At 72.5% G+C, this 57366-nt stretch carries 52 protein-coding genes, 1 tRNA gene and 3 pseudogenes (2 of these 56 cut by a window edge); 36 read left to right on the top strand and 20 right to left on the bottom strand.

Going from position 1 to position 57366, the window contains the following annotated elements; genetic code table 11:
* Positions 1 to 2312 carry the 3' portion of an aminopeptidase N gene (gene pepN / locus HB370_RS14825; RefSeq protein WP_030790340.1) on the top strand. 265 nt of this gene lie to the left of the window's left edge, so 2312 of the gene's 2577 nt are visible here — the last part of the coding sequence; its start codon lies off the left edge, out of view; its stop codon occupies positions 2310 to 2312.
* Positions 2313 to 2373: 61 nt separating this feature from the next.
* Here the strand turns inward: pepN and HB370_RS14830 are convergent, their stop codons facing one another.
* From HB370_RS14830 to HB370_RS14855, 6 genes are all read right to left on the bottom strand, one after another.
* Positions 2374 to 3282: a LysR family transcriptional regulator gene (locus HB370_RS14830; protein ID WP_030790338.1), complete on the bottom strand. Its 909-nt coding sequence runs from the start codon at positions 3280 to 3282 to the stop codon at positions 2374 to 2376.
* 22 nt (positions 3283 to 3304) lie between these two features.
* A complete protein-coding gene (locus HB370_RS14835; protein WP_244406030.1) occupies positions 3305 to 4150 on the bottom strand; it encodes a DMT family transporter in 846 nt (281 codons plus the stop codon).
* A gap of 315 nt (positions 4151 to 4465) precedes the next feature.
* Entirely contained in the window at positions 4466 to 4747 is a 282-nt protein-coding gene (locus HB370_RS14840; protein ID WP_030790332.1) for a hypothetical protein, read from the bottom strand.
* Between the two features lie 118 nt (positions 4748 to 4865).
* Entirely contained in the window at positions 4866 to 6959 is a 2094-nt protein-coding gene (gene malQ / locus HB370_RS14845; protein WP_030790329.1) for a 4-alpha-glucanotransferase, read from the bottom strand.
* Complete coding sequence (locus HB370_RS14850) at positions 6960 to 7199, bottom strand: hypothetical protein (protein WP_030790326.1); 240 nt, start codon at positions 7197 to 7199, stop codon at positions 6960 to 6962.
* A gap of 234 nt (positions 7200 to 7433) precedes the next feature.
* Positions 7434 to 7970, bottom strand: coding sequence for an HNH endonuclease (locus HB370_RS14855; RefSeq protein ID WP_030608086.1), 537 nt, complete (start codon positions 7968 to 7970; stop codon positions 7434 to 7436).
* A 314-nt stretch (positions 7971 to 8284) separates the two neighbouring features.
* Between HB370_RS14855 and HB370_RS14860 the strand changes: the two genes are divergently transcribed.
* From HB370_RS14860 to HB370_RS14925, 14 genes are all read left to right on the top strand, one after another.
* Positions 8285 to 9397 carry a mechanosensitive ion channel family protein gene (locus HB370_RS14860; RefSeq protein WP_030790323.1) on the top strand — a complete coding sequence of 371 codons (1113 nt, stop codon included), beginning with the start codon at positions 8285 to 8287 and terminating at the stop codon, positions 9395 to 9397.
* 542 nt (positions 9398 to 9939) lie between these two features.
* Complete coding sequence (locus HB370_RS14865) at positions 9940 to 11151, top strand: ROK family transcriptional regulator (RefSeq protein WP_030790317.1); 1212 nt, start codon at positions 9940 to 9942, stop codon at positions 11149 to 11151.
* A 52-nt stretch (positions 11152 to 11203) separates the two neighbouring features.
* Positions 11204 to 12550 carry an ABC transporter substrate-binding protein gene (locus HB370_RS14870; protein WP_030790314.1) on the top strand — a complete coding sequence of 449 codons (1347 nt, stop codon included), beginning with the start codon at positions 11204 to 11206 and terminating at the stop codon, positions 12548 to 12550.
* Positions 12547 to 13488: a sugar ABC transporter permease gene (locus tag HB370_RS14875; protein ID WP_030790311.1), complete on the top strand. Its 942-nt coding sequence runs from the start codon at positions 12547 to 12549 to the stop codon at positions 13486 to 13488. Before HB370_RS14870 ends, HB370_RS14875 begins: the two co-directional genes overlap by 4 nt.
* Before the next feature lie 4 nt (positions 13489 to 13492).
* Positions 13493 to 14326 (top strand): carbohydrate ABC transporter permease, encoded by an 834-nt coding sequence (locus tag HB370_RS14880; RefSeq protein ID WP_051816083.1) that lies wholly within the window; start codon positions 13493 to 13495, stop codon positions 14324 to 14326.
* 7 nt (positions 14327 to 14333) lie between these two features.
* Positions 14334 to 15599, top strand: coding sequence for a 6-phospho-beta-glucosidase (locus tag HB370_RS14885; RefSeq protein ID WP_030790306.1), 1266 nt, complete (start codon positions 14334 to 14336; stop codon positions 15597 to 15599).
* Positions 15590 to 16570, top strand: coding sequence for a BadF/BadG/BcrA/BcrD ATPase family protein (locus HB370_RS14890; RefSeq protein WP_030790303.1), 981 nt, complete (start codon positions 15590 to 15592; stop codon positions 16568 to 16570). The genes HB370_RS14885 and HB370_RS14890 overlap by 10 nt, the downstream gene beginning before the upstream one ends.
* A gap of 201 nt (positions 16571 to 16771) precedes the next feature.
* A complete protein-coding gene (locus HB370_RS14895; RefSeq protein ID WP_030790299.1) occupies positions 16772 to 18220 on the top strand; it encodes a hypothetical protein in 1449 nt (482 codons plus the stop codon).
* A 14-nt stretch (positions 18221 to 18234) separates the two neighbouring features.
* Positions 18235 to 19266 (top strand): glutamate ABC transporter substrate-binding protein, encoded by a 1032-nt coding sequence (locus tag HB370_RS14900; protein ID WP_030790295.1) that lies wholly within the window; start codon positions 18235 to 18237, stop codon positions 19264 to 19266.
* A gap of 41 nt (positions 19267 to 19307) precedes the next feature.
* Entirely contained in the window at positions 19308 to 20588 is a 1281-nt protein-coding gene (locus HB370_RS14905) for a hypothetical protein (protein WP_030790292.1), read from the top strand.
* Complete coding sequence (locus HB370_RS14910) at positions 20585 to 23050, top strand: serine/threonine-protein kinase (protein WP_051816082.1); 2466 nt, start codon at positions 20585 to 20587, stop codon at positions 23048 to 23050. Before HB370_RS14905 ends, HB370_RS14910 begins: the two co-directional genes overlap by 4 nt.
* Before the next feature lie 4 nt (positions 23051 to 23054).
* Positions 23055 to 24365 (top strand): protein phosphatase 2C domain-containing protein, encoded by a 1311-nt coding sequence (locus tag HB370_RS14915; RefSeq protein WP_030790284.1) that lies wholly within the window; start codon positions 23055 to 23057, stop codon positions 24363 to 24365.
* Between the two features lie 115 nt (positions 24366 to 24480).
* Positions 24481 to 25809, top strand: a complete 1329-nt coding sequence (locus HB370_RS14920) for a VWA domain-containing protein (RefSeq protein WP_030790282.1) — start codon at positions 24481 to 24483, stop codon at positions 25807 to 25809.
* A 34-nt stretch (positions 25810 to 25843) separates the two neighbouring features.
* On the top strand, positions 25844 to 27616 hold the full coding sequence (locus HB370_RS14925; protein ID WP_030790279.1) for an FHA domain-containing protein: 1773 nt from the start codon (positions 25844 to 25846) through the stop codon (positions 27614 to 27616).
* Positions 27617 to 27621: 5 nt separating this feature from the next.
* Here the strand turns inward: HB370_RS14925 and HB370_RS14930 are convergent, their stop codons facing one another.
* A complete protein-coding gene (locus HB370_RS14930) occupies positions 27622 to 28596 on the bottom strand; it encodes a methyltransferase domain-containing protein (RefSeq protein WP_030790267.1) in 975 nt (324 codons plus the stop codon).
* A gap of 104 nt (positions 28597 to 28700) precedes the next feature.
* On the opposite strand from HB370_RS14930, the gene HB370_RS14935 reads away from it, so the two are divergent.
* Complete coding sequence (locus HB370_RS14935; protein ID WP_030790264.1) at positions 28701 to 29105, top strand: globin; 405 nt, start codon at positions 28701 to 28703, stop codon at positions 29103 to 29105.
* A 30-nt stretch (positions 29106 to 29135) separates the two neighbouring features.
* Here HB370_RS14935 and HB370_RS14940 read toward each other — a convergent pair whose 3' ends face one another.
* From HB370_RS14940 to ettA, 3 genes are read right to left on the bottom strand one after another with little or no spacing between them, the layout of a single operon-like run.
* Positions 29136 to 29816, bottom strand: a complete 681-nt coding sequence (locus HB370_RS14940) for a hypothetical protein (RefSeq protein ID WP_030790262.1) — start codon at positions 29814 to 29816, stop codon at positions 29136 to 29138.
* Entirely contained in the window at positions 29813 to 30247 is a 435-nt protein-coding gene (locus HB370_RS14945; RefSeq protein ID WP_030790258.1) for a thioesterase family protein, read from the bottom strand. The genes HB370_RS14940 and HB370_RS14945 overlap by 4 nt, the downstream gene beginning before the upstream one ends.
* Positions 30248 to 30253: 6 nt before the next feature.
* On the bottom strand, positions 30254 to 31918 hold the full coding sequence (gene ettA / locus HB370_RS14950) for an energy-dependent translational throttle protein EttA (RefSeq protein WP_030790256.1): 1665 nt from the start codon (positions 31916 to 31918) through the stop codon (positions 30254 to 30256).
* A 591-nt stretch (positions 31919 to 32509) separates the two neighbouring features.
* Between ettA and HB370_RS14955 the strand changes: the two genes are divergently transcribed.
* On the top strand, positions 32510 to 33592 hold the full coding sequence (locus HB370_RS14955) for a pentapeptide repeat-containing protein (RefSeq protein ID WP_157855639.1): 1083 nt from the start codon (positions 32510 to 32512) through the stop codon (positions 33590 to 33592).
* A 184-nt stretch (positions 33593 to 33776) separates the two neighbouring features.
* Here the strand turns inward: HB370_RS14955 and HB370_RS14960 are convergent, their stop codons facing one another.
* The 3 genes from HB370_RS14960 to HB370_RS14970 are packed head-to-tail and all read right to left on the bottom strand — an operon-like array spanning position 33777 to position 35036.
* Positions 33777 to 34160 carry a hypothetical protein gene (locus tag HB370_RS14960; RefSeq protein ID WP_167512982.1) on the bottom strand — a complete coding sequence of 128 codons (384 nt, stop codon included), beginning with the start codon at positions 34158 to 34160 and terminating at the stop codon, positions 33777 to 33779.
* The gene (locus HB370_RS14965) at positions 34154 to 34582 is read right to left on the bottom strand and encodes an ATP-binding protein (protein WP_167512983.1); all 429 of its coding nucleotides are present in this window, start codon (positions 34580 to 34582) and stop codon (positions 34154 to 34156) included. Before HB370_RS14965 ends, HB370_RS14960 begins: the two co-directional genes overlap by 7 nt.
* 46 nt (positions 34583 to 34628) lie before the next feature.
* The gene (locus HB370_RS14970) at positions 34629 to 35036 is read right to left on the bottom strand and encodes an NUDIX hydrolase (RefSeq protein ID WP_030642758.1); all 408 of its coding nucleotides are present in this window, start codon (positions 35034 to 35036) and stop codon (positions 34629 to 34631) included.
* A gap of 109 nt (positions 35037 to 35145) precedes the next feature.
* Here HB370_RS14970 and HB370_RS14975 point away from each other — a divergent pair, with 109 nt between their 5' ends.
* The 10 genes from HB370_RS14975 to HB370_RS15020 all read left to right on the top strand — a co-directional run bounded on the left by HB370_RS14975 (position 35146) and on the right by HB370_RS15020 (position 42114).
* Positions 35146 to 35934, top strand: a complete 789-nt coding sequence (locus HB370_RS14975) for a GntR family transcriptional regulator (protein ID WP_030790250.1) — start codon at positions 35146 to 35148, stop codon at positions 35932 to 35934.
* Positions 35935 to 36101: 167 nt separating this feature from the next.
* Positions 36102 to 36458 (top strand): hypothetical protein, encoded by a 357-nt coding sequence (locus HB370_RS14980; protein ID WP_030790247.1) that lies wholly within the window; start codon positions 36102 to 36104, stop codon positions 36456 to 36458.
* Positions 36458 to 37834 (top strand): FtsK/SpoIIIE domain-containing protein, encoded by a 1377-nt coding sequence (locus HB370_RS14985; protein ID WP_030790244.1) that lies wholly within the window; start codon positions 36458 to 36460, stop codon positions 37832 to 37834. The genes HB370_RS14980 and HB370_RS14985 overlap by 1 nt, the downstream gene beginning before the upstream one ends.
* Positions 37835 to 37868: 34 nt before the next feature.
* Positions 37869 to 38480, top strand: a complete 612-nt coding sequence (locus tag HB370_RS14990) for a DUF2637 domain-containing protein (protein ID WP_030790241.1) — start codon at positions 37869 to 37871, stop codon at positions 38478 to 38480.
* Between the two features lie 11 nt (positions 38481 to 38491).
* The gene (locus HB370_RS14995; protein WP_167512984.1) at positions 38492 to 38683 is read left to right on the top strand and encodes a mobile element transfer protein; all 192 of its coding nucleotides are present in this window, start codon (positions 38492 to 38494) and stop codon (positions 38681 to 38683) included.
* Positions 38684 to 38699: 16 nt separating this feature from the next.
* Positions 38700 to 38894, top strand: a complete 195-nt coding sequence (locus HB370_RS15000; protein ID WP_030790237.1) for a hypothetical protein — start codon at positions 38700 to 38702, stop codon at positions 38892 to 38894.
* A 25-nt stretch (positions 38895 to 38919) separates the two neighbouring features.
* Positions 38920 to 39165 (top strand): hypothetical protein, encoded by a 246-nt coding sequence (locus HB370_RS15005; protein WP_030790233.1) that lies wholly within the window; start codon positions 38920 to 38922, stop codon positions 39163 to 39165.
* A 141-nt stretch (positions 39166 to 39306) separates the two neighbouring features.
* Positions 39307 to 40608 carry a replication initiator gene (locus HB370_RS15010; RefSeq protein WP_208974517.1) on the top strand — a complete coding sequence of 434 codons (1302 nt, stop codon included), beginning with the start codon at positions 39307 to 39309 and terminating at the stop codon, positions 40606 to 40608.
* Positions 40601 to 40834: a helix-turn-helix domain-containing protein gene (locus tag HB370_RS15015; RefSeq protein WP_030795468.1), complete on the top strand. Its 234-nt coding sequence runs from the start codon at positions 40601 to 40603 to the stop codon at positions 40832 to 40834. Before HB370_RS15010 ends, HB370_RS15015 begins: the two co-directional genes overlap by 8 nt.
* Positions 40834 to 42114, top strand: coding sequence for a site-specific integrase (locus HB370_RS15020; protein WP_030795465.1), 1281 nt, complete (start codon positions 40834 to 40836; stop codon positions 42112 to 42114). Before HB370_RS15015 ends, HB370_RS15020 begins: the two co-directional genes overlap by 1 nt.
* 260 nt (positions 42115 to 42374) lie before the next feature.
* On the opposite strand, the pseudogene HB370_RS15025 reads toward HB370_RS15020, so the two are convergent.
* Together HB370_RS15025 and HB370_RS15030 are read right to left on the bottom strand one after the other, a co-directional pair.
* Positions 42375 to 42653: pseudogene (locus HB370_RS15025) on the bottom strand (Uma2 family endonuclease); the annotation flags it as partial.
* A 221-nt stretch (positions 42654 to 42874) separates the two neighbouring features.
* Positions 42875 to 43393 (bottom strand): annotated as a pseudogene (locus tag HB370_RS15030) (HD domain-containing protein).
* Between the two features lie 202 nt (positions 43394 to 43595).
* On the opposite strand from HB370_RS15030, the gene HB370_RS15035 reads away from it, so the two are divergent.
* The 6 genes from HB370_RS15035 to HB370_RS15060 all read left to right on the top strand — a co-directional run bounded on the left by HB370_RS15035 (position 43596) and on the right by HB370_RS15060 (position 48248).
* Positions 43596 to 44048 (top strand): DUF6086 family protein, encoded by a 453-nt coding sequence (locus HB370_RS15035; RefSeq protein ID WP_037703557.1) that lies wholly within the window; start codon positions 43596 to 43598, stop codon positions 44046 to 44048.
* Positions 44049 to 44202: 154 nt separating this feature from the next.
* Positions 44203 to 44679: a hypothetical protein gene (locus HB370_RS15040; RefSeq protein WP_030795458.1), complete on the top strand. Its 477-nt coding sequence runs from the start codon at positions 44203 to 44205 to the stop codon at positions 44677 to 44679.
* Between the two features lie 162 nt (positions 44680 to 44841).
* Positions 44842 to 45204, top strand: a complete 363-nt coding sequence (locus HB370_RS15045; protein ID WP_030795455.1) for a hypothetical protein — start codon at positions 44842 to 44844, stop codon at positions 45202 to 45204.
* Between the two features lie 375 nt (positions 45205 to 45579).
* Positions 45580 to 45906, top strand: a complete 327-nt coding sequence (locus HB370_RS41910; RefSeq protein WP_244405527.1) for a hypothetical protein — start codon at positions 45580 to 45582, stop codon at positions 45904 to 45906.
* Between the two features lie 267 nt (positions 45907 to 46173).
* The gene (locus HB370_RS15055; protein WP_030795453.1) at positions 46174 to 46860 is read left to right on the top strand and encodes a lytic polysaccharide monooxygenase; all 687 of its coding nucleotides are present in this window, start codon (positions 46174 to 46176) and stop codon (positions 46858 to 46860) included.
* A 194-nt stretch (positions 46861 to 47054) separates the two neighbouring features.
* Positions 47055 to 48248: a cellulose-binding domain-containing protein gene (locus HB370_RS15060; RefSeq protein WP_030782107.1), complete on the top strand. Its 1194-nt coding sequence runs from the start codon at positions 47055 to 47057 to the stop codon at positions 48246 to 48248.
* A 288-nt stretch (positions 48249 to 48536) separates the two neighbouring features.
* Here HB370_RS15060 and HB370_RS15065 read toward each other — a convergent pair whose 3' ends face one another.
* The 4 genes from HB370_RS15065 to HB370_RS15080 form a co-directional block, all read right to left on the bottom strand.
* Positions 48537 to 49976 (bottom strand): Cys-Gln thioester bond-forming surface protein, encoded by a 1440-nt coding sequence (locus tag HB370_RS15065; RefSeq protein ID WP_244405528.1) that lies wholly within the window; start codon positions 49974 to 49976, stop codon positions 48537 to 48539.
* Between the two features lie 238 nt (positions 49977 to 50214).
* A complete protein-coding gene (locus HB370_RS15070; RefSeq protein WP_030782113.1) occupies positions 50215 to 50691 on the bottom strand; it encodes a single-stranded DNA-binding protein in 477 nt (158 codons plus the stop codon).
* 405 nt (positions 50692 to 51096) lie between these two features.
* Entirely contained in the window at positions 51097 to 53700 is a 2604-nt protein-coding gene (locus HB370_RS15075; protein WP_037701551.1) for a GTPase, read from the bottom strand.
* 3 nt (positions 53701 to 53703) lie between these two features.
* A complete protein-coding gene (locus HB370_RS15080; RefSeq protein WP_030782117.1) occupies positions 53704 to 55311 on the bottom strand; it encodes a dynamin family protein in 1608 nt (535 codons plus the stop codon).
* A 321-nt stretch (positions 55312 to 55632) separates the two neighbouring features.
* On the opposite strand from HB370_RS15080, the gene HB370_RS15085 reads away from it, so the two are divergent.
* From HB370_RS15085 to HB370_RS41915, 3 genes and pseudogenes are all read left to right on the top strand, one after another.
* A tRNA-Arg gene (locus HB370_RS15085) sits at positions 55633 to 55708 on the top strand.
* A 110-nt stretch (positions 55709 to 55818) separates the two neighbouring features.
* Entirely contained in the window at positions 55819 to 56913 is a 1095-nt protein-coding gene (locus HB370_RS15090) for an alanine racemase (protein ID WP_030782119.1), read from the top strand.
* Positions 56914 to 57020: 107 nt separating this feature from the next.
* Positions 57021 to 57131 (top strand): annotated as a pseudogene (locus HB370_RS41915) (2-oxoacid:ferredoxin oxidoreductase subunit beta); the annotation flags it as partial.
* A 31-nt stretch (positions 57132 to 57162) separates the two neighbouring features.
* Here HB370_RS41915 and HB370_RS15095 read toward each other — a convergent pair.
* On the bottom strand, positions 57163 to 57366 hold the 3' portion of the coding sequence (locus tag HB370_RS15095) for a hypothetical protein (protein WP_030782121.1). It continues 192 nt past the right edge of the window; 204 of the gene's 396 nt are visible here — the last part of the coding sequence; its start codon lies off the right edge, out of view; its stop codon occupies positions 57163 to 57165.

Genomic DNA, 57366 nt, shown 5'->3' on the forward strand with positions numbered 1-57366 from the left:
GCCTGCTTGAGGGCCCCAACGTCCTGCGGGTCGTCGCGGACTGCGCCTACACCAACACCGGCGAGGGCCTGCACCGCTTCGTCGACCCGGTGGACGAGCAGGCGTACCTGTACACGCAGTTCGAGGTGCCGGACGCCCGCCGCGTCTTCGCCTCCTTCGAGCAGCCGGACCTGAAGGCCACCTTCAAGTTCACCGTGAAGGCGCCCGAGGGCTGGACCGTCATCTCCAACTCGCCCACCCCGGAACCGAAGGACAACGTCTGGTCCTTCGCGCCGACCCCGCGGATCTCGACGTACATCACCGCGCTGATCGCCGGCCCGTACCACTCCGTGCACAGCGTGTACGAGAAGGACGGCCGGTCGGTGCCGCTCGGCATCTACTGCCGGCCCTCGCTCGCCGAGTTCCTCGACGCGGACGCCATCTTCGAGGTCACCCGGCAGGGCTTCGACTGGTTCCAGGAGAAGTTCGACTACGCGTACCCGTTCGAGAAGTACGACCAGCTGTTCGTGCCCGAGTTCAACGCGGGCGCGATGGAGAACGCGGGCGCGGTGACCATCCGCGACCAGTACGTCTTCCGGTCCAAGGTGACCGACGCGGCGTACGAGGTGCGCGCGGAGACGATCCTGCACGAGCTGGCCCACATGTGGTTCGGCGACCTGGTCACCATGGAGTGGTGGAACGACCTGTGGCTGAACGAGTCGTTCGCCACGTACACGTCGATCGCCTGCCAGGCCGCGGCCCCCGGCTCCCGCTGGCCGCACTCGTGGACCACGTTCGCCAACTCCATGAAGACATGGGCGTACCGGCAGGACCAGCTGCCGTCCACCCACCCGATCATGGCGGACATCCGCGACCTGGACGACGTGCTCGTCAACTTCGACGGCATCACCTACGCCAAGGGCGCCAGCGTGCTGAAGCAGCTCGTGGCGTACGTCGGCGAGGACGAGTTCTTCAAGGGCGTGCAGGCGTACTTCAAGCGGCACGCCTTCGGCAACACCCGCCTGTCGGACCTGCTGGGCGCCCTGGAGGAGACCTCCGGCCGGGACCTGAAGACCTGGTCGAAGAAGTGGCTGGAGACGGCCGGCATCAACATCCTGCGCCCCGAGGTGGAGACGGACGCCGACGGTGTCATCACCTCCTTCGCGGTGCGCCAGGAGGCCCCGGCGCTGCCCGCCGGCGCCAAGGGCGAGCCGGTGCTGCGCCCGCACCGCATCGCGATCGGCCTGTACGACCTGTCCGACGCGGGCAAGCTGGTGCGCACCGACCGGATCGAGCTGGACGTCGACGGCGAGCTGACGGCCGTCCCGCAGCTGACCGGCAGGCGCCGCCCGGCCGTGGTGCTGCTCAACGACGACGACCTGTCGTACGCCAAGGTCCGGCTGGACGAGCGGTCGCTCGCGGTGGTCACCGAGCACCTCGGCGACTTCACCGAGTCGCTGCCGCGCGCGCTGTGCTGGGCGTCGGCCTGGGACATGACGCGGGACGCCGAACTGGCCACCCGTGACTACCTCTCCCTGGTGCTGTCCGGCATCGGCAAGGAGTCCGACATCGGTGTGGTGCAGTCGCTGCACCGCCAGGTGAAGCTGGCCATCGACCTGTACGCCGACCCGTCGGCCCGCGAGGCGCTGCTGACCCGCTGGACCGACGCCACGCTGGCCCATCTGCGCGCGGCCGAGGCGGGCAGCGACCACCAGCTGGCCTGGGCGCGGGCGTTCGCGGCGACCGCGCGCACGCCGGAGCAGCTGGACCTGCTGGAGGCCCTGCTCGACGGCACGCAGACCATCGAGGGCCTGGCCGTGGACACCGAGCTGCGCTGGGCGTTCGTGGAGCGGCTCGCGGCGGTCGGCCGGTACGACGAGACGGAGATCGCGGCCGAGTACGAGCGGGACAGGACGGCGGCCGGTGAGCGGCACGCGGCCACCGCCCGCGCCGCGCGTCCCACGCCGGAGGCGAAGGCGGAGGCGTGGGCCTCGGTCGTCGACTCCGACAAGCTGCCCAACGCCGTGCAGGAGGCCGTGATCGGCGGCTTCGTGCAGACCGACCAGCGGGAACTGCTCGCACCGTACACGGACCGCTACTTCGAGGTCCTCAAGGACGTGTGGGCGTCCCGCTCGCACGAGATGGCCCAGCAGATCGCCGTCGGCCTGTACCCGGCGGTCCAGGTGTCCGAGGACACCCTGGCCAAGACGGACACCTGGCTGTCCACGGCCGACCCGACCGCGGCCCTGCGCCGCCTGGTCTCGGAGTCCCGCGCGGGCATCGAGCGGGCCCTGAGGGCCCAGGCGGCGGACGCGGCGGCGACGTCCCACTGACCCACCACCGAAGGGCGCCCGGTTTTCGCACCGGGCGCCCTTTCGTGTGCGCGGGCCCGGCTCACGCCCGGGTCACGCGCCGCGCCGCCGCCTTCAGAGCGTCGAGGGTGTGGGTGATGGCCCGGGCGGAGCTCGCGCCCCTGCGGACCGCCGCGACGACATGCCGGACCGGGCGGTTCGTGGTCAGTTCGCGCAGGATGACGGCGGTCCGGGGGTCCGCCGCCATCCTCGGGACCAGGGCCACCCCCATGCCCGCCTCCACCATGGCGAGGATCGCGGTCCAGCCGGAGGCCGAGTGGCCCTGGCGGGGGGTGAAGCCGGCCGCCTCGCAGGCGCGGCGGGTGATGTCGGACCAAGGGCCGCTGCCGCCGTGGATCCAGGGTTCGGCGGCGAGGTCGGTGAGGGTCAGGCCGGGGGCCGAGGCCAGCGGGTGGTCCGGGGGCAGGGCCACGTCCAGCGGGTCGGCGAGCAGCGGGACGTGGGTGAAGCGGGGGTCGGCGGCGCCGGGTACCTCGGCCGCCAGGGACAGGGCCAGGTCGACGTCGCCGGCGGCCAGCAGCCGGTAGGCCTCGGCGGCCTCCGTCTCCCGGACCCGGACGGTCACCCGGGGGTGGGTGTACCGCAGCGCCCGCACGGCCGGGACGACCAGGGCGGGGACGGCGGTCGGGAAGGCGCCGACGCGGACCTCCCCGGCGTCGCCGTGGGCGTAGGCCGCGAGGGCCGCGTCCGCCCGCTCCAGCTGCTCGAACACCGGTTCCGTGTGCGCCAGCACCAGCCGGGCCGCGTCGGTGAGCCGGACCCGGCGGCCGTGCGCCTCCAGCAGGTCCACACCGAGCTGGGCGGCCAGATTGGTGAGCTGCTGGGACACCGCGGACGGGGTCATGTGCAGGGCCGCGGCGGTCGCGGTGACCGTGCCCCGTTCGCGCAGGGTGCGCAGAATCCGCAGCTTCCTCAGATCCCACTCGCTCATGCGCGCACGCTACAGGGCACGGTCAGCGGCGGGAGCCCGCGCCCAGCACCACCCCGGCCAGGATCAGCGCCAGGCACACCAGGCCCACGGCGCCGGTGTGTTCGCCGAGCAGCGCCCAGGACAGCGCGGCCACGCAGACCGGCTGGAGGTAGTAGACGATGCCGGCGCGGGTGGCGCCGATCAGGGCTACGGCCTTGTTCCAGACGAAGAAGGCGAGCGCGGAGGAGGCCACGCCGACGTAGAGCAGGGGCAGCACCGTGCCGGGCACGGGGTCGAAGCCGCCCTGCGCGGCGAGGCTGACGGCGTGCGCGGGCAGCAGCAGCACGGTGCCGGCGAGGAAGGTGGTGAACAGGAAGGCGGTGCCGTCGAGTTCGGCCGGCCGGCGGCGCAGCAGCGCGCTGTAGCCGGCGAAGCAGCAGGCGGCGGCCGGCATCCACAGGGTGCCCGGGGTGAAGCCCGCGCCGCCGCCGGCCACGAGCAGCACCACGCCCGCGCAGGCGAGGAGGAGTCCGGTGGTGCGCCGCGCGCCCAGCCGTACCCCGCCGAGCCGGTCGAAGACGGCCATGAGCACCGGTGAGGCGGCCATGATCATGCCCATGGTGGCGGCCGGGGTGGTCAGGCCGGCCTGATTGACCAGGGTGTTGTAGAGGGCGACGCCGAGGAGGGAGACGAGGAGGACGTAGCGGACGTGCTGCCGGAAGAGGTGCCGTTGCCTCCAGGCCCGGCGGGCGCCGAAGGGGGCGACGGCGAGCAGCGCGATCACCCACCGCCAGAAGGCGTGCTGGACGGGCGGGACGCTGTCGTGCAGTCCGCGTGAGGTGACGAAGCTGCCGGACCAGACGAGGGTGGCGAGCGCGGCGCAGGCCAGGCCGAGGAGGGGGGCGGCGGCCTGCCGGGAGCGGGTGGCGCGGGGCGCGGGGGCGGCCGCGGGGGCGAGGGGGGTCTGGTGCGCGGCTGCGGGCACAGGGGGCCTTTCGGGTCGGCTCGGTCGGGAGGGCGCCCCTACCGTCGCAAGGCCGGAACCGTCAGGTCCATCGAATCTTTACGATCGTTCTTTTCAGTTTCCCTGAACGATGCTCCGCGGGCACGCGAAAACGCCGGGGGCGCCGGTCTCACCCGGGTACGGCGTACGCGCGTACCGGCGGGAGGACGGGCGCCCCCGGCGAACGAACCGGCGGGGCGGTCAGGCCTTGGCCCCTGCCCCGGGCTTGACGTTGATGTTGGACGAGGTGGTGTCCTTCTTGGCCCGCGACTTGTCCAGCGCCATGACCAGACCGGCGATCACCACGAACAGCACCAGCGGGAGGAAGACGTACAGGCCCAGCGTCTGGATGACGCTCAGGCCCGGGCCGGGGTCGTCACCGTCGTCGCGGGTCAGCGCGAGCGCGGGGGACGACATGAGCAGCATCATCAGCGTCGTACCGGCGGCCAGGGCGCCGGCGCGCAGGGCGTTGTTCTTGTCCACGCATTCAAGTTAGCGAACCGGGCTGAAGGCCGCGCGCCCGGGGTGCCTTACCGCCGGGGACGCGCGGGCCGGCCGGGCGGGGGCCGGCGCCCCCGCACGCCCCTTTCCAGCCCTGTTCTCAGCCTCCCGGCGGCCGGTCCTCCCGGAGGACGTCCAGCAGCCCCCGCAGCCGTGGCGAGGCGACCAGTTCCTCCAGGGGGACCGGGCGGCCGTACGGGTCGGCGAGCGGGAGGCGCCAGTTCGGGTATTCGTCCCAGGTACCGGGCAGGTTCTGCGGGCGCCGGTCGCCGACGCCGTCCGGGAGCCAGACGCCGATCAGCCGGGCCGGCGTGCGCAGCAGGAAGCGGTGGACGGCGCGGATCTCCTCCTCCTCGTCGGAGCCGGGCGGCCCGGCCGCCGTCAGGTCCAGCAGGCCGAGGCTGCCCAGCAGGGCCAGCCACTCGGCCGCGTCGGCGGTGGCCCCGGCCCGTTCCTCGGCGGCCGGGCGGGTCAGCAGGCCGAGGCGGTCGCGCAGCTCGACGTGGTCGCCGGTGAGCCGGGCGGCGGTGGGCGGCAGATCGTGGGTGGTGGCGGTGGCCAGGCAGTCGGCGCGCCAGCGCTCGGGCGGCAGCGGGCGGCCGTCGCCCTCCCAGTCCCGCTCGAACCACAGCACGGAGGTGCCGAGCACCCCGCGCCGCTGGAGCGCCTCGCGCACCCCGGGCTCGACGGTGCCCAGGTCCTCGCCGATCACCACGGCCCCGGCCCGGTCGGCCTCCAGGGCGAGGACGGCGAGCATGGCGTCGGCGTCGTAGTGCACGTAGGTGCCCTCGGTGGGCGGGCTGCCCGCGGGGACCCACCAGAGCCGGAACAGGCCCATGACGTGGTCGATGCGCAGGGCGCCCGCGTAGCGGAACAAGGCGCGCAGCAGCTCGCGGTAGGGCGCGTAGCCGGTGGCGGCGAGCCGGTCGGGGCGCCAGGGCGGCAGGCCCCAGTCCTGGCCGCGGGCGTTGAAGGCGTCCGGCGGGGCGCCGATGGACATGCCGGCGGCGAACACGTCCTGCTGGGCCCAGGCGTCGGCGCCGCCGGGGTGCACGCCGACGGCGAGGTCGTGCACGATCCCGACGGGCATGCCGGCCTCGCGGGCGGCGCGCTGGGCGGCCCGGAGCTGGCCGTCGGTGAGCCAGGCCAGGCGGGTGTGGAACTCCACCCGGCCGGCGAGTTCGGCCCGCGCCCGCGCGGTGGCGGCCGAGCGCGGGTCGCGCAGCCCGTCCGGCCAGCCGTGCCAGTCGGGGCCGTGCGCCTCGGCGAGGGCGCACCAGGTGGCGTGGTCGACGAGGGCCTGGCCGTGGGCGGCGCGGAAGGCGTCGTAGGCGGCCTGCCGGCCGGGGCCCAGGGGCACCGCCAGGACCGCCTCCAGCGCCTCCCGCTTCAGTTCCCACACGGCGTCCCGGTCGATGAGGGCGCCCTTCTCCAGGACGGCGACGCGCAGCCGCCCGGCCCGCTCCAGCAGGCCGCTGAGCCGCTCGCGGTCCCCGGCGTACGCGAACTCGGGGACGTCCTCGATACGCAGGTGGACGGGGTCGGGGAAGCGGCGGGAGGAGGGGCGGTACGGGGAGGGGTCGGTGGGGGCGCCGGGTACGGCCGCGTGCAACGGGTTGACCTGCACGAACCCGGCACCGGCCGTGCGTGCGGCCCAGCCGGCCAGCTCCGCGAGGTCGGCGAGGTCGCCCATGCCCCAGGAGCGGTGGGACAGCAGGGAGTACAGCTGGACCATCAGGCCGTAGGAGCGGCCGGGCGGGGCGGGCAGCCGGTCCGGGGCGACGACGAGATACGCCTCGCCGGTGCGGCCGTCGGGGGCGGTGGCGGTCAGCCGGTGGACGCCCGGCGGCAGGCCCTCGGTCCCCTCCCGGTCCTCCCCCTCCTCGGTCACCACGCGCAGCGCGGTGCCGGCGGGCAGGCCGGTGAGGGCGGCGGGCGGCTCGGCACCTGCCCAGCGGACGACCACCGGCGGCAGCAGCCGCTCGCTCAGCTCGTGCTCCCGGGCGGCGAGGGCGGCGCGCACCGCGTCCGGGCCCGAGGCGTCGACGCCCAGGGCGGCGAGGGCGGCGATCACGGCGGAGGCGGGGACCTGGACCGTACGGTCGGGGGCGGGTCGGTAGGAGGTGGCGACCCCGTGCAGTCCGGCGAGCCGGGCGAGATCCTCCGTGAGGTGCTCTGCGGGCGCCGCGGCCATCTACAGCCCCGACGCGCAGAAGTCCGGGACCGGGTCGGCCTCACTGGTCAGCGGGGTGGCCTCGGCGAGCGGGGGCTCGCTGGTCAGCGGCTCGGCGTCGGGCAGCGGCGGCTCGCTGGTCAGCGGGGCCTGTGCCGACGCGCTCTCCGCGCTGAAGACGCACAGCGGCGCCTGGCCGGGCTCGGCGGACGGTGCCGCCACGGGTTTGGACGGAGCCGGGATCGTGAGGCGAGCGGCCACGGGGGCCTCCTTGTCGGGGTGCGGGTGCCACGGGTCGGCCGTGGCCGGGTTACGGCAGGCCTACCCCGTGAGCCCGCGCCCACGCGCGACGGATGACCGGCGCCCGGGTGATCCCGCATCGGTCCCCCGAGTGATCCGGCATCGGTCCCGGTGACCGGCGGGGTGCATTCCGTGCGGCCCGGCGCGCCCGCCGGGCGTACGCACACCGGCCCGGACCCGGGCGGGCGCTCCGTCCTAGGCGGACACTCCGTCGATCCGGGCCAGGGCGTCGTCCGCGCCGTACGGCTGCAGGTACGGCAGCCAGCGCGGGTCCCGGTGGCCGGTGCCGATGATGCGCCAGGCGAGCCCCGTCGGCGGGGCCGGCTTGTGCCGCAGCCGCCAGCCCAGCTCGACCAGGTGGCGGTCGGCCTTGACGTGGTTGCAGCGGCGGCAGGAGGCCACCACGTTGTCCCAGACGTGCTTGCCCCCGCGGCTGCGCGGGATGACGTGGTCGACGCTGGTTGCGACGCCACCGCAGTACATGCACCGGCCCCCGTCGCGCGCGAAGAGCGCACGGCGGGTCAACGGGACGGGCCCCCGGTAGGGGACCCGGACGAATCGCTTGAGCCGGACCACGCTGGGTGCGGGGAGGGTGACGGTCGCGCTGTGCATATAGGCGCCGGATTCCTCGAGGGAGACGGCCTTGTTCTCCAGGACGAGGACGAGCGCGCGGCGGAGCGGTACGACGCCGAGCGGCTCGTACGACGCGTTGAGGACCAGGACATGCGGCACGGGTGCCTCCTTGGGCGTCGGCGGCGCGTGGCTCGCGCCGGGACGATCTGCAGTCAGTCTCCCCTCATGCCTGGTGGAAGCGCCACCATGTCCCGGTAACGGGCTGAGAGTGTTTTCGACCACATCTGATTCCTCCCCCGGACCACGCCCTGTTCAAGCCCGCGTGAGCCGTGTCTCTCCTGCGCTCCCGCCGCACGGAACGGCGGGGGGCACCCGCGCTGCCCCGTTAGTGTGGTGGTTCCGTCCGACCGGTGACCTTTTCGTGACCTTGACCCCCGCCGGTACGGACCGCGCAGCACCTGGAGGTACCTGCCGTGTCGTCCCTGCCCGCCCTCCTCGTGACCGCCGGCGCGTCGCCGTCCCCGTCCCCGTCGCCGTCGCAGTCGACGAGCCCGGCCGTGCCGACGCTCCAGGACGCCCAGGAGAGCGCGACGAACGCGGCGAGCTGGGTGGAGCAGAACTGGTCGACGTGGCTCGCGATGGGCCTGAGGATCCTGCTGATCGTGATCGTGGCGGTGGCGCTGCGGGCGGCGGTGCGGCGGGCGATCACCCAGCTGATCGACCGGATGGGCCGTACCGCGCAGGCCGTGGACGGCACCGCGCTGGGCGGGCTGCTGGTCAACGCCGAGCGGCGGCGGCAGCGCTCGGCGGCGATCGGCTCGGTGCTGCGCTCGGTGGCGAGCTTCCTGATCCTCGGCACGGCCGCGCTGATGGTGCTGTCCACCTTCGAGATCAACCTGGCGCCGCTGCTGGCGTCGGCCGGTGTCGCGGGTGTGGCGATCGGTTTCGGCGCGCGCAACCTGGTCACGGACTTCCTGTCCGGTGTGTTCATGATCCTGGAGGACCAGTACGGCGTCGGTGACGTGATCGACGCGGGCGTGGCCACCGGCGAGGTGATCGAGGTCGGGCTGCGGGTGACCAAGCTGCGCGGCGCGAACGGGGAGATCTGGTACGTCCGCAACGGCGAGGTCAAGCGGATCGGGAACCTGTCGCAGGGCTGGGCGACGGCCGGGGTCGACGTGACCGTCCGGGCGAGCGAGGACCTGGACCGGGTCAAGGCCACGCTGGACGAGGTCGCCGAGCGGATGAGCCGGGAAGAGCCCTGGAACGAGCTGCTGTGGGGCCCGGTGGAGGTCCTCGGCCTGGACTCGGTGCTGATCGACTCCATGGTGGTCCGGGTCTCGGCGAAGACCATGCCGGGCAAGTCGGTGACGGTGGAGCGGGAGCTGCGCTGGCGGATCAAGCGGGCGTTCGACGCGGCGAGCATCCGGATCGTGGGCGGCGCGACGGCGGTCGAGGACGCCGAGGAGGCCCCGGACCCGACGGCGACGGTGGCGGCCCCCTCGGTGTACTCCAACGCGGACTCTCCGCAGTCGGCGGCGGCGTCCCCGATCGTCACCCAGCGACCGGCACCGCCGGCGAAATAGGGGAACGGTTTCAGCACACTCGTTCGAGTGAACAGATGGGGCATTCCGGCGCGGCGGCGCACGGACTGCCCCATCGTTCTGCCGGGGCGCCCGACGCGGGCTTAGCCTGGCATCAGCGCGACGAGGCCCCGTCTACGTCCTCATCGACCGCCACGCCAAGACGGCCCACTGCTACACGGACCCGGTCCTCCCCGAGAAGGCCGACGAGGGCGACGCCTCATACAGCTCCGACACCAAGGTCACCCTCGGCGACCCGCTCCCCCTCCCGGCGCCGTACCCCGCCCTGGACACCGCCCCCTTCGTCAAGAGCTGAGCCCCGGCCCCGCGGCCCCTTGGGACCAACGACAACGTTGCCCAAGGGGCCGCTGCCATTGACGCCTATTGACGCCCCCTCCGCCCTCGGCTTACGTTCCTCCCACCCGGACAGGAAACTTTCCTAACAGTGACCGCAGTGATCTTCCTGGGTCCGTCGATCAAGGACTGGACGCCTCCCCCGGGTCACTGAAAAGCTGGGCGGCTGGAGAGGCAGGTGTGGAACCCCCATGGCAGGAACCGCCGGTACGCCGGGCACCCCGCGCGTCCTGCGCGCCATGAACGACCGCGCCGCCCTGGACCTGCTGCTGGCGCACGGGCCGCTGTCGCGCACCCGGATCGGCAAGCTCACCGGCCTGTCCAAACCCACCGCCTCCCAGCTGCTGGCCCGCCTGGAGGCGGCCGGACTGGTCCGGGTGACCGGCACCAGCGAGGGCCGGCCGGGCCCCAACGCCCAGCTGTACGCGATCGATCCGGCCGTGGCGTACGCCGCCGGGCTCGACGTCACCCCGCAGCGCATCCGGGCCGCCGTCGCCGACATCACCGGCCGCACGGTCGGCGAGTACGAGCTGCCCACCCCCGGCCGGCGGCCCGCGCAGCCGGTCGTACGGCAGGTGACCGACGCCCTCGACGGCGCGGTCAAGGCCGCCGGGCTCGCCCGGTCCGACGTGCACCGGCTGGTCATCGGCACCCCGGGCGCCTTCGACCCGGGCACCGGGCGGCTGCGCTACGCCTCCCACCTGCCCGGCTGGCACTCCCCCACGCTGCTGGACGAGCTGGCGGCGGCGTTGCCGATGCCGGTGGAGTACGAGAACGACGTGAACCTCGCCGCCGTGGCCGAACAGCGGCTGGGCGCGGCCCGCGGCCACGAGGACTTCGTGCTGCTGTGGAACCAGGAGGGCCTGGGCGCGGCCCTGGTGCTGGGCGGCCGGCTGCACCGCGGCTGGACCGGCGGCGCCGGCGAGGTCGGCTTCCTGCCGGTGCCGGGCGCCCCGCTGGTGCGGCACGTCACCCGGGCGAACAGCGGCGGCTACCAGGAGCTGGCCGGCTCGCAGGCGCTGCCGGCGCTGGCCCGTGAACTCGGCATATCCGACGTGCCCACGGGCCCGCACGCCGAGGCCGCCGCCCTGCTCCTGGCCCGTGCCGCCGACCACGCCGACGGCCCCCACCGGGAACTGCTGCGGACCTACGCCACCCGGCTGGCCACCGGCCTCGCCTCGCTCGTCTCCGTCCTCGACCCCGAACTCGTCGTGCTCAGCGGCTCCGCGCTGACGGCCGGCGGCGAGGTGCTGCGGGCCCTCGTCCAGGCCGAACTGGCGGAGCTGGCCGCGGCCCGGCCCCGGCTGGCCGTCGGCGAGGTCCGCGAACACCCGGTGCTGCGCGGCGCGCTGGAGTCCGCGCTCGCCGCCACCCGCGACGAGGTCTTCGACACCTCGCGCTGAGCGCCCCCGCTTTCCCCCTCCTCTTCGAACCCGTCCCCTGGGAGACCTCGTCATGCCCACACCCATACCCAGAGCCGCCCGAAAAGCGGCTTTCGCCCTGACCGCCGGGGCGGTGCTGCTCACCACCGCGTGTACCGGCCAGTCCGTCGGAAGCGCCACGGACGACCCCTCGAAGGAGGTCACGATCACCTTCTGGCACGCCTGGAGCGCGCCGAACGAGGTGAAGGCCGTGCGGTCGCTGGTCGCCGGGTTCGAGCGGGCGCACCCCAACATCCATGTGAAGGTCGTCGGGAACATGACCGACGACAAGATCAACCAGGCGCTGCGGACGGGCGGCGACCGGGCCCCGGACGTGGTCTCCTCGTTCACCACCAACAACGTCGGCCGGTTCTGCTCCTCGGGCGCGCTGGTGGACCTGAACCCCTTCTTCGCCAAGTCCGGGATCGACCCGGAGAAGACGTTCCCGAAGCCCATGACCGAGTACACGGCGTTCGAGGGCGACCGCTGCGCGGTCCCGCTGCTCGGTGACGCGTACGGGCTGTACTACAACAAGACGGCGTTCGCGAAGGCCGGCATCGCCCGCCCGCCGAGGACCTGGTCCGAGTTCCTCGCCGACGCCAGGAAGCTGACCGTCCGGCAGGGCGACGGCTACCGGCAGCTCGGGTTCATGCCCAATTACCACGGCTGGGAGTCCACCACCGAGCACTACCTCGGCCAGTTCTCCCCGACGTACTTCGACAAGGACGGCAAGTCGAACGTCGCCAAGGACCCGGCGTTCGCACGGGCCTTCACCCTGCAGAAGAAGCTCGTGGACGAACTCGGCGGATTCCGCAGGCTGGAGCGGTTCCGGTCCACCCTGGGCGACGAGTGGGGCCCCAAGCACCCCTTCCACACCGGTCAGGTCGCCATGCAGATGGACGGCGAGTGGCGGCTCGGGATGGCCGAGGAGGCGAAGCCGGACTTCGAGATCGGGGTGGCCCCGCTGCCCGTCCCGGACGACCGGGCCGCCCAGTACGGCAAGGGCTACATCACCGGCACCATCGCGGGCATCGCCGCCACCAGCCGCAAGCAGAACGCGGCCTGGGAGTTCGTCAAGTACGTCACCACGGACACGGACGCGGTGACCGGCTTCGCCAACGACATCCACAACGTGCCCTCCACGCTGGCCGCGCTGAAGTCCCCGAAGCTGAAGTACGACCCGCGGTTCAAGACGTTCCTGGACATCGCCGCCAACCCCTGGTCCACCTCCGCGCCCGCCTCCGTCAACGGCGGGGTGTACCTGGTGACGATCCAGCAGTTCGGCTACGACTACGAGAGCGGCAAGGCCACCGACCTGAAGGCCGGGCTGGAGAAGACGGCCGCGCAGATCGACACCGACATCGCGCAGGCGCGGCCATGAGCGCCGGCACCCTGGCGGCCAAGCGCCGCCGCGCGACCCTGCGCACGCTCGCCTTCATGGCGCCCTGGCTCGTCGGCTTCGCGGTGTTCTTCGCCTACCCGCTGCTCTCGACCGTCTACTTCTCCTTCATGCACTACGACGGCTTCCGGCCGCCGGAGTGGACCGGCGGGCGGAACTGGGTCTACGTCTTCGAGCACTACCCGCTGTTCTGGCCCGCGCTGCGCAACACGCTGTGGCTGGTCGTGGTGATGGTGAGCCTGCGGGTGGTCTTCGGGCTGGGCGTCGGCCTGCTCATCACGAAGATCAAGACGGGCACGGGGGTCTTCCGCACCCTGTTCTACCTGCCCTACCTCGCCCCGCCGGTCGCGGCCACCATGGCCTTCGCCTTCCTGCTCAACCCGGGCACCGGGCCGGTGAACTCCCTGCTGGAGCGGGCCGGGCTGCCCGCGCCGGGCTGGTTCGGCGACCCGGGCTGGTCCAAGCCGGCGCTGACCCTGCTGGCGCTGTGGGGCATCGGCGACCTGATGGTGATCTTCATGGCCGCGCTGCTCGACGTGCCGGCGGAACAGTACGAGGCGGCCCAGCTGGACGGCGCCTCGGCCTGGCAGCGGTTCCGGTACGTGACACTGCCGGCCATCTCCCCGATCGTGATGTTCGCGGTCGTCACCGGAGTGATCCAGACGATGCAGTACTACACCCAGCCGCTGGTCGCCGGGAAGGTCGCCTCCGGAGTGATCCAGGGCGCCGGCACCCAGTTCGAGCCCGGCTATCCCGACAAGTCGACGCTCACCCTCCCCCAGCTCGTCTACAACCTCGGCTTCCAGCGCTTCGACTACGGCTCGGCGTGTGTGGTGGCGCTGGTGCTGTTCGCCCTGTCGATGGCGTTCACCGCGCTGCTGATGCGGCGCCGCGGCGGCCTGATCCAGGCAGGTGACTGAACACATGACCCGCCGCAAGGCATCCCTTCAGTGGATCGCGGTCCACTCCCTGGGCGTGGCCGCCGCGCTGTTCTTCACGCTGCCCTTCGTCTTCCTGGTCCTGACCTCGCTGATGAGCGACAGCCAGGCCCTGAGCCGGGACCTGGTCCCGCACACCTGGGAGTGGGGCAACTACCGGAAGGTGTTCGACACCCCCGGCTTCCTCACCTGGTGGCGCAACACCCTGCTCTACGCGGGCCTCGGCACCGTCCTGACCGTGGTGTCCTCGCTGCCGGTGGCGTACGCGCTCGCCAAGTTCCGCTTCCGGGGCCGCAGGCTGTCGCTGATGCTGGTGATCTCGATGATGATGCTGCCGCCCCAGGTGGTCGTCATCCCGATGTACCTGTTCTGGGCCAAGCAGCTCGGCCTGTCCGGCACCCTGTGGCCGCTGATCCTCCCCATGGCGTGCGGGGACGCGTTCTCCGTCTTCCTGCTGCGCCAGTTCCTGACCACGATCCCGGACGAGTACCTGGACGCGGCCAAGGTCGACGGCTGCGGCGAACTGCGCACCCTGCTGCGGGTGGTGCTGCCCATGGCCAGGCCGGGCATCGCGGCCGTGGCCCTCTTCCAGTTCTTCTACGCCTGGAACGACTACTTCGGCCCGCAGATCTACGCGTCCGAGAACCCCGGCGCCTGGACCCTGTCCTACGGCCTGGAGTCCTTCAAGGGCGCCCACCACACCGACTGGAACCTCACCATGGCCGCGACCGTGCTGGTCATGGCCCCCGTCATCCTCGTGTTCTTCCTCGCCCAGAAGGCGTTCGTCGAAGGCGTGACGCTCACCGGAGTAAAGGGTTGATCTGACTGTGAAACTCACCGTGGTCGGCGGCGGCTCGACCTACACCCCCGAACTCGTCGACGGCTTCGCCCGGCTGCGCGACGCCCTGCCCATCGAGGAACTGGTGCTGGTCGACCCGGCCGCGGACCGGCTGGAGCTGGTCGGCGGCCTGGCCCGGCGGATCTTCGCCCGGCAGGGCCACACCGGCCGGATCGTCACCACCTCCGACCTGGACGCGGGCGTCGACGGCGCCGACGCCGTGCTGCTCCAGCTGCGCGTCGGCGGCCAGGCGGCCCGCGAGAAGGACGAGACCTGGCCGCTGGAGTGCGGCTGCATCGGCCAGGAGACCACCGGCGCGGGCGGCCTGGCGAAGGCCCTGCGCACGGTCCCGGTCGTCCTCGACATCGCCGAACGGGTCCGCCGGGCCAACCCGCGCGCCTGGATCATCGACTTCACCAACCCGGTCGGCATCGTCACCCGCGCCCTGCTCCGGGCCGGGCACCGGGCGGTCGGCCTGTGCAACGTGGCGATCGGCTTCCAGCGCAAGTTCGCCGCCCTGCTGGACACGGCCCCCGCCGACGTCCACCTGGCGCACGTGGGCCTGAACCACCTCACCTGGGAAACGGGCGTGCGACTGGGCGGGCCGGACGGCGAGGACGTCCTGCCCCGGCTGCTGGCCGAGCACGGCGAGGCCATCGCCGCCGACGTCCGCCTGCCCCGCCCCCTGCTGGACCGCCTCGGCGTGGTCCCCTCCTACTACCTGCGCTACTTCTACGCCCACGACGAGGTCGTCCGCGAACTGCGCACCAAGCCCTCCCGGGCCGCCGAAGTCGCGGCGATGGAACGGGAGCTGCTGGCCCTGTACGGCGACCCGGCGCTGGACGAGAAACCCGCGCTGCTCGCCAAGCGCGGCGGCGCCTTCTACTCGGAGGCGGCCGTGGACCTCGCGGCGGCCCTGCTGGGCGGGGGCGGCAGCCCGTACCAGGTGGTGAACACCCTCAACCGGGGCACGCTGCCGTTCCTGCCCGACGACGCGGTGATCGAGGTACAGGCGTCCGTCGGCCCCGAGGGCCCCGTCCCGCTGCCCGTCCCGGCGCTCGACCCGCTGTTCTCGGGCCTGATCGCGAACGTGACGGCGTACGAGGACCTGGCCCTGGACGCGGCGCTGCGCGGCGGCCGGGACCGGGTGTTCCGCGCCCTGCTCGCCCACCCCCTGATCGGGCAGTACGAGTACGCCGACGCCCTCACCGACCGGCTGGTCGCACACAACCGGGAGCACCTCGCGTGGGCCTGACCTCGACCGTGCTCGCCATCGACGCGGGCAACAGCAAGACCGACGTGGCCGTGGTCGGCGCCGACGGCGAGGTGCTGGCCACGGCCCGCGGCGGCGGTTTCCGCCCGCCCGCGGTCGGTGTGCCGGCGGCGGTCGAGGCGCTGGCCGCACCGGTCGCGCGCGCCTTCGCCGACGCGGGTGTCGCCTCCGTCTCCCATGTGTCGGCCTGCCTGGCCAACGCCGACCTCCCGGTGGAGGAGGAGCGGCTGGCGAGCGCGCTGCACGCGCGCGCCTGGGGCACGTCGGTGGAGGTCCGCAACGACACCTTCGCGATCCTGCGGGCGGGCGTCGCCGAGCCGCGCGGGGTGGCGGTGGTGTGCGGGGCGGGCATCAACTGCGTGGGCATGCGCCCCGACGGGCGCACCGCCCGGTTTCCCGCGATAGGCCGGATCTCCGGTGACTGGGGCGGCGGCTGGGGCCTGGCGGAGGAGGCGCTGTGGCACGCGGCCCGCGCGGAGGACGGCCGGGGCGAGCCGACCGCGCTGGCCCGCACCCTGCCCGCGCACTTCGGGCTGCCCACCATGTACGCGCTCATCGAGGCCCTGCACCTGGAGCGGATCGCCCCCGCGCGCCGGCACGAGCTGGCGCCGGTGCTGTTCGCCACGGCGGCCGAGGGCGACCGGGTGGCCGGGGCGCTGGTCACCCGGCTCGCGGAGGAGGTCACGGTGATGGTCACGGTCGCGCTGACCCGGCTGGACCTGCTGGCGGAGCGGACCCCGGTGCTGCTCGGCGGCAGCGTCCTCACCGCCGGCCACCAACAGCTGGACGACGCCGTACGCGCCCTGCTCGCCGCGCGCGCCCCCCGGGCCGACGTCCGCGTGGTCACGGCCCGCCCGGTGCTGGGCGCGGCCCTGCTGGGCCTGGACCGCCTGGGCGCGGGCCCGGAGGCGGGCGAACGGGCACGCGGGTACTGGGAGACGGCCGGCCTCTGACCGCGCAGACACGGGGAGACGGCCGTCCCCGGCGGAACCGATGCGTCGTCACCGCCGTCTTCGCCCCCGGGGGGTGGTGTGTCCGCCGGCCACGCGCCCCGGGGGCCACCATGATCCGTTCAAGATCCAGTGAAGGCCGGTGCGGATGCCGGCGCGGACGGTGATACTGGGCGGCGAACGGATGACCATGGGGGAGGTCGAGTGACACACCCGCCGAAGAGCAGCGCGGCGCCACCGCCGTCCGGGTCCGCCGGTGCCGCCGGTGCCCCCGGCATCCGCGCCCAGCCGCACGGGCGGCCCGCGCCCGCCGCCCCGTCGGCCCCGGCCCCGCCCACGCGCCGCACCGCCTTCGCCGAGGGCGCCGAGCGGGTGCGGGCCGCCGCGACCACCGAGCCGGGACGGCTGCGGATCATCGGCGCCGTACTGGCCCTGCTGGTCCTCGGATTCGGCGCGGTCGCCGCCTGGCAGACCAGCACCCGTGCGGCCGCCGCCGACGACGTGCTGCACCGCAGCCAGCCGCTCAGCTTCGGCGCGGCCGGCATCTACCGCTCGCTGGCCGACGCCAACACCGCCGCGGCCGGCACGTTCCTGGCCGGCGGGCAGGAGAACGCCAAGACCCGCGACCAGTACGAGAAGGACATCCGGGAGGCCGCCGCCGGGCTCGTCACCGCCGCCGCCAACGCCGAACCCGGCTCCGCCGCCGAGGCGACCGTCGCCCGGCTGAACCGGCTGCTGCCCGAGTACAAGGGCCTCGTCGAGCGGGCCCGGACCTACAACCGGCAGGGCTACCCGGTGGGCGGCGCCTATCTGCGGTACGCCGACGAGAAGATGCAGAAGCACATGCTCCCGGCCGCGCAGGCGCTCTACACCACGGAGAACCGCCGGCTGGACGCCGACTACGGCGACGCGACCCCGTACCCGTGGGCGGCGATCGCGCTCGGCGTGCTCGCCCTGGCCGCGCTCGGCTGGACCCAGCACCGCGTGTACCGGCGCACCAACCGGGTCCTCAACCGCGGCCTGGTCGCCGCCACCGCCGCGACCACGGCCGCCCTGCTGTGGCTGGTCGTGGGCCACGCGGTCGCCCGCTCGGGCCTCGACGGCTCCTACGCGCACGGCATCAGGTCGCTCAACGTGCTGCACGAGGCCCGGATCGCCGCCCTGAAGGCACGCGGCAACGAGAACCTGAGCCTGGTGGCGCGCGGCGCGGACACCGTCACGGTGGCCGGGCAGACGTACGACGCCCACTACTACGACTTCGACAAGGACATGGCGGTGCTCCGGGAGGCGCTTTCCGAGGCGGCGCGGCTCGCCGACGACGACGCGGGCACCGCCCCGGTCACGGCCGCCCAGAGCGACACGGCCGTGTGGCAGCGGCGGCACGCGGCGGCCCGCGCCGAGGACGAGAACGGCAACTACCAGCAGGCCCTGGACAAGGTGATCGGCGCCAAGGACGCGACCGCCGAGTGCTTCGACGGCGTCGACCGCGGCCTGGAGAGGGCCATCGGCCACGAGCGGGCCGAGTTCGGACGGGCCGCCGGTGACGGGCGGGACGCGCTGGCCTTCCTGCCGCAGGGCACCGCCGCCCTCGCGGTGCTGGGCGCGGCGGGCTCGGTCGCCGGCATAGGCCGCAGGCTTTCGGAGTACCGGTGACAGGGGGCGGGGCGATGGACGCGAGACGTGCGCGGGTCTCGCTGCGGGGCTGGGGCGGAGTCGCCACGATGGCGGTGCTGTGCGCGCTGGCGCTGGCGTTCGTCCTGCTGCTGCCGTGCACGCAGCGGGCGCCGGGCGAGCCGGGCCGGGCGGCGCCGCGGGTCGCCACCGGTGCCCAGGCCCGCGCCGACGGCTGCGTGGACGCCGAGGCGCACGAGCGGACGCTCGCCCCGGCCGGCGCCGACGGTCCCACGATCGAGGCGATCCGGGCCCGTACGGGCGCCAAGCGCAAGCTGGTCGTCGGCGTCGACCAGAACGGCTACCGCTGGGGCTACCGCAACCCGAACACCGAGGGCGCCCGGCTGGAGGGCTTCGACATCGACCTCGCGCACCGGATCGCCGAGGACATCCTCGGGGACCGCGACGCGGTGCAGTTCAAGGCGATCCCGACCAACCAGCGCATCCCGGCGATCCAGGACGGGCGCGTGGACATGGTCGTGCGCACGATGACGATCACCTGTGACCGGCTGCGCCAGGTCGCCTTCTCCGCGCCCTACTTCAGGACCGGCCAGCAGGTCCTCGCCCCCAAGTCCTCGGCGATCACCGGCTACGACGGCTCGCTGGCGGGCAAGAAGGTGTGCACGGCGACCGGTTCGACCGCGTACGCCAAGCTGGACGCCGACCGGAAGGCGGGCCGGCTGCCCGGCTCCACCGACCTGTCCACCACCGTGCCCAACCAGCTGGACTGCCTGGTCCGGCTGCAACTCGGCGAGGTGGACGCGGTGGTGACCGACGGCGCGCTCGCCGCGAGCCAGGCCGCCCAGGACCCGACCGTGGAACTCAAGGGCGAGCCGTTCACGACCGAGTACTACGGCGTGGCGATGAAGAAGGACGCCGACGATCTGGTACGCCGGGTCAACCGCGTCCTGGTGGACTATTCGGCGAACGGCTGGCAGAAGTCGTACGACGACTGGCTGTCGGCGACACTGGGCGAGAACCCGGCCGCGTCGAAGCCACCCGCGCCCCGCTACCTGCGCGGCAGTTGAGCCGTACCCGACCGGAACCGACAGCGAGCGAGAGGTGATCGATGGGCGTCACGGACCCCGCCGGGCCGGTGATGGACCGGGACGAGGCGGACCGTGCGCTGGCGCGGCTCGGCCAGGAACACGAGGCGATCGAGACCTCCCTGCTGGCCCTCCAGGACCACGCGGGCCGCAGACTCCTCGAAGGCGCCGGGCTGACCGGCGTCACCCGGGAACGCTGGCAGGCCACGGAGGCACGGATCACCCGGCTGTGGGCGTACTTCGACGCCTACACCGCCGCGCTCCGGTGCGCCCGTGAGATCCGCGCCCGGCGCCGCTGGTCCAGCCGCGAGGACCTGGCGGAGCTGACCGGGCTGCTGCGCGGCGAGTCCGTGACCGTCCCCGGTGGCGAGAGCGGCCGGCTCAGCGAGACGTTCACGCTGCCGGCACTGGTGGAGCGGATGAACGAGCTGTACGCGACGAGCCTGGACGTGATCGTCGCCGCGGACGCGGTGTGGTCGGCGCTGCCCGCGCGGATCGACCTGCTCGCCGCCGAGCTCCAGCGCACCCGGCAGCTCGCGCACTCCGTCGGGGTGCGCCCGGGCGAACACCCGGCCGGCGACGACCTGGAGCGGATCACCCGCACGCTGGCCCGGCTGCGCGAGGACGTCGTCGCCGACCCGCTCGCGTTCTGGGTGCCGGCCGAGGGCAGCTCCGCGCCGGGCGGCGGACGCCCGGACACGACGGTGTACGACCGTGCGGCGCGCGCCCTGGAGGACGTGCGCCGGGAGATCGACGCCGTGCTGACGGTGCGTCAGGACGCGGAGGCGCGGCTGGTCCGGGTGCGGGACGTGCTGTCCCGGGCGGACCGCACCCTCGCCGAGGCCCGGACCGCGCGCGGCGAGGTGCTGGCGAAGATCGCCGCCACCGAGGTGCCGGTGGTCGGCGGCCCGCCGACCGTCCTCCAGGAACAGCTGGCCACCGCCGTGGAGTACCGCAGGCAGGGCCGGTGGCACCGGCTGTCGCCGCTGCTGGAGTCCCTGGAGGAGAAGGCGGAGGAGGAACTGCTGCGCGCCCGCGAGTCGTTGACCGCGGTCACCGCACCGCTCGCGGTCCGCGCCGAGCTGCGCGGCCGGCTCGACGCGTACAAGGCGAAGGTCGCCCGGCACGGCCTGGCCGAGGACCCGCTGCTGGTGGAGCGCTACGACGCGGCCCGCCGCATGCTGTGGAGCGCGCCCTGTGACCTGCGCGTGGCCGAGCAGGCCGTGCTGCGCTACCAGCGGACGGCGGCCGAGCTGCTCGACGGCGCGGACGCGCCGGAGGACCGCAAGGGGGACGCGTCATGAGCCGGCCGGGGCAGGCCTGCCAGCGACCGGGGTGCCAGGGCGCCTACGAGGACGTCGGCGGAGGCGGGCTGTACTGCGACACCTGCGGTCTGGCACCGGTGGTGTCGGCCGGGGCTCCCTCCTCCGGGGCGGGGATGGTGGTCTCGCCGGCCACCGGTGTCGCCAAGGGGGCCACGGACGGCGCCGGTTCGCGCAGCGCCCGGACGTCCTCGCAGTCGTCGCGCTCGCGCCGCTCGGTGTCCGGACGGCTGTCCCGTTCGGTGTCGGGGAAGCCCACCGGCCGCTCGGTGTCGGTGCGCAGCTCGGGCGCCTCCACCGGCTCCTCGGCGCGCGGGCGGCTGGGCGCCGGGCTGGTGTCCGTGCCGCAGGTGCCGCGGCCCGACCCGCACGCGATGGTGCTGGAGCGCCCGGAGGTGCCCGAACGCAAGCGGTTCTGCTCCCGGTCGGACTGCGGGGCCCCGGTGGGCCGGGCGCGCGGTGACCGGCCGGGCCGCACGGAAGGCTTCTGCACCAAGTGCGGGCACCCGTACTCCTTCGTGCCCAAGCTGCGCGCCGGGGACATCGTGCACGGCCAGTACGAGGTCGCGGGCTGTCTCGCGCACGGCGGGCTGGGCTGGATCTACCTCGCCGTGGACCGGGCCGTCTCCGACCGCTGGGTGGTGCTCAAGGGCCTGCTGGACACCGGCGACCAGGACGCGATGGCCGCGGCGATCTCCGAACGCCGCTTCCTCGCCGAGATCGAGCACGCCAACATCGTGCGGATCTACAACTTCGTGGAGCACCTGGACCAGCGCACCGGCTCCCTGGACGGCTACATCGTCATGGAGTACGTCGGCGGCAAGTCCCTGAAGGAGATCGCCAACGCCCGCCGGGCCCCCGACGGCCGCCGCGACCCGCTGCCGGTGGAACAGGCGTGCGCCTACGGCATCGAGGCCCTGGAGGCGCTCGGCCACCTGCACAGCAGGAACCTGCTGTACTGCGACTTCAAGGTGGACAACGCCATCCAGACCGAGGACCAGCTCAAGCTGATCGACATGGGCGCCGTCCGCCGCATGGACGACGTGGAGTCGGCGATCTACGGCACGATCGGCTACCAGGCCCCCGAGGTCGCCGAGACCGGCCCGTCGGTCGCCAGCGACCTGTACACGGTGGGCCGCACCCTTGCGGTGCTCACCTTCGACTTCCAGGGCTACACCACCGTCCACGCCGACTCCCTGCCCGACCCGGACACCATCGAGGTGTTCCGCCGCTACGAGTCCTTCTACCGGCTCCTGGTGCGCGCCACCGACCCCGACCCGGACCGCCGGTTCGGCTCCGCGCAGGAGATGGCCGAGCAACTGACCGGCGTACTGCGCGAGGTGGTCGCGCTGGGGACCGGACAGCCCCGGCCCGCGCTGTCCACCCTGTTCGGGCCCGAGGTGAAGGTCACCGACACCGAGCTGTTCCCGCCCCTGGACGGGGACGTCTCCCGGCTCGGCGCCCGCCGGGACCGCGGCGGACCGGCCCCCGACCCCGCTCCGGCGGCGCTCGTCCGGCCCGTGGACACCCCGGCCGCCGCCCTCGCCCTGCCCCTGGCACTGGTCGACCCCGGCGACCCGGCCGCCGGTTTCCTGGCGGGACTGCCGGCCTCCGGTCCGGCCGAGCTGATCGGCGCGCTGGCCGCGGCCCCCGAGCAGACCGTGGAGACCCGGCTGCGGCAGATCCGCGCCCGGCTGGAGAGCGGCGGGACACGGGCCGCCCTGACGGGCCTGGCAGAGCTGGAGGAGGAACGGCCCGACGACTGGCGGGTGGTGTGGCAGCGGGGCGTGGCCGCCCTGGTCACCGGCGACTTCGAGGGCGCCGCCCTGGCCTTCGACGCCGTCTACGACGCCTTCCCCGGCGAGAGCGCGCCCAAGCTGGCCCTCGGCCTGTGCGCGGAGGTGCTGGGCCAGCCGGACAACGCGGCCGAGTACTACCGGCTGGTGTGGACGACCGACCGGAGCTTCGTGAGCGCCGCGTTCGGGCTGGCCCGGGTGCGGCTCGCGGCCGGGGACCGGCGGGGCGCGGTCCGCACGCTGGAGTCGGTGCCGGAGTCCTCCATCCACTACACGGCCGCCCGGGTCGCCGCCGTCCGGGCCCGGCTGCGAGGTCGTACCCCCGGCCCCGGTGACGTACCGTTCGGGGACGACCTGACGGCCGCCGCCGGGCAGGTCGAGGCGCTCCAGGCGTACGGTCTGGACCCGGCGCGGCGCGCGCGGCTGTCGGCGGAAGTGCTCGGCGGCGCGCTGGACTGGGTACTCTCCGGGGGCGCCGGATCCACCGCGGCGGGCCGGACGCTGCTGGGCAGCGGTCTGGACGAGCGGGGTCTGCGCTTCGGCCTGGAGCGTGCCTACCGCACGCTGGCCCGGCTGGCGCCCGGCGGCAAGGAGAGGATCGAGCTGGTGGAACGGGCCAACCGTTACCGCCCCCGGACGTGGGTGTAAGTCGATGTCGCAGATGCCCCGGCAGGCCGCACTGCCGAAGTGCCCGAGCTGCGCGGAACCGGTGGAGCCGGGTGACCTGTTCTGCGGAGCGTGCGGATACGACCTTTCGGTGGTGCCCGCACCGCCGCAGGACCATCCGACGCTCCCCATGACCGGTACCGCCACGCCGGGGAACGGAACGGAACGGCCCGCCCCCTGGCCCGCCGACCCCGCGCCCGCGCCCGAGACGGATCCGCCGGGCCCCGGCGCGGGCGGCACCCCGCCGCACGGACACGAGCCCGAGGACGGACAGTCCGCCGGTTCCGGGGTGCGCTTCGACCGGCCCGCGGAGCCCGACGAGTACCCGTTGCAGGCACCGGACCCGCGGCTGGCCGCCCCGGCCGCCGCTCCCGCCGTCGCGGCGCGGCTGTGCGTGGCCTGCCGCACGGGCCGGGTGGACGACGACGGCTACTGCGAGAACTGCGGGCACGCCCAGCCCCGTGAACGCGACCACCTGGAGCGGGAGACGGGCCCGGTCGCGGCCGTCAGCGACCGCGGACTGCGCCACCACCGCAACGAGGACGCGTTCGCCGTCGGCCACACCACGCTGCCCGACGGCACCCCGGCGGCGCTGGCGATCGTCTGCGACGGCGTGTCCTCCGCGACCCGCCCCGACGCCGCCTCCCTGGCCGCCTCCCGGGCGGCCGGCGACACCCTGCTGGCCGCGCTGCCACGCGGCACCCACCCGCAGGCGGCGATGCACGAGGCGATCGTCGCCGCCGCGCACGCCGTCAACGCGCTCGCCGACGAACCCGCCACGGCCCGCGAGCACGCCCCGCACCAGAACGCGCCGGCCTGCACGATCGTCGGCGCGGTGGTCACCTCCGGGCTGCTGGTCGTCGGCTGGGTCGGCGACAGCCGGGTCTACTGGGTGCCCACCGACCGCACCGCGCCGTCCGCCCGGCTCACCGAGGACGACTCGTGGGCCGCGCAGATGGTGGCCGCCGGACTGATGAGCGAGGCCGAGGCGTACGCCGACGAGCGGGCCCACGCGATCACCGGCTGGCTCGGCGCGGACGCCTACGAACTGGAGCCGCACACCGCCTGTTTCCAGCCGGACCGGCCCGGCGCGGTGGTGGTGTGCACCGACGGACTGTGGAACTACGCCGAGACGGCCGAGGAGATGTCCGAGGTGGTCCCGCCGGACGCGGCGGCCCGCCCGCTGCACGGCGCCCGGGTGCTGGTCGGGCACGCCCTGGACGGCGGGGGCCACGACAACGTAACAGTGGCGGTACTGCCGTTCCCGGCGCCGTCGCAGGGGGCAGGATCGGCCTGAAGGCCGTAGCCCTCGGGACTGCGGCACGGGGAAGCCGGGGCGGACCGGAGGGGACCGGTCCGTTCGCGGCCGGCGCCCGGCGTGGGCGGGGCAATCGAGGGGGATGCGTCACAGCATGGCCAATTTCGCGAAGCCGGACGGACCGCGGTTCTCGGTGGACGTCTACCAGAACGAGTACCTGCCCGAGGGCGGCAGCCAGGTCGACGCCATAGTGACGGTGACCGCGACCGGCGGCGGCACCCTCGGCGGCGCCCTCGTGCCGCCGGGGCGGCCCTCCGCCGCGGTGGCGGTCATGGTCGACTGCTCGGGCTCCATGGACTACCCGCCCGCGAAGATGCGCGGCGCCCGGGAGGCCACGGCCGCCGCGATCGACACCCTGCGCGACGGCACCCGCTTCGCGGTGATCGGCGGCACCCATGTCGCCCAGGAGGTCTACCCGGGCGGCGGACGGCTCGCGGTCGCCGACGCCACCACCCGCGAGCAGGCCAAGCAGGCGCTGCGCCGGCTGAGCGCGGGCGGCGGTACGGCCATCGGCACCTGGCTGCGGCTCGCCGACCGGCTGCTGTCCGCGGCGGACGTCACCCTCCGGCACGGCATCCTGCTCACCGACGGCCGCAACGAACACGAGTCGCCCGCGGACCTGCGGGCCACCCTGGACGCCTGCGCGGGCCGGTTCACCTGTGACGCGCGGGGCGTGGGCACGGACTGGGACGTGAAAGAAGTCACAGGCATCGCCTCGGCGCTGCTCGGCACCGCCGACATCGTCGCCGATCCGGCCGGACTCGCCGCCGACTTCACGCGGATGATGGAGACGGCGATGGGCAAGGAGGTCGCCGACGTCGCCCTGCGGGTGTGGACGCCGGCCGGGGCGACCCTGCGGTTCGTCAAGCAAGTCGCGCCTACCGTCGAGGACTTGACGCACCGTCGCACCGAGGCCGGGCCGCGCGCCGGGGACTATCCGACCGGGTCCTGGGGCGACGAGTCCCGCGACTACCACCTGTCCGTGACGGTCCCGCCGGCCGGACTGGGCCAGGAGATGCTGGCGGCGCGGGTCTCCCTGGTGGTGCCGCAACCGGACGGAACGGTACAGAACCTCGGCGCGCAGGGCCTCGTACGGGCCGTGTGGACCGATGACATGGCCGCCTCGACCGCCATGAGCCCCCAAGTCGCCCACTACACCGGGCAGGCCGAACTGGCACAAGTCATCCAGCAGGGTATCGATCTTCGCAAAGCGGGCGATTTCGATGGAGCAACGGCCAAACTGGGAAGGGCCGTTCAGCTCGCGAACGCCTCCGGCAACGCCGATACTGCGAAACTGCTTGCGAAGGTGGTGGACGTGGTCGACGCCGCGACAGGTACTGTGCGGTTGAAGACGAGGGTCACGGAGGCCGACGAGATGACTCTGGAGACCCGGTCCACCAAGACTGTCCGTGTGAAGAAGTGACCCTCCAGAGCGTAGGAGAAGGGGAAGCACCGACATGCCGACCTGCCCGAACGGACACCAGTCGGGTTCCGACGACTGGTGCGAGGTCTGCGGTCACCGCATGGCCGGTGCCGTACCTCCGCCCCCGCCGCCGCCCCCGAGCGGCGGCTACGGCTTCCCGCCGCCCGCCGGCGCGCCCGGCCGGCCCGGTCCCGCCGCGGCCGACCCCGAACCGGAGCTGTGCCCGCAGTGCCGTACGCCCCGCGAGGGCGGCGCGCCGTTCTGCGAGGAGTGCCGGTGGAACTTCCTGACCAACACGGCGACCTCGTACACCCCGGCCGCGCCGCGCCCGCCGCAGCCCCGGTTCCAGCCGCCCAGCGCGACCTACGGCGGCGGTGACGGGTACGAGTACCAGGGCTCCCGGCCCTCGCAGGTGAACCGGCCCGCCGAACCGATCCCGTCCTTCGGCAGCGAGCCGTCGGGCCCGACCCCGTTCGGCCCCGGCCCCTCGGGCCGCCCGCCCTTCCCGCCCGGCGACCGCCGCCCGCCCGCGCCCCCGCAGGGGTTCGGACAGGGGCCTGGTGGTCCCGGTGGGCCCGGCGCCGGTGGTCCCGGTGCCGGTGGTCCCGGTGCCGGTGGCGCGTCCGGTCCCGGCGGGTTCCCGGGGCAGGGTGCCGGTCCCGGTGGGTTCCCGGGTCAGCAGCCCGGTGGTCCTGGTGCCGGTGGTCCGGCCGGCCCCGGTGGTCCTGGTGGTCCCGGTGCCGGTCGTCCGGCGGGGCCGCCGTCCGGCTTCGGCGGCGGTCCCGGGCAGGGACCGGGCAGCGGTGCTCCCTCCGGTCCGTCGGGGTTCGGCGGCGGCCCGGGGCAGGGTCCCGGTTCCGGCGGTCCCTCCGGCCCGTCCGGCTTCGGCGGCGGCCCGGGGCAAGGGCCCGGCAATCCCTCCCGTCCCGGCGGCCCGTCGGGTCCCGGTGCTCCCGGCGGTCCCGGCGGCCCCGGGCCCTCCGGCTTCGGCGGGGATCCCTCGCGTCCGGTTCCGCCCCCGCCCGGTCCGGGCGGTCCCGGCGGCGCGCCGCAGGCGTTCCAGCAGGCCGGGGCCTCGGCTCCGCCCGCCCCGCCCGCGTTCCCGCGCGGGAACCGTCGGCCCCCGGCCGGTGAGGACGACTGGGTGATCTCCCCGCCGTCCTCCGGCGGCCCGGGCCAGGACACCGGCGGCCAGGGCGGCGGCTACGGCTACCCGCATCCCGGCGCCACCCAGGCACCGCCCGGACAGGGCGGTCCCGGCGGACGACCGGGCGACCAGGGCGGACAGGGTGGACAGGGTGGCCCCGGCGGGTTCCCGCAGGCGCCTCAGCAGGCCCGGGCCCCGCAGTCGCCCCAGGCACCCCAGGCCCCGCACCAGTCGCAGGCCCAGGGCGCCCAGTCGGGCACCTGGACGGCGACCATCGGCCCGGACCGCGAGTACTTCATGGCGATGATGCAGCGCTCCGGCCCCGAGGCCGCGGGCCTGAACCTGCCCGCGTACTCACCGGAGCAGCAGCGCACGCTCACCGGCAACCAGGTGACCATCGGGCGCCGCCGGCACTCCACCGGCGACACCCCGGACATCGACCTGTCGGTGCCGCCGGAGGACCCGGGCGTCTCGCACCAGCACGCCATGCTGGTACAGCAGCCGGACGGCAGCTGGGCGGTCGTCGACCAGAACTCGACCAACGGCACCACGGTCAACATGTCCGAGGAGCCGATCCAGCCGTTCGTGCCGGTCCCGCTCCAGGACGGCGACCGGGTGCACGTGGGCGCCTGGACGACGATCACCGTCCGCCGGGGCTGACCGGCTCAGGACAGCGGCCAGGCGTACGGCCCCTCGGGGTCGTCAAGCCAGGCCCAGGCGTGCTCGCCGCGGACCGTGACGCCGTAGCGGCCGCGGCCGGGCTCGCCCTCGCGCTCCCACAGCGCGTACGCCTCCCGGGGTCCGAGGGCGCCCCGGGTCAGCGCGAGCAGGAAGCGCAACGGCTCCTGCTCGCGGGCCCGGGCGGGAAGTCCGGCCAGGCTGACGCTCCCGGCCCCGGCCCCGCCCTGGCCGCGCAGCGGCACGAAGTAGACGGCCCCGGGCAGGAAGCGGCCCTCGGCGTGCTCCGCGTCCCGCACGGTCAGGGCGAGCAGTCCGGTGGCGAGCGGGGTGAGGACGCGCCCGCCGGGGCGGCACTGGGCGAGCCAGGCGCGCGGCACCGCGCACAGCTCGCAGGTGGCGATGATCCGGTCGTAGGGGGCGCGTTCGGGCACTCCGCGCGCCCCGTCGCCGGTGATCACGGCCGGGTGGTAGCCGGCCGCCGCGAGGTGCCGCCGGGCCGACTCGGTGATCTCCGGTTCCAGGTCGACGGTGGTCACCAGGCCGCCGTCGCCGAGCCGGTGGGCGAGCAGGGCCGCGTTGTAGCCGGTGCCGGCGCCCACCTCCAGGACCCGGTCGCCGTCCTCCACGCGCAGGGCGACCAGCATCCGGGCCATCAGGGAGGGCTGGCTGCTGGAGGAGACCAGCTCGCCGTCGCGCAGCCGGGTGGCCAGCGGCACGTCCGCGTAGGCACCGCGCACCCAGCGTTCCCGGGCCGCAGGCTCGGGACTCTCGCCCCAGCGGCGCTCGTACCCGCGCGGCCCGGGGACGTAGTAGTACGGCACGAACAGGTGCCGGGGCACCGCCGCGAACGCCTCCCGCCACACCGGGTCGTCCGCCCAGGCCCCGTCGGCGTCGATCCGCCGCACCAGCTCGGCCCGCGCCGCGTCCGCGAGAGCCTCGGTGCCGGTGTCGTAGCCCATGTGTCCACAGTAGGGGCCCCTGTGTCCGCACAGGGGCGGGCGGCCCCGCACGGGGCGGTCCTAAGTCTTCCGTCCTGGGTCACCGGGTCTGAGACGATAGACGGGTGAATGAGATTCGGCGCGGCACGCTTCAGGAGCAGACCTTCTACGAGCAGGTCGGCGGGGAGGAGACCTTCCGCCGGCTCGTCCACCGTTTCTACGAGGGAGTCGCCGAGGACCCGCTCCTGCGGCCGATGTACCCGGAGGAGGACCTGGGCCCGGCCGAGGAGCGGCTGGCCCTGTTCCTGATGCAGTACTGGGGCGGCCCCACGACCTACAGCGACAACCGCGGCCATCCCCGGCTGCGCATGCGGCACGCCCCGTTCACCGTGGACCGGGCGGCGCACGACGCGTGGCTGCGGCACATGCGGGTGGCGGTCGAGGAACTCGGGCTGTCCGAGGAGCACGAGCGGACCCTGTGGAACTACCTGACGTACGCCGCCGCGTCGATGGTGAACACCCCCGGCTGAGCCGGGTGCGTCGCCGGGCCCCGGCGCGGCTCAGCGCACGCTGACCCCGAGGGACCCGAGCGGCCCCGCCTGCCGTACGGCCACCGAGCCGTACGGCGTCCGCAGGCGCAGCCACGCCCCCGAGGAGAACAGCCCGGTGTCACCGGGCCCGGTGCCCGGCCGCAGGAAGCCCAGGGACTGGGCCGCGTGCACGGCCCGCACCGGCAGTCCGGTGCCCTCGATCCGCCGGGACCAGATGTCCCGCCCGATCCGGTCCAGCTCCGCGCGGGTACGGGCCTCGGGTGCCAGTTCCTCGGTGCGGGAGCGGAATTCGGCCACCGCGGCGGCGACCGTGGCGCGCAGCGCGTCCGGCGCGGGCAGCCCCGGCTCGGGCCGCCAGCCGGCGCGCGGCGGCAGCAGCCCGGCCCACGGCGGACCGGTGACCGGGCCCGGGACGGCGGCGGTGGCCGCCCGCTCGTCCAGGGACTCCAGCAGCTCGCCGGCGGAGACGGTCACGTCGAGGGTGGCGTCGAGCCCGTCCTCGTACGGCTTGGCCAGCCGCACCGCGCGGACGGCCAGCACCTCGAAGGAGGGCGGCCGGCCGAAGACGGCGAGTGCCGTGCCGGCCGCCTTCAGGCGCACCGCGGCCCCACGGTCGTAGTGGAGCAGCCGGGAGAGGAAGGCGGCGAGGTCCGCCGCCTCCGTCTCGTCGGCCAGGTGCAGCACCGTCATGCGGCGACGGCCTCCCCGTCGGCCTCCGCGGCGCCCTCGTCGGCGTCGTCCGTGTACTCGTGGAGGAAGTCACGCTCCTCCGCGGTGATCCGCCGCGGACGCTGGGCGGCGAAGTCGAACGGGACGATGACCGTCGACGCCCGGGCGTAGACGAGGTCGCCGTCCTTCACCTCGTAGGCGAGGGTGAAGGAGGCGGCCTTGATCTCGCTGACCCACAGCTCGATGGTCACCGGCTCGTGCCGGTGGACGAGCTGCCGCTTGTAGTCGATCTCGTGGCGCGCCACCACGGACCCCTGCTGGAAGTCCTTGTCCGGACGGAACAGGAAGTCGACCCGGGCCTCCTCCAGATAGCGGAGGAACACCACGTTGTTGACGTGGCCGTACGCGTCCATGTCCGCCCAGCGCAGCGGGCAGCGGTAGATGTGGCGCAAGACCGATCAGCCCCGGGTCAGCTTCTTGTAGGTGGCCCGGTGCGGACGCGCGGCGTCCGGACCCAGCCGCTCGATCTTGTTCTTCTCGTACGACTCGAAGTTGCCCTCGAACCAGAACCACTTCGAGTCACCCTCGTAGGCGAGGATGTGCGTCGCGACACGGTCCAGGAACCAGCGGTCGTGGGAGACGACGACGGCGCAGCCGGGGAAGTCCAGCAGGGCGTTCTCCAGGCTGGAGAGCGTCTCGACGTCGAGGTCGTTGGTGGGCTCGTCGAGCAGGAGCAGGTTGCCGCCCTGCTTCAGGGTCAGCGCCAGGTTGAGCCGGTTGCGCTCACCGCCGGAGAGGACACCGGCCGGCTTCTGCTGGTCCGGGCCCTTGAAGCCGAAGGCCGACACATACGCCCGGCTCGGCATCTCGACCTGGCCGACGTTGATGTAGTCGAGCCCGTCGGAGACGACCTCCCACAGCGTCTTCTTCGGGTCGATGTTGGCGCGGGTCTGGTCGACGTAGGAGATCTTGACGGTCTCGCCGACCTTGATGTCACCGGTGTCCGGCGTCTCCAGGCCCTGGATCATCTTGAACAGGGTGGTCTTGCCGGCGCCGTTCGGGCCGATGACACCGACGATGCCGTTGCGCGGCAGCGTGAAGGACAGCCCGTCGACGAGGACCTTGTCCCCGAAGGCCTTGTGCAGGTCGTTGACCTCGACCACGACGTTGCCCAGGCGCGGGCCCGGCGGGATCTGGATCTCCTCGAAGTCCAGCTTCCGCATCTTCTCGGCCTCGGCGGCCATCTCCTCGTAGCGGGCCAGACGCGCCTTGGACTTGGCCTGCCGCCCCTTGGCGTTCGACCGCACCCACTCGAGCTCTTCCTTGAGCCGCTTCTGCCGCTTGGCGTCCTTCTGGCCCTCGACCTTCAGACGGGCGGCCTTGGTCTCCAGGTAGGTGGAGTAGTTGCCCTGGTACGGGTACGCACGACCGCGGTCGAGCTCCAGGATCCACTCGGCCACGTTGTCCAGGAAGTACCGGTCGTGGGTGATCGCGACGACGGTGCCCGGGTACTTGGCCAGGTGCTGCTCCAGCCAGTTCACCGACTCGGCGTCGAGGTGGTTGGTGGGCTCGTCCAGGAGCAGCAGGTCGGGCTGCTCCAGCAGCAGCTTGCACAGCGCGACGCGGCGCTTCTCACCACCGGAGAGGTTGACCACGGGCCAGTCGCCCGGGGGGCACCCGAGGGCGTCCATGGCCTGCTCCAGCTGGGCGTCGAGGTCCCAGGCGTTGGCGTGGTCGAGCTCCTCCTGGAGCTTGCCCATCTCGTCGAGCAGCGCGTCGGAGTAGTCGGTCGCCATCAGCTCGGCGATCTCGTTGAACCGGTCGAGCTTGCCCTTGATCTCGGCGACACCCTCCTGGACGTTCTCCAGGACGGTCTTCGCCTCGTTCAGCGGGGGCTCCTGGAGCAGGATGCCGACGCTGTAGCCGGGCGAGAGGAAGGCGTCACCGTTGGACGGCTGCTCCAGCCCCGCCATGATCTTCAGCACGGTCGACTTACCGGCACCGTTCGGGCCGACGACGCCGATCTTCGCCCCGGGGAGGAAGTTCAGGGTGACGTCATCGAGGATCACCTTGTCGCCGTGCGCCTTGCGCGCCTTGCGCATGGTGTAAATGAACTCAGCCAAGAGAAACCGTCCGGCAGCTTGAAATCTGGCAGTGGGCAGATACACCCCATCTTGCCGTACCGCCACCCCAACGGGGAAACCCGTTCCGTTCGGGGGCTCTGACCTGGGGTTTCACTGTGGCGCGCTGCGTCTCGTCTGTCACTGCCGGTCGCCGTCGGTCGGCTTCGGGCACCCTCGCACGGCCCAGGGACGGCCCGGAGTCGATCACCAGGAACCGGTCATCGACTGACAGTGGCGCCATCGAGCAGGCCGCATGAACCTCAGCCACCGACAGCCAGCCACGACGGCGGACGCGCCAACCGACCAGGCGCGCGTATGTCTCGCTGCACCCCCACCGGCCTCAGCCACGGCGCAGCGCCGTCGACGGGAGCGGCCACGCCGGCCGGGCCGTGGGGACGAGCCGGAGCCAACCGCACCCGAACCCTCAGCTTGGGAAGCTACGGGGCGGAACGTCTCCGCCCGCATAGCCGGTACATGGATCAGTATCCATTGAGTGTGAGGAGGAGGCTGCTTCCGCCATCTACCTCAAGTTTTGCTCTGAATTCTGCCCCCCTGGAGCGAACAGTCTCCATCTCGGGGACGCTTCGATACATGAAGCCTAAGACGAGGAAGGTCGCTTCTGTTCTTGTAGCGGCGCTAACGGTTGTAGGCTACGGCCTCCTTCTTTGGCGTGGCCCTTGGTGGCTTGATGGGACTCACCTTCGCGAGAAAGATCTTCAGCCAGCCGATGGTGTCGTTATCACCGGTTTCCGGACGATGCTTGTGGCCTTAGGGGCCGGACTAGTGGCAGCGATCGGCGTGCACTACACCCATAGAAGCCACAAGCAGACAGATAGGATTTTCGAGCACACCAGAGAGAAGGATAGGGAACAGGCAGAGTTGATCCGTGAGGGTCAGGTCACCGATCGCTATGTGGAAGCTGTTAAGTTGCTGGGGTCAAGCAATCTGACCGAGCGCTTGGGTGGAATCTATGCGCTTGAACGTATAATGCGGGACTCCGAGCGCGACCATCCCACGATCGTGGAATTACTCGCCGCATTCATAAGGGAGCGGGCGCCACTCCCTGACGAGTCGACCGAGACTCCTGTTGACTATCGAGCCCCGGAAGATATTCAGGCGGCATTGACGGTCCTGACCCGGAGGCCTGAACACCCGCACCATGGCGCTCTCTTGGCACACACTGATCTGCGAGGCGTGAGGTTGAACGGAGGGCGTCTGACTGGCTTAATCCTCGGAGGGGCCAGGTTTGATCGAGTGACTTTTTACGATGTGTCGATGGCGAGAACTAATTTGAGCAATGCAAAATTCAAGGGTGCGAATATTTACGGGGGGAGCTTTGAGGGTGCGATGCTCTTTGATGCCAATTTCGATCGAGCTGCACTATCGACTGTAAGTATGAAAGGTGCGAATCTAGAGGCTGTCAGCCTTAAGGAGACGTTCCTTCTCGGAGGTGATATGCAGGATGTTGATCTCGGGGGAGCGCTGATGGATGGAACCATGGTCACGGATGAGGTGAATCTGCCGGCAGAGCTCTTGATTCAGGCCAAGATCATGGGGAACTGTAGACTTCCTGATCGATACCTGAGAGATCCGGCAGTTTTGAAACGGGTGCGTGAGTGCCTTCAAGAAAGTGACAGAGAAAGGGGAGAGGGAGCCCCTGAGGGTCACTCGTAGAATCGCGGAGCCGACCGCCTCAGTAACGACGTACCCCTTCTCTGGTATCAGACGACTGGCGTGCGCGGCACGGGCGCCGGCCGGGCTGGAGCGGGGCGGAGACAGGAGCGCAGGCCCGGCCGGGGGCCGGGCCGCGCGCGGGGAGCGGAGCGAGCCGCCTTGAACCAGTAGAGAAAGTTGTAACTCACTCTTCAGGGCGGGGCGTGAAGTCGTGCGCGCATGCTGGGAGTTCGGTGCCCTGGCGGTGCGCGAGGGGCAGGAAGAGCACTGGCCGGATCGTCCAGGTAATGCGGGTGCCGACGTGGGTCAGTGACACCGTGCAGGGCTCGGCCCGCAGCAGGGCTCGCCGGGTGTCGATCCGGCCGTCATACATCCACTCCCACGCTTCGGCGGATGCGTCCGAGTCCAGAGCCGGGGAGATCGTTTCGAGGGCGATCGCTACCCAACGGTCCGCTTGTGGGGCGGAGTAGGCGTCGAACGATGCCACCAGTACCGGCGGACCCTGTTCGGTCAGACTCTCCGTCCAGCACTCGCACCAGAACCCCCACCGGGGCAGCTTCATCAGCATCGTCGGCCTCCCAGCCGTGCGTCGGCGTACAGCTCGGCGGTGACCGTGTGGCCCTGGTCGGTGTCGTGGACGACGACCCGGTGGGCGAGGGCGCTGACCATGCCCAGCCCTCGGCCGTGCTCGGCCTCCTGATCGTGGTGCTCGACCTTGGGGGCCGTGGCCGCGCCGCCGTCGTCCGTGACCGAGACCGCGACCACCTGTGCCGAGACGGCGACGGCCAGGTGGAAGCTGCCGGGCTGCCAGCCGCTGGACGTGTGGCGGATCGCGTTGGTGCTCAGCTCGCTCACGATCAGCTCGGCGTCGTCGGCCAGAGGGGAGTCGCGCAGGATATCCCGGGTCCAGCGGCGGGCCCGGCTCACTTCTTCCGGGAATCCTGGGCAACTCAGCCCCCAGACCCGGGCTGTACTCGTATACTCGTGCATACAAGTTCCTTCGTGCTGGTAGGCCGCCATGTGCAGCGGGTTCGGGCTAGACGAGTTTCACGCCGTCGTGGGCGCGAACGGCCGGCGGGGTCGTAGCGTCGAGTGCGTCAAGCACGCGTATCGCGTACGCCTCGTCGGCAAGCTCGGTGACCTCTTCGCGGGTGGCCCAGCGCAGTGCGCGGGTCTCGTCACCGGTGGTGGGCACGCCGTCGGCGGCTTCGCAGCGGAAGACCAGCGAGACGATCAGGCCCTTCATGTTCTTGTAGACGCCGGTCAGGGTCGCGGGAAGCGCGATCTTGATGCCGGTCTCTTCGAGGACTTCGCGCTGGAGGGCTTCCGGGATGGTCTCCTCACGTTCGAGGACACCGCCCGGCGGCTCCCAGTGACCGTTGTCCCGGCGCTGGATCAGGAGGGCCCGGCCCTGGTCGTCCACGACGACCCCGGCGACGCTCACGGAGTGCGGGCGTTCAGTGCTCACGTTCCTCGGCCCTCTCGGCTGGCTAGGCTCTCCACCGTAGCAACAGCACTCGCCCACTCGTCTAGATACCTAAAGGAGTACTCACGTGAGCCCTCTTTCTTCGGGCCTCCTCGGTGATCTCGACCCCACGAGCGATCGTGCGGTCTTCCGGCAGATCGCCGACCAGCTTCGCGAGGCCATCGACCGTGGGCGATTCCGCGAGGGCGAGAAGCTGCCCTCCGAAGCCGACCTCGTGGACCACTTCGGGGTGTCCCGGATGACGGTCCGCAACGCCTTCTCCATCCTCCAGGGCGAGGGCCTGGTGCACGCCGAGCACGGCAGGGGAGTCTTCGTACGGCCACGACCCCCCGTCAGGCGCCTCGCCTCCGACCGCTTCGCCCGCCGTCACCGGGAACAAGGCAAGTCCGCGTTCATCGTGGAGGCCGACGCGGCCGGCGGCCACCCCCAGGTCGACAGCCTGGAGGTCAAGGAGGAGAAGGCCAGCCAGGACATCTCCACCCGGCTCGGCTCCGTGCGGCGAGTCCTGGCCCGACGGCGCCGGTACCTGCTCGACGGGCGGCCGGTCGAGTTCGCCACCTCGTACCTCCCGCTCGACATCGCCCGCGGAACCCCCATCGCCGAACCCAACCCCGGCCCCGGCGGCATCTACGCCCGCCTGGAAGAGCTTGGCCACCGCCTCGACCACTTCGACGAGGAGATCCGCGCCCGGATGCCCTCGCCCTCCGAGGTCAAGACGCTGCGACTCGCGGCCGGCGTCCCAGTCATCCACCTCATCCGGACCGCCTTCGACACCGAGGGCCGGGCCGTTGAGGTCTGCGACACGGTGATGGCGGCGGACGCGTACGTCCTCTCATACCAGCTTCCGGCGACCTGATCGTCACGATTTGCGGGGGTGCGCGGGGACGTCCTCCCGAACTCGTACACCCCAACACGCTTACTCGTATAGACGAGTGGGCGAGTTGTGTGGCAAGGTGATTCCGCGATCCCGATCAAGGGGTTCGCAGAACCCATCTTGTATAGACGAGTAGATAGGAGTGTGTCTTGCGCACCATCCGCGTGGAGACCTCCGGCGCCACGATCCTCCTCACCGAGGCCCCTGAACCGAAGGTCCGCGACCGGCAGACCGGCGAGATCGCCAAGGACGCCAACAGCGGTGAGGCGCTGATGACCATCGGCGTCGTCTACATCGAGGATGGCGAGTCCTCGCTCATCAAGGTCACCGTCCCGGAGGGCGGCATCTCCGAGGGACTGACCCTTGGGGCGCCGGTCTCGCTGCCGGGCCTGGTCGCCCGGCCGTGGGAGTCCGTCTTCAACGGCCAGCAGCGCCACGGCATCGCCTACCGCGCCGCCGCCGTCACCCCCGCCGCCTTCCCGGCCGCCACCGGGGCCGCTGCCTGATGTCCGACCTGACGACGCTTCTGGAAGTAGGTGGTCCTGTCGCCGCGCTCGGCGGCGGGGCCGCCTACGCCCGGGCCAAGCACCCGGCGGCGTACTGGTCCACGGTCGGCCTCCCGGTGTCCACGCTCCGGCTGCTCAGTACGTACGGCTCCGTGATGGAGGCGTGCGGCCTGACCATGGCACCGTCCCGGCTCCGGGTTCTCGCCGCCAAGGCCATGACCCGGCGAGAGGTGCGGCCCGTACCGCCTCGCCGGGGCCTGCTCCGACCCACCACGACGGGGCTGCGGATACGCCTCCGCCTGGCCCCTGGCCAGGAACCCGCCGACTTCGCCGCCTCGGCCGAACGGCTGCGGCACGCCTGGGGCGTCCACGCCGTCTACGTCATCCCGGTCAAGCCGGGTGTCATCGAACTGCGGCTCGTCGGCTACGACGTCTTACGGCGGGTCCGCATGCCGCGCAAGATCGCGGACGGCTTCCTCCAGGTGCCGGTCGCCCTGCGCGAAGACGCCACGCCGTTCGTACGCGACTACCGCACCATCCCCCACCAGCTCACCCTCGGCGCCACCTTGTCCGGCAAGTCCATGTACCTGCGCCACCTCCTCGCCGGCCTCGCCCCTCAGCCGGTCGCCCTGGTCGGCATCGACTGCAAGCGGGGCGTCGAACTGGCCCCCTTCGCACCCCGGCTCTCCGCGCTGGCCACCGACCCGGAACAGGCGGCCGAACTGCTGCCCGTCCTGGTCAAGGAAATGGAGGACCGATACGACCTGATCAAAGCCCGACAAGGCATCGCCCCCGGCACCCCGGATGAGGAGATCACCTCCGACATCTGGGGCCTGCCCGAGCACGAGCGCCCCGTGCCCATCGTGCTGTTCGTGGACGAGGTGGCCGAACTCTTCCTCGTCGCCACGAAGAAGGACGAGGAACGCCGCGACGAGATGGTCACCCAGCTCATCCGGCTCGCTCAGCTCGGCCGCGCGGCCGGCATGTTCCTGGAGGTCTGCGGGCAGCGCTTCGGCGCCGAACTCGGCAAGGGCGCCACCATGCTCCGCGCCCAGCTCACCGGCCGCGTCTGCCACCGCGTCAACGACGAAGCCTCCGCGAAGATGGCCCTCGGCGACATCGCCCCCGAAGCGGTCATTGCCGCCTGCTCCATCGCCCCAGAACGGCCCGGCCTGGCCGTGGCGGGCGACACCTCCGGCGGCTGGTCCCGCATCCGCACGCCGTACCTCTCCCTCACCGGCGCGGCCGAGACCTGCCGCGCGTCCGCCGGAATGGTGCCCGACCTGCCCGCGCTGGAGCCCTTCCGCCCCGACGTGCCCGAGCGACCGGTCGAGCACGCGGCCCCGGTCGTCCTGCCCCACCCGGTCACCGACTGACCTACCCCCGCCCAACTCCGGAAGGAGCCGCATCATGCGCGCCCACCTGGCCCGCGTCGACGCGGTGCTCGTCCAGGCGCTCATCGCCGCCGCGCTGTCCTTCGCCCACCTCCACGATGTCGCCGTGGCGGCCGGACAGGACGGATGGAAAGCGTGGGCCTATCCCGTCTCCGTCGACCTACTGCTCGTCGCCGCCTGGCGTCGACTGCGCTCCGGCAACGGCAAAGCCGCGGCCTGGTGCTGGTTCGTCATCGCCCTCGCCGCCTCCCTCGGCGCCAACGTCGCCACCGCCGGCCTCCTAGACCTCGGCAACCTCCCCGCCTGGCTGCGCATCCTCGTCGCGGGCTGGCCCGCCATCGCCTTCCTTGGCGGGACGCTCCTCGCCCACTCCGCACCCAAGCCGGACACCGAAGCCGAAGTCACCGAGGACCAGGTGGACGAGCCCGAAACCGCCCCCGAACAACCCTCCATCGAGACACCGGCGCGACCGGCACCCATCCCGGTCCCGTCCGCTCTGGTCGACCACGCCCGCAAGGTCGCCGCCGAGCATCACGCCCGTACCGGTGCCCCCATCGACACACCGACCCTCCGCGCCCGCCTCGGCGTCCCCGCGCCGATGGCCGAAGCCATCGCCACCCGCCTCTGAGAGGAGACCGCGTGTCCGCCAACCGCAGCTTCCGCAATGTCACCCGCATCGGCCCCGTCCAGGTCGGCACTTCCTACGACAACCGGGGCCGCGAGAAGCACACCGCCGCCTGCACCGCCCCGCGCTGCGGCTTCTCCGCCGACTACGACAGCCGCGCCGCCGCCGAACTCGCCGCCCGCACCCACCGCTGCCCCATCCGCTGAAAGGACCCGGACCACCGTGACCGTCAGCCTGCCGCTCGTCCTCATCCTCGGGTTCTTCGCCTGGGGAGCGATCAAGTTCCTCGGCGTCCGCCCCTGGATCGTCGTCCTCATCGCGCTGTTCGGTTTCTGGCTCTCGCACACCTTCCTCGCCCCCGCTATCGAGTCCGGCACCCGGTCCGGCGTCGGCGTCGTAAACGGCCCACATGACTAGACGAGTAGATAAGGAAGGCCAAGCCGTGTTCCTGCCCAAGTACCCGGAGAACCCGACCCCGCCGTCCGCCCACACCCACGCGCCCACCGATCCGGCGCCCGCCCGACGCGGCCTCGCGTCCCTTCCCGTCGATCAGAAAACGGTCGTGGCCCTGCTCGTCGGCGGAGTCGTCCTCACCGCGCTCCTGGCCGCCGTCGCCGTCACGGCCATCTCCGTGGCCGTCACCACCGTCGTCCTGCGCTCCCTGCTCCGCGAGCAGCACCGGCGCTGACCCCTCCGACCGCACCCGGGACGGCCGCGACACGGCCAAGCATCCGGCCGCCCCGGGCCCATCACCCCTGACCGATCCAGTCAGAAGGAGACCGCCATCTTCACCCGCACCACCCCGCCCCCGCTCCCGGAACTCACGAGGCTGGCCGAAAACGGCAACCTGCCGGGCATCCTGCGGCAGCTCTCCGGGCTCGGCGGCTGCACCCACCCGATCCGCCTCGACGGCCACCGCACCGAGTACGACATCGACACCACCACCGGCGAGATCGGCCGCCTCCTCCACCACCTCGACTCGACCACCCTCCCGGCCGGCCAACTCCTCGTCCGCTGCAACAACCGCCGCACCACCCGCTGCCCGGCCTGCGCCGAGGTCTACCGCCGCGACACCTTCCACCTGATCACCGCCGGACTGCGCGGCGGCAAAGGCACCCCGGAACACGTCGCCGCACACCCCCGCGTCTTCGCCACCTTCACTGCCCCCGGCTTCGGCCCGGTCCACAACCGCCGCACCGACGGCCGCACCTGCCGCTGCGGCACCCACCACGACCAGGACGACACCACACTCGGCACCCCACTCGACCCGGACACCTACGACTACGAAGCGGCCGTCCTCTGGAACGCCTATGCCGGACAGCTCTGGCGCCGCTTCTCCATCCACCTCCGCCGTGAGGTCACCAAGCGCGCGGGCCTGTCACAGCGCCGGTTCCGCGACCACGCCCGCGTGTCCTTCGCCAAGGTCGCCGAGTACCAGAAGCGTGGAGCCGTCCACTTCCACGCGGTCATCCGCCTCGACGGCCCCGGCGGCGCCGACACCCCACCCCCGCCCTGGGCCACCGCCGACCTCCTCACCGACGCCATCCACGCGGCAGCCACCAAGGCACGCGTCAACGGCCCGGTCATCGACGGCCGCGCCCACACCTTCACCTTCGGCCGCCAGCTCGACGTACGCACCATCCGTTCCGCCGACTTCAACGACGGCCAGGAGCTGACCGAGCGCGCCGTAGCCGCGTACATCGCCAAGTACGCCACCAAGGGCGCCGAAACCGCGACCGGCGCCCTCGACCGGCCGCTCAAGTTCGCCGCCGAACTCACCCAGCTCGACATCAGCGACCACGCCCGCCGCCTCATCCGCACCGCCTGGACCCTCGGCGCCCGCAAGGACCTCGAACACCTCCGCCTGCGCGCCTGGGCCCACATGCTCGGATTCCGCGGCCACTTCTCCACCAAGTCCCGCCGCTACTCCACCACCCTCGGCGCCCTCCGCGACGCCCGCGCCGAATGGCGCCGCGCCCAGGCAGCCGTAGCCAACGGCCCTGAGCCCGAGACCACCTATGTCCTCGCCCACTGGGCCTTCGCCGGCACCGGCCTGACCGACATCGAAGCCTGGCTTGCCGCATCCCTCGAACCCGCCCCCGGAACGGAAGGAGAACCCACTCGTGGCTAACCGACGCAACACACTGGCGGAAGCCCCACCGCGCCCCCTGCCCACGCGATTCCTGACTCCTGACGACCTGGTGGAGATGTTCGAGCTGCCCAGCGTCGAGACGGTCTACCAGTGGCGCCGCAAGGGCACCGGTCCGCGTGGTTTCCGGGTCGGCCGGCACCTGCGCTTCGACCCGGACGACGTACGCGCCTGGGTCGAGTCCCAGATCACGGGGGCCGCTGCCTGATGGCCGGACACATCCAAGACCGCTGGTACAAGGAAGAGAAGGGGCCGGACGGCAAGCCTCGCAAGGTCAGGACCGACCGCTACGGCACGGGCATGCGCTACCGCGCCCGTTACGTCGCCCCAGACGGCACCGAGAAGTCCAAGAGCTTTCCGGACAAACAGAAGCGGCTTGCCGACCAGTGGTTGACCAACATCGAAGCGGACATGGCGCGCGGGCAGTACATCGACCCGCGAGCCGCACGGATCACCTTCCGGGAGTACACGGAACGGTGGATCGCCGCGCTCACCACTGACCTGACCAGCCGGGCCGCCGTCGAAGGGAGGTTACGTCTTCACGCCCTGCCGTACCTCGGCTCTCGCCCCATCGGCTCTTTCCAGCCCGAACACATCCGCGACTGGAACCGCCGGTTGGAAGAGGCCGTGGCCTCGCCCCAGTACCGGCGCCTCATCTTCGACGCGGTGTCCTCCGTGCTGAACGCGGCCGTGGATGACCGTCTGCTGGCCTCGAACCCGTGCAGGGTCCGATCAGTCAAGGCACCTCGTCCCGCGCCTACACGCGTCCGTCCGTGGTCCGTGGAACAGGTTTTCGGTGTGCGGGCCGGATTGCCTGACCGGTACCAGGCCATGGTCGACCTCGGTGCCGGATGCGGCCTGCGACAGGGGGAGATCTTCGGCCTGGCCGTCGACAACATCGGGGATCTCGGCTGGCTGTACGTCCGCCAACAGGTGAAGAAGGTTCGCGGCACGCTCGTCTTCGCCCCGCCCAAGCGCGGCAAGCTCCGCGACGTCCCCCTCGACCCCGAGGTGTCGGCCGCCCTCCGCCAGCACATGGAGCGCTTCCCGCCCGTCGAGGTGACCTTGCCCTGGCTGACCCCGACCGGCCCCAAGGTCACACACCGTCTCGTCTTCACGAGCGGCATCGGCGCAGCCATCTGGAGCCAGGGCTTCAACGACCAGTCATGGAAGCCTGCGCTGGCCTCCGCCGGCATCATTCCGATCCCGAAGAAGGGGGAGCGCTACGCGGCAGCCCGTGAACACGGGATGCACGCGCTCCGGCACTTCTACGCCTCGGTGCTCCTGGACGCCGGGGAGAGCATCAAGGCCCTCAGCCTCTACCTCGGCCACAGCGACCCGGGGTTCACCCTCCGCGTCTACACGCATCTCATGCCGTCCAGCGAGACTCGGACCCGGAAGGCCATCTCCGCGATGTACCGGTCCGCCGGTCACGCTCACGACGGCCCGAAGACGGACGACGGCCCAGAGACGGCCCAAGCTGCCTGACACGGCCCCTCATCGGCGAAGAAACCGCTGGTGAGGGGCCCTATTCATGCCCTCCCCTGGCAAGTAACACCCCATCTTGCCGTACCGCCAGCCCTACGGGGAAACCCGTAGGTGTCGGGAGCGCTGACCTGGGGGTTTGCCGGTGGGGCGGTGTCTCGCCGATCGCCGTCGGCCTCCGTCGGCCACCCTCGGAACGGGAATCCGCTGCCGACGTGAATCGTTCCCCGCCTCGGATCGCACCTCATGGCCCGAGCGGCCGTTCAGACCCGGCTCAGGTCGATCTCCCCGGGGAAGGGGGCGGTGACCTTGACGACCCCGGTGTGCACGTCCCCGTCCCGGTAGGTCTTCGTCGCGGGATCGAGGACGTAGGTGCAGACGAGGGGCACGCCCGTCGCGGCCTGCCCGATCCGCCAGTAGAAACCGGTCCCGGCTTTCGCATACTGGTCGACCTTCACGATCCGGTCGGTGGTCTCCGAGCCCGGTGACACCACCTCGGCCACCAGCAGCACGTGCTCAGGCCGGGTGGGCGTGATGTCGATCCGGCGATCGCCTTCCGCAGCGGTTCCGCCGCGTCGCGTCGGAGCGGCGTTGGTGTCGATACCCAGTACCTCGATGATCTCCAGCCAACCACGAGGGCGGCCCTCGACGCGCAGGCCGCGTCGGGTGCGCGGGGGCCCGCTCATCATGGGCAGCGACCTCGCGGCCCCGGGTGGCTCGTGGGGCCGGGTGGCTCGTGGGGCCGCTTCCGTCGAGGCCGGCGTCAGCTGCTCTCGCTTATGGCTGCGCGAAGCCAGTCGAGAGGCGCTTGGGCCAGTAGCTCCCGGCTGTTGTCGACCCAGCGCTGCGCGGCGCCCTACCCCTGTGCCTTGTACTCCAGCCCCTGCAACATGCACTCCAGTTTGTCCGCGTCCCGCGCGCAAATGGCCTCGGGCGTCTCCCTGGCCTCGTACTCGGCGACGACCGCGCGGACGGCAGCGCGCAACACCTCGGGCATGCCGGCTGTCTGGTCCGCCGTGACGGCCTCGGGGTCGCCCGGAACGGCGTACTTCTTCCCCAGATGGTTCACGTCCCCGGTGCGTGTCTCCTGCGAGTCGTGCCAGACCGCCGGGTGCGCGGCGCGTGCGGCGTCGGCGCCCTCCAGCGTGGCGATGACCGAGGCGATGACGGACGTGCGCCATGAATGCTCGGCGACACTTCCGGGGTCCCGAACCCCCGCCGTCCACCAGCCTGTTCGGCGGGCCGCCTCGGCGAGGCGGACTGCGTACCGGATGCCTCCCACTCTCGCCGAGCCTGTGGCGAAAGCCCGGAGTCATCCAACATCACCGGCAGGCGCTCACGCGGGACCCGGCCAGCGGCAGACTGAGTACGAAGCAGGTTCGGGCACGCGGCAAGCAGAGCCCACAGGGTGTGGATACTCAAGTGCCCGTCCCCTGCTCGGTCTTCTACCTTGAGCCGAGGCATCCGAACAGGGGGGATCCGCGATGAGCATGTACTTCGACATCGGTGACGAGACGTTGTGGAACCCGTCGAACGGTGCCGGCCGCCTCTTCCTACGACAGGTCGGAGTCTTCGAGGCGGAACTCGGTCTGCCCTCGGGAATCGGGCAGGGCAAGTATTGGGGTGACCCGGACACGCTTGAGGTCGATCCGGCCGTATTCGCGGAGTTCGTACGCGGCCTGGTCGCCTGGCACTGCCGAACCGGGCACGCCGTGATCAGCGCGCTCTCGGAGGGATTCGTGGCGACGGCGATCGCGCTCGCGCGGCGGGCGGGAATCGATGTCGAGATGCCCGAACCGGGGCCCGGGCCCGGTCATGTGTGTGGTGGCAGCCAGTCCGATGTGCAGGTCCCCGGCAATCCCCGGACCGCGTCAGCCGCCACCGTCGCCGCGCTGGACACACGAGCACGGGAGATGGACCGCTGGATGGCCCGCTGAGCCGGTACGCCGGGACCGCCCCTGCCTAGTCAGCGCCCTATCCGAATCCAGCGTTTCTGCGTCTTGCCGGACCATCGGCCCGTACGAGCCCCGCCGGCCCGAGACGGACGCGGTGCGGGGCCGACGGGCACCGTGCGATGGCTACGGTCGGTTCATGCAGTGGATCACGTTGGTCAGCACCATAGTCGGCGCGATGATCGCCACAGGATCCGCCATGCTTCTGGACCGTCAACGGTGGAAGCGGGAGCGCGTGGATCGCGAGACGCAGGCGCGTCGCACTCTGTACGGGGACTATCTGGCCGGCCTGTCCGAGGCCCGACACGCCTGCGGCAACATGGCTCGGGACCCGGACATGGAACCCTCGACACGCCGCACCACGGCTCGTGAGGCGTTCGGGCCGTGCATCGGGCTGAGGTACCAGATGACCATCAGTGCGCCCAGTCGCGTCGTAGAGGCGTCGGAGGATGCTTTCCGCCGCCTGCGCGACCTCCGCGATCGGGTGATGGAGGGAGTCCTGGCCACCGATGCTGTGTACCTGGAGGGGCGCCGGACGTACGACGACGCCCTTGCCGTGCTCCGGGCGCGCATGCGAGAGGACCTGCGCGTCGCTGACGACGGTGCCGCGCCCTGAGGTCGGAAGCTTCGGTCGTCTGCGGGGTGGTCGCCGAGTTGACCTGTGGTGGAGCAACCTCGTTGCCTGGCAGGCATGTTCGGCTGTTCGCAGCGGTACGGGCCGGCGCCCGGCCGGTACGATGCGCGGGCTGGGCAGTGTTCACCAGACAGGGGAGGGACCATGAGGATCAGGGACCCGGAGTACCCGGCAGCGCGCGAAGCCGCCGTGGACATCCTGCGGGAGCGGGCCCGGCAGGGGCGGACCATCACGTACGGGGAGCTGAGCGCCGAGCTGGCGGCACAAGGTTTCGACTCCGTTCCGCCGCACCGCGGAGTCATGACCTACCTGCTCAAGGATGTCTGCCTCCACCGCAACGAGGACGGACGGGCGCCGATGCTTTCGGCGATCGTGGTGAACAAGGCCAGCGGCGAGCCATCCGGCCAGTTCTCCGAGCTTGCCCGAAGCCTGCCCTTCTCCCGGCCGGCCGACTGGAGTTGGCGGGACGAGCAGCAGAGGGTGTTCGCTCAGTACCGCGAGGAATGACGTCGGTCGGTCCTCGGCAACGCCCGGTTCATGAGGTCGGTCCGGGTCCGCTTCGGCCGCTGTCCCCCGGGAGCCAGCGGGAACACGGGTGGCTGCTCGGCGTCGCTGTGTCTCCGGCCGTCTTCGTCAGTGATGGGGGATCAACATGGGGGATCAACATTGTGGGAGCAGCTCCCTGCTTTGGCCGGCGTAGTCGTGGGAGCCATCGGCTCCTACGTGGCGACCAGTCTCACGGAACGGAGCAGGTGGCGACGGGTAAGAGCCGAACGCTGGGACCAGAAGAGACTGGACACCTACGCGTCCTACGCGAACAGCCTGAAGCATCAGATCAACATCGCCCAGCGCATAGGAGCGGCAAGGGGGTTCCAACACGCTGTGGACCCGCTGGATCCGGAACAGGGCCTGGCGCAGCTCGCCGAGGCCGAGGCGCGGCGTGCCACCGAGTGGGAAACGATGCTGCTCGTCGGGGAAGCGGAGACCATAGCGGCGGCTCGCAGATGGCATGAATCCGTGTGGAACGTCGAACTTTATGCTCGCGGCCTGAAAGACGACCCTGCCGGCTGGGAGACAGCGGTCGGGCAGATGAGCCGAGCGCGTGATGGCTTCTACGCTCTCGCACGGCGTGACCTGGGCATCATTGGGCCTCCTCCACCGTCCGGCAACTGGCCTCGTGCCTGGCAGCGGCAAGACGAAACGAACTGAGAACGACACGCTGCCACGTGACCGGTCTACCGCCAGAGACACAGCCCAGAGACACAGCGAAGCACGGCTGGCATGCGTCCGGTAGGGGACTTGGTGGGTGGTTCATAGTCATTCGCGGGAATTTGCCCTGCGGGTCGAGCCTCTCAGGTTTGGCGGAAACAAGCCGTTGCCGCCTCGTTCCAGGCCGCGCAGCCTTGAGGCGCGGGAGCGCTCCCACGCCTCCGGCACCCGCACAGTGAAGACCTCCCCCACAGGAAGAACCTCGCAATGGATTGTCATGAACATGCACAGCGCCGTACGCTGCGCCGTACCGGCCGTCGACTGGCGCTCGTCCTGAGCACCCTCGTCGGCGTGCTGATCAGCCTGATCACCTGGGGCGGCACAGCCTCCGCGCACGGCTCGGTGGTCGACCCCGCCTCCCGCAACTACGGCTGCTGGCAACGCTGGGGCAGCGACTTCCAGAACCCGGCGATGGCCCAGCAGGACCCCATGTGCTGGCAGGCCTGGCAGGCCAACCCCAACGCCATGTGGAACTGGAACGGCCTGTACCGCAACGGTTCCGCCGGCAACTTCCAGGCCGTCATCCCCAACGGGCAGCTGTGCAGCGGCGGCCAGACCGAAAGCGGGCGCTACAACTCCCTCGACGCCGTCGGCCCCTGGAAGACCACCGACATCGGCTCCAACTTCACCGTGAAGCTGAACGACCAGGCCAGCCACGGCGCCGACTACTTCCTGGTCTACGTCACCCGGCAGGGCTTCGACCCCACCACCCAGCCGCTCACCTGGCAGGACCTTCAGCTGGTCACCAAGACCGGCAGGTACGCGCCCAGCCAGAACTACTCGATCCCCGTCAGCACGTCCGGCTACACCGGCCGCCACGTCGTCTACACCATCTGGCAGGCCTCGCACATGGACCAGACCTACTTCCTGTGCAGTGACGTGAACTTCCGCTGACCCGGCCGTCACCGGCACCCCGGCACCCACCGGACGCGACCCGGCGCCGACCCGGGTCGCGCCCATCCGAATGGGAGCGCTCCCAACCGCTCTGGGGGCTCCCTCGGGGGGGGAGTCCTCTCTGGGGGCTCCCCCCTCCCCCTCCCCCTCCCCCTCCCCCGCCCCCTCGCCCTCCCCACCCCCAGGAGACCCACATGCCCCAACTGCCCACCCAGTGCCCCCGATGGGTGCGCACGCCCTGGACGGCGGTCGTGGCCGTGCTCGGGCTGGCGGTGTCCCTCCTGGTCGCGGCGCCCGCCAGTGGCGTCGGCGCCGGAGCCGCCGCCGGATGCCGGGTCGACTACACCGTCAACGAGTGGTCCGGCGGCTACACCGCCCAGGTCCGCGTCACCAACCTCGGTCCCGCGCTCAGCGCCTGGCGACTGACCTGGACCTACGGCGGCGACCAGCGCATCACCTCCGCCTGGAACGCCACCGTCACCCAGACCGGGCGCTCCGTGACCGCCGTCGGCACGGACTGGAACGCCGCCCTGCCCAGCGGTGGCGCCGCCGACTTCGGTGTGCAGGGCACCTGGCAGTCCGCCGATCCGGCGCCCACCGACTTCAGTCTCAACGGCGTCTCCTGCGGCGGTGACGCCACCGAGCCGCCGACCACACCGCCGACCACTCCGGGCACCCCGTCCCCCACCCAGCCACCGGCCGACTGCGGCGGCGCCGCCCTGTGCAGCGACTTCGAGAACCAGGCCGGGACCTCCCCGTCCGGCGACTGGCGGTTCACCGCGCCCGACTGCCAGGGCACGGGCACGGCCACCGTCGACACGGCCGTGGCACACAGCGGCACCAAGTCCCTCCGGGTGGACGGCCGGGCCGGCTACTGCAACCACGCCTTCGTGGCCGCCACCACCGACCTGTCGACGGTCGGCCCGGTGCTGTACGTCCGTATGTGGGTACGGCACACCACCGCGCTCCCCTCCTCCCACGTCACCTTCGTCTCCATGCCGGACAGTTCCCAGGGCGGCCGGGCGCTCAGGGTCGGCGGTCAGAACGGCGCTCTGCAGTGGAACCGGGAGAGCGACGACGCCACGCTTCCCGCGCAGAGCCCGGCCGGTGTGGCGCTGAGCAAGCCGCTGCCGACGGGCAGTTGGCAGTGCCTGCGGTTCGCCATCGACACCTCCGCACCCAAGCTGGACACCTGGCTGGGCGACCAGCAGATCCCCGGCCTGCACGCCGACGGTGTACCGACCCAGGACATCGACCAGCAATGGCTCTCCCGCACCACCCCGCCCCGACCCACCGCCCTCCGGCTCGGCTGGGAGAGCTACGGCAACGGCGACGACACCCTGTGGTTCGACGACGTGGCCGTCGGCTCGGCACCGATCGGCTGCTGAGAGGAGCGCCGGATTCCGTTCGCCATGAGTCCGGCCGCCGGATTCCGTTCACCGTGAGTCCGGCCGCCGGATTCCGTTCACCGTGAGTCCGGCCGCCGGATTCCGTTCACCGTGAGTCCGGCCGCCGGATTCCGTTCACCGTGAGTCCGGCCGCCGGATTCCGTTCACCGTGAGTCCGGCCGCCGGATTCCGTTCACCGTGAGTCCGGCCGCCGGATTCCGTTCACCGTGAGTCCGGTCGCCGGGCTCACGGCGGCCGTCTCTCCGCCCGCCGTCCCGTCCGGCGCGCTCACGCGTCCGGTGTCGTGTCCTTGCGGCGCAGGATGACCAGGACCGCGCCACCGATCACGACCAGGCCTATGGCCACGCCGGTGATCAGGGGGGTGAGGGCGGAGGCGCCGGTCTCGGCCAGGTCGGTGGTGTCCAAGGCGCGGCCGCCGACCGAGGCCGGGCTGGGCTCGTTGGGAAGCCGGGCCGCCGTCTGTGTCGTGACCGCTCCCCGGGTCTTGCAGTCCAGGACGCCGGTGAAGCGGTGGCTGAAGCCATGGGGGCCGGTGATCGTGAAGTCGTAGGCCTGGTCTTCCTGGAGCGGCACGGTCACCGTGCGGGTGGCGCCCGCGGGGATCGTGTGGCCGGCGCCCATCAGCTGGAAGGTGAACGGCTCGTCGCCGTTGTTGACCGTGGTGATGTCCACCCCGCCCTTGGCGCAGTTCTCGCGGGCCGACACCGCCGGGATCGGGCCGTCGGCGGCCCAGCCGGCCGTCGCGGTCGCGGAGACGGTGGACTCGCTGGAGCCGGCCAGGATCTGGGTCTGGCTGCGGCTCTCGGAGGCGAAGGCCCGTCCCACCGGCACGGTCGTGGACGCCTGCACGGTCAACTCGGCCGTGCCGGCCGCGCTGCCGGCGGTGTGGGCGGCCTCCCCGGACTCGTCCTCGGGGACGTCGAAGTACAGCCGGGTGCCGTCCTTCGCCGAGGTGATCACCTTGCCGTCCTTGTCGGTGATCCGCACCCCGCCGGTGGCCGCGTCCGCCGGCGGGCTCACCGTGACCGCGCTCGCGTTGGTGTGCACGGTGACCGGGCCGAGCCGGTCGCCCGGCCGGCCGGAGACGGCGGGCGGGTCCAGGGTGAGCGAGGCCTTCGGCTCACCGACGCCGCGGGCGCTCTTCTCCAGGTAGTCGGCGAGCTTCTCGGCCTGTGGGTCGAGGGCGTCGACGTCGGCGCCGTCGGAGTAGCGCCAGATGGCCACCTGGGTGCCGGCCGCCGCGTCCTGCTCGGTCAGCCCGGGTGCGCCCGCCTTGCGGGCCAGTGCGGCGAGGTCGTTGACCTGGGGGTAGGAGTGCTGCAGGATCCAGCCGATCCGGCCCGCGTTCTTGTTGGTGCCCAGCGAGGTGCCGCTCCAGGGTGTCTCCTGGTATCTGGCGTCCCGCTGGGTCGGGTTGTGCAGGTCGACGCAGTACGTCTGGAGGGTGCCGCCGCCGTCCACGGACATCTCGAACAGGCCCGCCGGGATGCGCTGGTCGCCGCCGTCGCCGTGGATGACGGCCTCGCCGTAGGTCTTCAGACCGTTGTTCGTGGCCGTCGCCCCGCCCTCGGTCCGCGGTGTCTCGTCGGCCACCGCCGTACCGGCACCGGACAGCACGCCGGCCGCCACGAGGCCGGACACCGTCGTGGCGGCGGCCAGGCGTGCCGTTCCGGTGGACCGGCACAGCCCAGAGAGCGCAGCAAGCACAGAATTCCCCTTCGAGCAGGACCCGTTGGACGTGGGGGACGGTCCCACCAGCAGAAATCGGCAGCCCCTAGGGGCACGCCCGGCATCCTATGGATCACTCGGAGCCCAACTTGCCGGTCGGATGATCGGATGGCCGATCCGATCTGTAATCGTTATCGCCGGGACCGTCCATGAGCTGGCCTTATCGACAAATCCACCCGCTTCATGGCTGACGCCACGTCATCTGCCGTGTGTGACGTCACGTCACCGGGACTGGCTGTGGCGCCTGTTGATCCGTCGGGTCGTTCTGGGTGTCCGTACGGCTCGGTGTCTCCCAGTTCGGTTCCGGGCGGGCCGCCGCGGCCGGGGCGTCGGGCCTGGCCGCGCGCTGGAAGAGCGCCGTACCGCGGGCCAGGTCGTGGCCGATCGTCACGGCGTCGATGTCGGCGGAGGCCCACGGCTGCTGTCCCTCCCGTGTCTCCGTGCGGACCTTCAGCCGGCCCTGGACGACGACCGGCTGGCCCACCTCCACGCACGCCGCCACGTTCACCGCGAGCTGCCGGTTGGCCCATACCGTGAAGAAGTTGGTGTGCCCGTCGGTCCAGGCACCCTTCTCCCGGTCCCAGTACCGCGCGGTCACCGCCAGCCGGAACCGGGCCGACGGACCCGCCGCCGACTCCCGGTAGACCGGCTGGGTCGCCACGTTGCCCACCACACAGACGATGGTCTCGTTCATGTCTCGCTCCCCTCCCCCGCCCGCGCTCTTCCGGCCGGGCGGACACACGTACGGGCCCGTCCCGTACGGCTGCGTCTGCCGTGCCGGCGCGTACGACTGCCGTACGCGCCCGCACCTCCCGCCGACCGCTCGCGCCGTCCGCCGCCTGTGCGGCCGGACCCGCCGTGCGATCGCCGTGGCCTCAGACTGCCTCCGCCGGGCCGGGCCCGCTGAGCGCTGTGGACGGCCGCCCGCCTGTGGATAACTCCGTCACCCGCGCGGGTGAACCCCGCCCCCTCCCAACAACCCCACCGATCCGGCCAACCCCGCCAGCCCCACCACCGACGCCACGGACACCACGGGAGGCCGCCGACCCCAGCGAGGCCATCACCAGCCTCACCATTCGCCCCCGTCCCCCAGGCCCGCTCACACCACCCCGGTCCTGCTCCGGGCGACCCTCCCGTACTGTTCCCGCACCTCCCGGTACCGCAGCAGCTCCGCCGCCACCGGATCGAGCACCCGGGCCCGGCCGCAGCCCGCCGCCGCCTCCCGCAACCGCCGTTCCGCCTCCTGGCCATAGCGCCGCGCGGGCCCCCGGGCCGCCATCCGGCACCCCCACTCCACCAGCGGCCCGCCGACGATCCCGCACACCATCAACAGCACCGGAACGCCCAGGTTGGGCGCCATCAGCCCGGCGATCTGCCCCACGAGCCACCCGCCGCCCACGATCTGCAGCAGGGTCATCGCCGCCTGCACCAGTACCGCCACCGGCCACCAGCCCGGCCGGGGCGGGCGGCCCGGCGGCAGCCCGGCCCGCGCCGACAGCGCGTCCAGCGCCTCGGACAGCCCTTGGGAGCCGCGTACGGCCGCCTCGCGCACCGCCTGCGCCCACGGCGCGGGCAGCCCGGCCGAGGCCCGGTCGGCGACCGTACGGACCGCCTGTTCCACCCGCTGGCGGGCCGTGGCCTCCTCGTCTGCCTGGCCGCGGACCGCGTGACGGCCCGTCGTGGCCTCGCCGCGGCCCTGGTACCAGCGCCACAGCCGAAGCCAGGGCGTGCCGCAGGCCCGGTTGGCGTTGCGCAGCCAGGCGCGTTCGGCGGCCTCGCCCGCCGCGGTGGCGCCCACCGCGTCCGCGAGCCGCGCGGCGAACTCCTCACGGGCCTCCTCGGTGAGACCGACCCGCCGCCCGGTGGCGTACACGGGCCGCAGTCCGGCCGCGGCGGCGTCCAGGTCGGCCGCGACCCGGCGGGCCGGCGCGCCGCGTTCCGCCACGAACTGGCCGAGCGCCTCGCGGAGATCGCCGACCCCCTCGCCGGTGAGCGCGGACAGCGCGAGGACGGTGGCGCCCGGTTCGCCGTGTTCGCCGAGCGCGATGCCGTCCTCGTCCAGCAGCCGCCGCAGGTCGTCCAGAACCTGGTCGGCGGCGTCCCCGGGCAGCCGGTCCACCTGGTTGAGGACGATGAACATGACCTCCGCGTGGCCGGCCATCGGCCGCAGATACCGTTCGTGCAGCATGGCGTCGGCGTACTTCTCGGGGTCGACCACCCAGATGACCGCGTCGACCAGCTTCAGGATGCGGTCGACCTGTTCGCGGTGCTGTACGGCGGCAGAGTCGTGGTCGGGCAGGTCGACCAGGACCAGTCCGCGCAGTTGCCCGTCGTTGTCCGGGCTGTGCATGGGGCGGCGGCGGAGCCGGCCCGGGATGCCCAGCCGGTCGATGAGGGTCGCCGCGCCGTCGCTCCAGCTGCACGCGATGGGCGCGGCGGTGGTCGGGCGGCGTACGCCGGTCTCCGAGATGGCCACCCCGGCGAGCGAGTTGAACAGCTGGGACTTGCCGCTGCCGGTCGCGCCGGCCAGGGCGACGACGGTGTGCCGGCCGGAGAGCTTGCGGCGTGCGGCGGCCTCGTTCAGGACCCGGCCCGCCTCGGCGAGCGTGCGGCTGTCCAGCCGGGTACGGGACAGTCCTACGAGCTCGCGCAGGGCGTTCAGCCGGGAGCGCAGCGGGCCGTCGTACGCCAGTGGGACCGGGACCTGCGCGCCCGGCCCGCGGTGCGGCTGCTCCCCGGCGGAAGCGCGCTCGGCGGCGAGGGCGGCGGAGGCGGACCCGGTGACGCGGCGGGCGATGAGGCCGTCGTCCCAGGTCTCCTGGGAGGTACCGGCTTCGCCGTCCGTGGCGGGGGCGGGGCTGGTGGCGCCGGGCGCGGCGGTCGTCTTGGGGGGCGTGGCGTCCGTTGCGGGGCGGGGCTTCGGGGAGCGGGCGGGGTGCGGGTGGGGGCGGGGCACCGAGACGCCCTGCTCGGCCGCGCGCCCGCGCGCGGCACGGTCCCGGTCACCGTTGCCACCGGCTTCACCGCGCCGGTCACGGTCCTGGGCGCCGTACCGGTCGTGATCCTGGGTGCCGTACCGGTCGTGGTCCCGTGCACCGTGACGGTCATGGTCCTGGACACCGCGCCGGTCCCGGTCCTGTACGGCGTGACGCTCGCCGTCCTCCTCGGCGTGGCCGTCGCGCTCGCGGTCGCGGCCGTCCTCGCGGCCTGTACTACGGTCACGGTCCCGGCGGTCGCGGCCGGTGCTACGGTCACGGTCCCGCTCGGTGTCACGGCCGTGGTCGCGGTCGGTGCCCTGGCCGTACCCCTGGTCGCGGTCGGTGTTCTCGTCGCGTAGGCGCGCGGGACGCTCCCGGCCGGTGTCCGGGCCGCCCTCGACGGTCCCGTCCGGCACGCGCGCGTGCAGGACACCGGCGCTGTCCCCGACGCCCCCTCCCTCGTGTCCGCCGCCGTTCCCGTCGTCCGTGGCGTCCTCACCCCGCCCCTCGTAGCGGCCACCGGGGCCGGGGCCGTCGTCCCCGGGGCCCTCCTTCACCAGGCTCGGGCGCGCGTGTGCGAGGCCGCCGGCGCGTTCGGTGCCGTCCAGGGCGCCCGTGCCCGCGCGGCCGACGTGTTCCAGGGACCCGGTGTCGCCGCTGCCGCTGTCGGTGCGCCTCATGTGGTCGGTGTGCTCCGTGTGGTCCTGGTCAGTGACGGCGGTCACCGGTCACCTCTCCTTCTGCAGTACGGACAGCGCGGCGATGAGTTCGGCCTGGGGCTCGGGGTGGACGTCCAGGGCGTCGAGCGGGGCGAGGCGCCGTTCGCGTTCGGTGTGCATGACGCGGTCCACGTGCTCGGTGAGCAGCCGTCCGGCCCGGTCGCGCAGCCGCAGGACGCCGTGGGCGCCGAGCCGCTCGGCGAGCCCCTCGCCGGCGGTGCGCGCCCGGCGCCCGCCCAGCACCGCCGTGGCGACGAGGGCGGCGACGACCTCGGGGTCGGGGGCGCCGGTGCGCTCCAGGACCCGTACCTCGTCCTCGGCGTACTCCTCCAGCTCGCGCCGCCAGCGCCGGGCCGCGAGCCCGATGCGGTGCTCGGCGCTCTCCAGGGAGGTGTCGCGGGCGGTCAGCTCGGGGGCGCGGGCGGCGGGCTCGCGCCGCCAGGCGTCGTCCACGCGCTCGTCGGCGGCGGTGACGGCGCACAGCAGCAGGGCGGCCAGGCTCTCCACGAGGGCGTCGAGGAGTTCGGCGGCGGTGCAGTCCAGGGGGAAGGCGCGCCAGCGCTTGAGGGCGTCGCCGGCGAGTACGGCGCCGGACTGCAGGCGGCTGCGCACGCGCGCGTGCTCGCTGTCGTAGGCGGCGTCCACGGCGGAGGTGAGCCGGAGGGCCGCCGCGTACTGGGCCGCGGCGGCGCCGGCCAGCTCGGGCATGCGGGACTTCAGCGAGTCGAGCAGTCCGTAGGCGGTCCGGGCCATGATGTGCTGGCGGGCGGCGGGGTCCTGGGCGTGGTGGGTGAGCCAGCTCTTCAGGGGCGCGACGGCGGTGGCGGGCAGCAGTCCGGCGCCCCAGGCGGACTCCGGCAGCTCGGGCACGGTGAAGCGGGGTACCTCGCCCAGTCCGGCCTTGGCCAGCAGGGCGCCGTACTGCCGGGAGACCTCGGAGACGACCTGGTGGGGCACCCGGTCCAGGACGGTGACGAGGGTCGCGTCGTACTCCTTGGCGGTGCGCAGCAGGTGCCAGGGGACGGCGTCGGCGTAGCGGGCGGCCGTGGTGACCATGATCCAGATGTCGGCGGCGCAGATGAGTTGCGCGGCGAGGACGCGGTTGTCCGCGATCAGGGAGTCGACATCGGGGGCGTCGAGGAGGGCGAGGCCGCGCGGGAGGGTGTCGGCCGTCTCCACGCGCAGCACGCGCGCGTGCTCGTCGTCGGTGGGCGGGAACTCCTCGGCCAGGTCCCGGTCGGGGTCCCATACGCGGGTGAGGGCGGGGAGCACGCGCATGCCGCTGAACCAGTGATGGTCCTCCGGATGGCAGACGAGGACCGGTGTCCGGGTGGTCGGCCGGAGCACGCCCGCCTCGCTCACCCGTCGGCCGACGAGGGAGTTGACCAGGGTGGATTTCCCCGCGCCGGTGGAGCCGCCGACGACGGCGAGCAACGGCGCCTCGGGGTGCCGCAATCGGGGGACGAGGTAGTCGTCGAGCTGCGCGAGGAGTTCGTCGCGGTTGGCACGCGCGCGTGGGGCCCCGGCCAGGGGCAGCGGAAAGCGTGCGGCGGCGACACGGTCGCGCAGAGCGGAGAGTGTGTCGAGCAGCTGAGGCCGTACGTCCAAGGTCACCACATGCGAAGAATGCCCAATTTTAGGGGAATTCTGAAGCATATGGACATGTCTGCGCGCCGACAGAACACAACGGACGGAAAGGACGAGTGGGACACTGGCACAGTCCAGGCATAACGAGTGCACAACACCCGGGGCGTCAGGCGCCAAAAGCGATGCACGATTCGCACCTGCCTGCGATTATCAGGACCGCTTCACCGAACCTCCACATCGAGCCACGGAGGGGAAGCGACAGGGTCAAGGAACCGGGAGCCCTATCCTTGACCCCGGCAACGTCACGGATCGGCCCCCACCAGGCCACCAGGCACGAGGCCACCCCACCCGGCCCCCGTAGCTCAGTGGATAGAGCAGGCGCCTTCTAAGCGCTTGGCCGCAGGTTCGAGTCCTGCCGGGGGCGCCACTGATCATTGCCCCGGGCTCCGGTGCGGCTCGAGGAGCCGGGGGGCGACAGTCCTGGTCAGGCCGCTCCTGTCATGATCGTTTGATCACGATCGGCAGGAGGAGCAAGACATGGCGACACAGCTGCCCGAGGGATTGGCCACACCGGCGCTCGTGGTGGACCTGGACGTCATGACCGGGAACGTCACGCGCATGGCCGAGGCTTCCCGGGCAGGGGGATTCACCCTGCGCCCGCATGCCAAGAGCCACAAATGCGCGCACATCGCCCGCCTCCAGCTGCGGTCCGGTGCCCGTGGGCTCTCCGTGGCCACGATCAGCGAGGCCGAGGCATTCGCCCGGGCCGGCGTGGACGACTTGTTCATAGCCTCTCCTGTATGGCCCGACGCCGGTAAGGCACAGCGGCTGCGCCGGCTGGCGGACGGCGTCGCCCTGAGAGTGGGCGTCGATTCGGTGGCGGGCGCGCGGCGGCTCGGGGATGCCGTGCGGGGCGGCGCACGACCGGTCGAGGCGCTCGTCGAGGTCGACAGCGGCGCCCGCCGGACCGGGGTACCGCCGCAGGCCGCCGGGGAGGTGGGGCAGGCGGCCGCGGAGGCGGGCCTGCGCGTCGTCGGCGCCTTCACGTTCCCCGGGCACGGTTACGGTCATGCCCCCGAGGCACGCGAGCGAGCCGCCCGGGACGAGGAGCGGGCGCTGGGCGAGGCCGCCGAGGCGCTGCGCGACGCCGGACTCGAGGCCGGTGTGCTCAGTGGCGGATCGACCCCGACCGTGGGCCGGTGGCGGCCCGGCACCGTGAACGAGCTGCGGCCCGGTGTCTACGTCTTCAACGACGCCACGCAACTCGCCATCGGCACCTGCGCGGCCGGGGACCTCGCGCTGGCCGCCGTCGCCACGGTGATCAGCGTTCCCGCCCCGGACCGCTTCGTGCTGGACGTCGGGAGCAAGGTGCTCGGCTCGGACCGGTCCCCATGGGTGCGGGGCCGTGGCCTGCTTCCCGCGTTCCCCGAGGCGACGATCACCTCGCTGTGGGAACACCACGCCGTGGTCCGGCTGCCGGCCGGGGTGCGCGGGCCGGCTCTGGGGTCCACGGTCGCCGTCGTCCCCTCCCACGTCTGCACGCCGGTCAATCTCGCCGACGAACTGCTGGTCGTCCAGCACGGCGAGGTCGTCGACCGCTGGCCGGTGACGGCCCGCGGCGCCAACACCTGAGCCGCCGCGCCCGGCCCGGCCGCTCGGCCCGGTCGCCCGGCGCACCACCGGGCGACCACCGGCCCGCCCGATGCCTGCCCGCCGGAACGGACGTACCGGAACACGGGCCCGTCTACGACACCCTCATGGCCGACCAGCTCGACACCGCCGTCGAACAACGCGGCAAGAGCGACCTCGCCGCCCTGCTCGCCGGCTGCGACACCTGGACCGTCGTCGGCGGCCAGGGGACGCGCCCCTGGCGGGCGACGGTCAGTCCAGGACCGGTACGAAGCCGCCCCGAGTCGTGTCAGAGGAGAGCAGGGCGGGCCAGTCGAGGGTCTGCGGGAGCCGGTCCAGGGACAGCACCACCGCGCCGCCGGCCCGCTCGGTGTCGTCGCACCAGTCGGCCATGTGGCCCGGTGCCGTGCCGTCATCGGAGCCGCCGGCCACCGGCGCGGCGAGGGCGGGGACGAG

The organism is Streptomyces sp. DSM 40868, assembly GCF_011820545.1.
Taxonomy (GTDB): Bacteria; Actinomycetota; Actinomycetes; order Streptomycetales; family Streptomycetaceae; genus Streptomyces; species Streptomyces eurythermus.

What these genes read in the sequence shown, in the direction of transcription:
- HB370_RS14830 (WP_030790338.1), bottom strand. Translation starts at nt 3,282, where the DNA reads ATGAGCGAGTGGGATCTGAGGAAGCTGCGGATTCTGCGCACCCTGCGC.
- malQ (WP_030790329.1), bottom strand. Translation starts at nt 6,959, where the DNA reads ATGGCCGCGGCGCCCGCAGAGCACCTCACGGAGGATCTCGCCCGGCTC.
- HB370_RS14865 (WP_030790317.1), top strand. Translation starts at nt 9,940, where the DNA reads ATGGCAGGAACCGCCGGTACGCCGGGCACCCCGCGCGTCCTGCGCGCC.
- HB370_RS14870 (WP_030790314.1), top strand. Translation starts at nt 11,204, where the DNA reads ATGCCCACACCCATACCCAGAGCCGCCCGAAAAGCGGCTTTCGCCCTG.
- HB370_RS14875 (WP_030790311.1), top strand. Translation starts at nt 12,547, where the DNA reads ATGAGCGCCGGCACCCTGGCGGCCAAGCGCCGCCGCGCGACCCTGCGC.
- HB370_RS14880 (WP_051816083.1), top strand. Translation starts at nt 13,493, where the DNA reads ATGACCCGCCGCAAGGCATCCCTTCAGTGGATCGCGGTCCACTCCCTG.
- HB370_RS14900 (WP_030790295.1), top strand. Translation starts at nt 18,235, where the DNA reads ATGGACGCGAGACGTGCGCGGGTCTCGCTGCGGGGCTGGGGCGGAGTC.
- HB370_RS14905 (WP_030790292.1), top strand. Translation starts at nt 19,308, where the DNA reads ATGGGCGTCACGGACCCCGCCGGGCCGGTGATGGACCGGGACGAGGCG.
- HB370_RS14910 (WP_051816082.1), top strand. Translation starts at nt 20,585, where the DNA reads ATGAGCCGGCCGGGGCAGGCCTGCCAGCGACCGGGGTGCCAGGGCGCC.
- HB370_RS14915 (WP_030790284.1), top strand. Translation starts at nt 23,055, where the DNA reads ATGTCGCAGATGCCCCGGCAGGCCGCACTGCCGAAGTGCCCGAGCTGC.
- HB370_RS14920 (WP_030790282.1), top strand. Translation starts at nt 24,481, where the DNA reads ATGGCCAATTTCGCGAAGCCGGACGGACCGCGGTTCTCGGTGGACGTC.
- HB370_RS14925 (WP_030790279.1), top strand. Translation starts at nt 25,844, where the DNA reads ATGCCGACCTGCCCGAACGGACACCAGTCGGGTTCCGACGACTGGTGC.
- HB370_RS14930 (WP_030790267.1), bottom strand. Translation starts at nt 28,596, where the DNA reads ATGGGCTACGACACCGGCACCGAGGCTCTCGCGGACGCGGCGCGGGCC.
- HB370_RS14940 (WP_030790262.1), bottom strand. Translation starts at nt 29,816, where the DNA reads ATGACGGTGCTGCACCTGGCCGACGAGACGGAGGCGGCGGACCTCGCC.
- HB370_RS14955 (WP_157855639.1), top strand. Translation starts at nt 32,510, where the DNA reads ATGAAGCCTAAGACGAGGAAGGTCGCTTCTGTTCTTGTAGCGGCGCTA.
- HB370_RS14960 (WP_167512982.1), bottom strand. Translation starts at nt 34,160, where the DNA reads ATGCTGATGAAGCTGCCCCGGTGGGGGTTCTGGTGCGAGTGCTGGACG.
- HB370_RS14965 (WP_167512983.1), bottom strand. Translation starts at nt 34,582, where the DNA reads ATGCACGAGTATACGAGTACAGCCCGGGTCTGGGGGCTGAGTTGCCCA.
- HB370_RS14985 (WP_030790244.1), top strand. Translation starts at nt 36,458, where the DNA reads ATGTCCGACCTGACGACGCTTCTGGAAGTAGGTGGTCCTGTCGCCGCG.
- HB370_RS14990 (WP_030790241.1), top strand. Translation starts at nt 37,869, where the DNA reads ATGCGCGCCCACCTGGCCCGCGTCGACGCGGTGCTCGTCCAGGCGCTC.
- HB370_RS15020 (WP_030795465.1), top strand. Translation starts at nt 40,834, where the DNA reads ATGGCCGGACACATCCAAGACCGCTGGTACAAGGAAGAGAAGGGGCCG.
- HB370_RS15035 (WP_037703557.1), top strand. Translation starts at nt 43,596, where the DNA reads ATGAGCATGTACTTCGACATCGGTGACGAGACGTTGTGGAACCCGTCG.
- HB370_RS15040 (WP_030795458.1), top strand. Translation starts at nt 44,203, where the DNA reads ATGCAGTGGATCACGTTGGTCAGCACCATAGTCGGCGCGATGATCGCC.
- HB370_RS15045 (WP_030795455.1), top strand. Translation starts at nt 44,842, where the DNA reads ATGAGGATCAGGGACCCGGAGTACCCGGCAGCGCGCGAAGCCGCCGTG.
- HB370_RS15055 (WP_030795453.1), top strand. Translation starts at nt 46,174, where the DNA reads ATGGATTGTCATGAACATGCACAGCGCCGTACGCTGCGCCGTACCGGC.
- HB370_RS15060 (WP_030782107.1), top strand. Translation starts at nt 47,055, where the DNA reads ATGCCCCAACTGCCCACCCAGTGCCCCCGATGGGTGCGCACGCCCTGG.
- HB370_RS15070 (WP_030782113.1), bottom strand. Translation starts at nt 50,691, where the DNA reads ATGAACGAGACCATCGTCTGTGTGGTGGGCAACGTGGCGACCCAGCCG.
- HB370_RS15090 (WP_030782119.1), top strand. Translation starts at nt 55,819, where the DNA reads ATGGCGACACAGCTGCCCGAGGGATTGGCCACACCGGCGCTCGTGGTG.